The sequence below is a fragment of the Bacteroides mediterraneensis genome (assembly GCF_025993685.1).
GTDB lineage: Bacteria > Bacteroidota > Bacteroidia > Bacteroidales > Bacteroidaceae > Phocaeicola > Phocaeicola mediterraneensis_A.
In genome coordinates this window covers 1,038,088-1,095,758 of the sequence record NZ_DAJPEN010000001.1, presented here as the reverse complement: position 1 = coordinate 1,095,758, position 57,671 = coordinate 1,038,088, and the positions used below count along the sequence as shown (strand labels likewise).

Below are 57,671 nucleotides of genomic sequence, written 5' to 3'. Positions count from 1 at the left end.
CCCCAGGTAACGGGAGCCGGTCACAGCCACACTGGCATAGACTTCCGGCTTCAAATCTTCGTGAATCACCCAGGCAAAGGAAGACAAGTCGACAGAACAAGTGCCTTCCACCCCATAACTGATACCGTTCCCCACATTGTCACGATAACGGTGGTAGGTGCCTTTCATCTCCGGATTTTCCCGATAGTACTCTCCGATACGGTTACCGTAGTAGAGGAAGAAAGCACTGACATCATAACTGAGCAAACTCTTTCCGCGGGAACGGATGCCCACATCGCTGGAATAGCCCGACTCATCCTTCAAGTCGGGATTGACGGCCAGTCCAGGCGATACGGTACGCATGTCATTGAACGTAATGGCCCGGTAATTCCGGGTGGCGTTGGCATAGAACTCGGCACGGGGCAACTTGCACGAGGCCGCAATTCCGGCCAGGAGGATGGTACGGTTCTTATGCACCCGGTCTTTCAGCACGTCGTTCTGCAGCTGGGGAGTTCCGTCGGTGTACGCCACGCGGTAGTGTGACAGTTCTCCCAAGATTCCGGTACGGATAATCTCTAAACGCAGCCCCGGCACCACGGTCCACTTCTCTCCCAGACGGAGGGAAGCCTCACTGAAGCAGGCCAGGTTCAGGTTGGGATAACGGTAGAAAGAATGTAGCCCCACCTTGCCGTTCATGTCCGACAAATCCGTGGTCCGCTCCACCGGCGTGAAATCGGGGTCTTTTCCCCGGCTGCCCGGAGCCTGTTCCCCCGTATTCCGCCCCTGATAGTATTTCATGCCGACCACCCACGAAGATTTCACCTCCGACCGTGGAAGACGGAATCGCTTCAAGTAGCGGGCCTCCATGCTCCAGTTGACAAAGATACCGCGCTGCAGGTCCCGCTCTACATTCTGAGGGTCGGGCGAACCGACCCGCTTGGTGTGGTATCCCACCGTAAAGCGGCGGGCATACAAACCGACCGCATGGAAATTCACTTCATCCCCACTCTCCTCAAAGGTTTTCCGATACTTGAACGACAGGATGTTCCAGTCCACCATGAACCAGTTGCGTTCCCGGTTGCTTTGGTAGGGATTCTCTGCAAACATCTTGTCGGTCAGTCCGCCGGGCTGGTGTTCCAGATAATGGTATTTCAGCACATCCAGCTTGTAGAGTTCATACGTACTGGGCCGGTAGAAGAACTGTCCCAGTACACTGTATCCTTTGAAGTCGGCATTGGGACGGCAGCCGTTTCCCTTCTTGACCGTTCCCGACAGGTAGTAGGCAAATTTGCCCAGTGTACCCGACAGACGGGTATAAGAACTCAGGAAGCCGTAACTGCCATACGACACATGCTGCCGTACCTCCATTTTCTTGTCGGCCGGAGGCTCCGAAAGTTTGAAGTTCACCATCCCACCAAACTGTGAGCCGTACTGCAAGGCCGAAGCCCCACGAAACACCTGCACCTCCTTAATGTCGTTGGCATTGGGGGTGTAATAACTTTCCGGATAGCCCAACGGGTCGGCACTGATGTCGTAGCCGTTCTGCCGCATATTGAAATTGGAAGAACGGTTGGGGTTCAGTCCCCGGGTACCGATGTTCAGTTGCAGACCGCCCTCACTTCCTTCCTGAATCGTGATGCCAGGCACGTTCCGGAACAACTGACGGGTATTGTTGGCCGCTTTGTTGAACAGCATATTTTCCGTCAAAGTCACATTGCTTTTTTTGCCGGCAAAAATCATGGCCTCCTCCACATCCCGCATAAAACGCTGCCCCTGTTCCTTGCGGGAAGCACTGCCCTTCACCTGTACCTCACCCAGCATATATTCCTGCGGGCGGAAAGACAGGTCGCACCGCACGGAATCACTCTCCGTCAGCTGTACGTTAACGTAAGCTACCTTGTCGGGCTGTCCGCAGCGACGGAACATCAACGAAAGGAAGGTGTAGTCGGGACGCTTCACGGTAAGTGCATACCCGGTTCCTTTTTCATTGGTCTGCACCTGTACCGACTGATTACCCGCCAGTCCGAAAACTTCCAGACAAACAGGTCCTTTCACCTGCCTTTCTTCCCATTGGATGTCGCCGTAGAGATGCAGCAGCGACTGAGAAAATCCCGGCACAACCCACCCGATGCTTCCACCACATAAAATGATACACAATAAAATCTTTCTCATCTTTCCTCCGTTTTTAATCGCCCTCTTCGCCGTCGCTGTACGTCACCGTAAGTCCCAACGCCGACACGACTTCCGTTTTCAAGATTCCGACCACTTTCTGCAATTCCGCATACACCCGCTTCAGTTTTTCCGTTCCTTCCGGAGTTTCAGCCAACCGGGCCAGATCGGCAGTCTCATCATCCAGCTCGGCATGCAGTGCCGTGAACACCTGTTCCATTTTTTGCAGAATCTCCGTTCTCTTGGAGGGAGGAAGGTACTCTCCCAACATCGTAGCAAAAGAAAGCGCTCCGTTCTTGGCCGACGACGCTCCGTAAGGATAACCGTCGTAGAAACGCTGGAAAGCCTGAACAGACTGAACCAGCAGGCGGGTGGAAAGTCCCTCTCCATGGTAATAAGCCTCCACCGTCATCGGCTCCGGCTGATGGACTGAGACTCCATAAATACCCACCGGAATGCCGACCTTGGCCGTCCGGATATTGGCTTCAAAGTTACTCATCAGCAGGTTGAGCACCACGTTCAGGCTGCCGCCCACGGAGAAATCATCGTTGCGCACAAAATTATCGCCACCTTTCTCATAAGACACATACACCGCCTCAGCCTGCTTCACCAACAACCGGGTCAATACCGGGAAGAAAGACAGATACTCTCTCCCCGTCTCTCCCGTCAAGTCCACACGGTCTGAATACAGTAAATAATCCAGTGCCGCATAGCCCAAGGCATTGGGCGACAAGACCCCACGGTCCAACCGTTCCGACAAAGCCTCCGCCGAATACCGATTCCGCACCGCATCCTCCAATTGTGTTTTATTCACCGGGAAACGGGCCGATACCGTGTACAAGCCATAAAGCTCTCCCACGAAATAAGGCTGGTCGAAAATAATCAAGTCTTGCAAGGACAGGAAAGCAGCCTCATACTGCCGCTTCAGCTCCACCAATTTTTCAGGATATTTCTCCAGTTCTCCAGCTATTTCATCCAAACGCTGCACCTGGGCCAGATAGCCCGCATAGGCGGGTAATATCTGTTGCCGATACCAGAAATCCAGGTATTGCGGATCAATCTTGGAGTTTCCATTGTATCCTTTGATGGGGGTGTACACACACGAGGTAAAACCCACCATGCCACATAGCAAGAAAAGGAAAATCAATATATAATTCTTCATGTCAGGTCAATGCATTTTTTTAGTTAAAATACTGATGTACCTTTTCGATGGCCGCACTGATGGAACCCTCATGCACCCCGGTGAGACGTTCCTTCTCCCACACACCGGTCTCATTCTGAATCAGTCCGTCATAAAGAGCGACTGCCTGTTCCAACGTAACTCGGGATTTTCCAGCCTCATCCTTCACAAACGGAAGGGCCAGGATAAACCCAAGTGCCTCTCCCATGGAATGGAAGTAACCTTCGCTCGGCACCGAGACCGTCCGTTCCAAAAAAGTCTGGCTTTCCCGCAAATAATAAACCGTACGCAAGGAAAACAACTTGAGCATCTGCCCACGAATAAAAGCGGCCTGCTTCCGCACTTCCTCCAGATTGTTGTCCCCAATGGCCTTCCGCCCCTTGTAAAAAGCCTGATAGACCGACGTATTGATGCCGCTCAGTCCCTGCATGCCCACCGCCTCTTTTTCAATATAGTTGGCCAGGAACAAAGGAGCCAGCCGATTCGGGTCTACGTCCAACGTGCCCAAATAGCCATAGGCCGTGTCCCAGTAATGCGCCATTTCCGTATAGTTCTTACCGGCCATCGGCGAGGCATTGTCTGCTTTCAGGGCCTTTTCCAGAAAATAATTGACCTTGTCCAGTGTCAAAGCACCCATCAGGGCTTTCTGGATGACTTGCCCCAGTTCCACCCCTCTTTCGTCGAGCATCCTGGATTCTTCATTCGACACGGCCACTGTACCCGATACACCCGGCTGCGCTTTCCGGTTGACCGCCTCACTGCCCACCAGCGCATACAGCTGTTCCGTCAATCCGGAAATACGGTCGGCCACCAGATACCTAAGAGCTTCATTCGTTGGAGAAAGTGCACCGGCAATAACCTTCCGGTAGTTCTCCAGCTGTTTGGAGAAATTACTCTGCGTCTTGCTGTTGATGGCATTGTTGAAATGACGGAAAGCCAGAATCATCTCCTTCGACTCCCCAATGTCGACCGTAGAAATTCCGTTTTGAGTAAACTTATATTCCATCAGGAGCTCCTCCTTCTTCTCTTCGGTTGAATCGGTCATTCTTTCCAGTTCTTTTTTCGCACAACCGGAGAGCAGACAGACTACACTCCCCATACAAATCCATAAGGTGATTTTTTTCATTTGATAAATTATTTAAGTTAAGGTAAATACATGGCTTTTGAATAAATCAGGTAGTCCACCCCGTAATCAGTGATATGGAAGGATTCCGCGTTCCGGCTATACTCGTACTGCATTCCGTAGAACGTATCATCGGCATCTCCGTTGACATAGAATTCCGAAGAGACATCCACCCTTCCATACGGACTGAGGAACACGGCAAAATAGAAGAGGTCGCCACTTTTCTTTTCAATCGTGTATTTCCGGTCCGCCTGCTTGCCGGAAAAAGACAATACTCCGTTACGTTCCCGGGAAGTAATGCAGTTCTTCCCGTCGTACAACGTATCGACCACCAGCCGATTATCAGTGTCCAAGTACTGAATCACCATAGCCGTCAGATTGGTCGGGTCCTGCCGGTTGTGAATGTCTGCCCGTGCATAGAAATTCAACTCTATTGAATAAGTATTCTTATCCTCCATCTGAAATTCGTCCGACGGAGTAACACCCCAGTCGCCCGGATGCTTCGGGAAACAGTTGAAAGGTACTCCCAGCTCCAACGGCAGCTTGTCGGCTTCCTTCAAGGAGATAAACTTGCTGTAATCTTCGGGCGGCATCTCCGCCGTTTCTTTCTGACAACCAACCAGCAGCACGGCCATGCCTACCCATACATAATATTTCATACGTTTCTTCATTTATCAATTCAATTAAATTTTATTCGGGCGGTATAAGGCCCTGCCACTCCTTCCCATTCCCGACTTCCTTTCTCTACAAACTCCTGAAACACGACCTCCTCGTTGAACTTCAGTCCGGGCAGGAAAAAGACTCCCTCTTCAGTGGCCATATATCCCGACCCCAACGCCGTGTAATACGTGCTGCCATCGTAGCCTTCCACCGTCTTTTCCGGCTGCTCGTTCTTATAGAACAGCTCATACTGCAAACGGTCGTAACGGGCCACCCGTTCTCCATTCTCCCGCGTATGTCCATAATGATAAGTCATGCGGTCGTCCATCAGTGTATAACCAAAATCCATGGTGCTCTGATACACCACCTCCCCGGTGGCCGTCAGCAGAATCTGCAGGACACAAGGACGCCGCGATTTCTGGTTGCCAGTGGCAAAAGAGCGTTTCCGGAACTGTTCTTTCCGGTCAATCCGCCGTTGCATCCGCTCCTTCCATTCCTCCATCGGAAAATCAAGAGGAGTGAGTTCTATCCATTCGGAACCCTCCCCCAGATAGTTTGCCGTACGCAACACGATTTTGTCTTCCTCCACCCGCACCGGAGAGAAGCGGTTTTCCACATTGACATCAAATCCTTTTAGCTGGTCGAGCATGGTAGGCGTCGTCAAAATCAGGTTCAATCCCTCCGCCACCTTTATCTCATAGTTTGCCTCCATCACCTCCAGATTGAATTCCGGCGCATAATAGGTTTTCCGCTCCATTTCCGTTCGGTCAGCCTCCGACTGCCGGAAAGCGATATCCGTCAGCATCTTCAGGGTGCCGTCGGGTTGGAACTTTACAAACAGATTATAGCCTCCCACTCCCAGACGGCGGGATAAGATTTCAGGATACAACGAGTTATAGTTCGTCTTTATATTTTCGGTGATATTCGTATTCAAATAATTATCCACTTGCGGGAAATAACGCACCAGCCATCCGTTTTCCGCTTGGCACAAGCGTTCCCGGAAACCCTTTGCCGCCGACAAGTCCTCAATATTGCTCACCGATACAGGTTCCTGCTTGCTGCACCCCATACCTAATCCGCAGGCCATCATTATATAAAAAATCAATTTTTTCATCACATTGTTTTTTGTCACGATGCCGGAGCATCATGTGGTTGTTTATAATGTTTGAGAGAAGCTGAAATGACCCGGGTCAGCTGCGCTTCCCTGCGAATCTTAAAGTTCTCCCACAAAAACTCATCGACAAAAGCCATTTTACGCTGCAATGTCGCCTTGGCTCCTTCACCTCCCAATTCTTGTGCCGTATTTAAACACTCATTGATTTCACTGACAGACAAACATACAAGCATACTCAGTGTCTCGGCAAAATCACAAAGGGATGATTCCATTGCTCCATTGCTGAAGAAACCTTTCTTCCAACTGTAAGGCGTACCCTGAAACTGATACTCCCCTTTGGATACATCCGCACTTTTCGACCAGTCATAATAAAAAGACGATGGATTGAGTGCCGCAAACTTGTCGAGTAAGGAAGGTCGTCCTTGTACCAGCCGTTTGGCAAAAGCAAAAGTCGCCATCCGCACATACGGGAAAAGGGTTTCTGCCGTTGCTGCCGAAAAACGATTGACCTCAAACACCGGAAGAACAGCTTCCCCCAAAGAGGTATTAATTTCACCTATCTGCAAGGAATTCAAATTAACATCTCCCCACAGAAGGATTTGTCGGGGAACATATTCCTTCACGAAAGGTGTACCACCGGCCTGTTCAAAAGGTTCTATCCACAAAGCCTTCAAGGCCTCCAGCAACGGACGAATTTTCTCCCGATTGGGAGGCAGGTTGTCAGGCCAGTCAGTTTCTCTGTAAGGCGTCCGGGTGTACACCACCTCTATATTATAGGGACGAGTAAATTCTTCCGACAGCCATTGGTCCAATTCGGTTTGTGGTCCAGGTTCCGAAGCAAAAGGATACTGAACGGGCATCTCTACCTTCTGACATCCACCTCCCAGGCAACCGCCCCCTATCAAGAGCAATAAATAAATCTGTTTTCGCATATCATTATAAGTTTACGGATTAATAAGAGTTACCCCTTCTGGCAAAGAGAGCGTTTTACGGGAATCCTCCGGCTGCAACACATAACGTGCCTTCTTGGCCTCTCCCACCCGGTTGCGGTCTACACTGATATTGAAACGGCGTAAATCGAACCAGCGGAGTCCTTCGTGAATGAACTGCTGCCGGGCCACCTCACTGACATAGTACAGAATAGCGGCCTGTTCTTGCGTAAGCGGACGATAAAAAGGCTGTATCCGCTCCCGGTCGGCAGGTTTCACGTTCTCAATTTCAGTACCCGACAACTCACTCCCGATACCATCCGCAATATGCTTCTGGTTGATGAACGTAATCAAGTCATCTTTGGCCAAATCAGCACGGCCCGTCATAGCGTAGGCTTCAATACGGTGCAGAAAAACTTCTTCGGTGGTCAGCAAGACATTCTGTGTGTACTGTCCGCGACGTTCGTTCAGCAATCCGTCGGCCGACTGAAAATGGGTAAATTTCGGCCAGTAGGCACGGGTCCGGTCGAGTCTGTGCACCGCCTTGAAATAACCTTCTATCTGCCGGATACTTTTAGATGAAAAACGCTGGAAAACCTCTTCATACGATACGCTTCCCAGTCCATAGCGGTCGGTCTTGTAGTTTTCTTCCCAAAGGCTCTCCACCGTAGTAATCAGCAGGTTACTTGGATTATCCTCCGAGGCATAACCTTCCACCATCTCCTCCACAGATTTCTCCTTATATACCTGATAAGGCAAAATGGCTTTCTTCACGTCCGAACCCAATACGTAAGTAGCATAATCAATCACCTTTTGCCACTGACCCGTATAGGCAAAAAAACGGACGGCCAGCGCATAAGCCGCCTTTTTATGAAAGTGGTATTTTTTCTTCTGATAATACTCGTCCTTCACCCAAGCCAGCCCATAGGAAAGGTCTCTTTCAATCTTCCGGTAAGTGTCCTGCAAATTCTCTTGCGGATAAGACACCCACGCATTCTTCTCGGACTTCTCCACATAAGGGATGCCAGGCAACCCTTTGTTGGTTTCCTCATCGGCAAAAGGCGGCGCCCAGATATTGGCCACCATGAAATGCAGGTAAGCACGAACCAGAAACGCCTCGGCATAAAGGGCCTGCAACTGCGGGTCTTCCTTGTCCGGATAAGCAGCCAGCAATTCCAGCGCCTGATTGGCCTGAGCAATTCCCCGGTAACAATCCAGCCAATACAGCTTGGGAGAGTCCAACTCTTCCTCGTGGTAATCGTTCCAATAAAACATGGCCTCGTTCAACCGTGAAGCCGGCAATTTCGGACTCCGGTCGTCCACATTGTCCGTCCGCAACTCCAGGAAACGGAAATAGCTGGCTTCCGGATAAGCAGCCGTCAGCAGCTGGGCAATCTTCTCTTTGGAGTCGACTTCCGTATGGGTATTCGAATCGGGATACTGTTCCAGAAAATCATTGCAGGCAGACAGCACGAAGCAAGCCACTCCCAAAAGGGAGAAAACATATCTATTTATTTTTCTCATATTTTCTATTCATTAAAAACTTAACTGAACCGACATACTGTACGTTCTGGGAGTGGGAGAAGAAACCCCTCCGGAATTGATGAACTCCGGATCTCTTCCCTGCAGTTTCTTATCCGCATAAATCAAAAACGGATTGGTCACCTGGGCATACAGACTGAGACCTTTCATCTTCATTTTCTCACAAACCGCGCGAGGGAAAGCATAGCCTAGCGAAAGACTCTTCAAGCGCACGAAACTTCCGTCGGCCACATTCACCTGCGAATAGTTATAGGTGTTGTAAGCCCGCTCCACATTCTCTTTTCCCATCAAACTGTAAATGTCATATCCTGGAATGACGGGAATGTGCTTGGTCTGTTCATCTCCCTTCACCAGCCAGCGGTCACGATAACGGGTAGTGAACACATTCAGGTCGTTGTATTCCGGGTCAAACGTCGGACTGATCCGCACTTTGTTACCCATCCGGGAAGTCAGAAACACGGAGAGACTCCAACCTTTGTAACGGAAAGTGTTTTCCAAGCTAGTAGTGATAAACGGCTCGGAAGGACCCTCATACAGCAGATAAGACCGGTTATAAGTCGTATCATAGAAGTTGGCCCCCGCAATCTGCGAATAGCCGTTGGATGACAATGGCAGATTGCCAAAATAAAACTGGGGCAATCCTCTATCCGTCAGTCCCCGGAAGTCGAAAGAATACAACCCGCCCCGGGGAAATCCTTCAATGTTTCCCCGCCCGTTGCCTGCCACCATATCGAAAGTGGTAGGTTGGTTCAGCAGACGGGTTATCTCCTGGTGATAGAATGAGAAGCCCCAGACAGTATTCCAGCTGAAATCTTTCTGCCGGATATTCTGCGTATTCAGCAGAAAATCAAGGCCCACGGTCTTCATATCCCCAAAGTTCATCCATTTTTTGTACTCCCCTCCGATACCGGAAGTCTGTACCCAGTCAATCAAATCGAACGAACGCCGCGAATACACATCCAACGAACAGCTGATCCGGTCATTCCAGAAAGACAGGTCGGTTCCCACATTGAACTCATACATTTTTTCCCAAGTGAGGTCACGGTTTTCCAGGTGCTGGATGTAAATGGCATATTCCCTGTCGGAAATATCCTTGCGGAAGGTCAGACGACTGTCGTATACCGGTAAGGAATTGATGGCCTCACTGTTCATCTTGGCTACAAGCCCGTAACTCATACGCAGGGAAAACTGGTTCCAGAAATTACGAAAAGGTGCAAAAAACGATTCCGCATCCACATTCCATTTCACCCCCACGTTCCAAGTAGGCAACCATCTTACCCGACGACCGATTCCTGCCGCATTGGAACCTTCGTAATTACCTACCAGATTCAGAATATACCGGTTCCGATAGTCATAGGTCAAAGAGCCGGAAAAAACGAGGTCACGCTCATGGCGGTCGTGCAAGGAAAAATAGTCCTCCCCTTCATTCAGTATCTTTTCAAACACCAGCGGTGAAGTCATGACACTGTTGGCCCGGTTAAAACCAATACCGTATCCCTTGAAAGAGTCAGACGACAAATCGTTCATCTTCACCTCGGCAAAAGAGAACCATTTAATCCGGTGTCCGCCCCATTCGTGAACATAATCCAGTGAGGCACGTCCCAGATAACTGTTCATCGTCTGTGACGATTTTTGGTAAACCCCACCCATGGGCAGAATCACCTGCGGCTCCCCCTTCTCCGGACGGTAAAGGTAAATATTGTGCTGTCTTTCCAACAAGCTCCGGTCGGCCCGGTACGCCCACAGCACATTGGAGTTCTCTCCCAGAAAATGCGCCATCCCCGTCACCGCCATACGGGTATTCAGTAAAAGCGACAGACGCAGTTTCTTGACAGGTTCCCATTCCCCACTTAATGAGAAACGAAAATCGGACACGCGGATACGCATGTAATTTTCCTGATACTCCTGAAGAATATTAAATGGAGCCCAATCGTTCCGGTAATATTCATAATTTCCGGCCTCATCGTAAGGACGCAACGTACGGGACGTATTCAACGCATAATTGAACGGGTTGATGTCAAAATCACGCTTATAAGCTCCTGCCTCCAGATTCCGGATACGTGGAAACGTTCCCGGGGCACGCTGTTCACGGAAGTTGGCCTGCAGATTGGCAGATACTTTCAGACGGGGAGACAGAAAGAAACTCGAATTCAAGAAACCCGTAAAGCGCTTCACCTTCTCGGCTACCGTTTCACCCGGATCATTGTAAAAACTCACGGAGGCATAAGTAGCCGATTTCTCTCCCCCATAACTCAAGGACAAAGAATGATTTTGTGTCAGCGACTGGGTATAGATATGCTTGAACCAATCGGTATTATACGTGGATGCCTTATGTAAAAATGCCCTTCTGGCTTCCAACGTATTGGGCAAACCGAATCCGCCTTGCTGAAAGGTATCGATAAGCTGATACATTTGGGAATACACCCCTCCCCTTCGCCCATAAAGGGCACGGTTCATCGTAAAATAGCCTTTATTCTCCATCTCATGATAAACTTGCATCGTTTCGGCACTGTTCATCATGTCAAATTGTGTATAAGATGGCCTGAGCCGCAAAGAGGTAGTCAAATTATACGTCACATTGAGTCCTTTTCCGCGTTTTCCGGCCTTGGATTCCACAACGATAACCCCGTTCATTCCTCTAGCCCCATACAAAGAGGTGGCCGAAGCGTCTTTCAGCACTTCAATGCTTTCAATATCTGCCGGATTCAATCCGGCTAAGGTAGAACTGACCAATGTAATTGCATCACCGGAGGCCAACTGTTCCTCGTTCAAGGCCACCATATCCTCCACAACAGCTCCATCCACCACCCACAAGGGCTGCACATTTCCATGGATAGAACTGCCACCCCGAATGTTAACCTTCGGAGCCGCCCCGAAAGTGCTGGAAACAGAAGAGATATTCAACCCCGGCGCTTTTCCTTCCAACAGGCGACTGAAATCGGCTTGAGGTGCTGAAAGGAAGTCTTGGGTAGAGACTTTGGTGACAGCCCCTACAAACAGTCGGGAATTCACCTTTCCATATCCCGTCACAACTACCTCATCCAAGGCCTGCACATCCGGTTCCAAAGCAATACGCAACCTTTTCTCGGATTTAACGACAAACTCATACGATTTCATCCCGATGTAGCTCACAGCCCACTTCTCACCCATAGAAGTACGAATTTCAAACTGACCGTTCAAATCTGTAACAACCCCATTTTTCTTTCGTACATTTTGGATAGCGGCACCAATTAATGGCTCTCCACCGACATCCGTAACCACACCTCTCACCACAATTTGCGGAACGGCTTCCGAAACCTCATAAGAAGTGCTCGCATATAAACAGCTTATATGCAACAGAAAAGATAGGGCCAGCAAGAGCCCTACGTTGTGATTTTTATCCATAAAATAGTTCGGTTAAGGTTTTTTACACATGTAAAAAATTTTCACGGCAAAATTACGACATACCTATATCATGGGAAATCACCAAAAATGGCTATTTTACGCATCTACAAGCAGGGGCATATCACTATATTTAGTGATTGTTTTTCACCTCAGATGGATTAACAATGTCAAGGATTTTATGTACATTTGTCTGAGATTCTATTTTAAACCGCACAAACGTATGAAATATTTTGAAGTGACCTTTACCGCACAGCCGTGCAACGAGACCATCACAGATGTATTATCGGGACTGACCGCCGACATCGGTTTTGAAAGTTTCGTGGAATGTGAAAACGGCATGAAGGCCTATATCCAGCAAAGCCAGTTTGATGAAGCAGCTCTCAAGCAGGTAGTGGAGAATTTCCCGATACCTGATACAGCCATTACCTACTCCATCGCGGAACCGGAAGACAAGAACTGGAACGAAGAATGGGAAAAGAATTTCTTCCAGCCCATCGTCATCGACAACCGCTGTGTGATTCACAGTACTTTCCACAAAGACTACCCGAAGGCTGAATACGACATCGTGATTAATCCGCAGATGGCATTCGGTACAGGACACCATGAAACCACCAGCTCCATCTTGGGAGAACTGCTGGAAGCCGACCTGAAAGGAAAATCCGTACTTGATATGGGATGCGGCACATCCATTCTGGCTATTCTGGCCAGCATGAGAGGAGCTGAAAAAGTGACTGCCATCGATATTGACGACTGGTGCGTGAACAATTCGCGCGACAACATTGCTCTGAACGGTATCTCCAACATCACCGTAGCGCTGGGCGACGCTTCCCTGCTGGAAGGACATGAACCGTTTGATGTCATCATCGCCAACATCAACCGCAACATCCTGTTACAGGATATGCCGGCTTATGCAGCTTGCATGAAAAAAGGCTCTGAACTGTATATCAGCGGATTCTACACGGAAGACATTCCGGTATTGCGTGAAAAAGCGGAAAGTCTGGGTATGGAATACGTACACCACCGCGAAAAACACAACTGGGCAGCCGTAAAATTTAGAATGAAATAAAAACCAAAACAGCAAAGGCTGTCAACGCTTCAATGCCTTGACAGCCTTTTTCATCTCTTCACTTACGCGATAAGATTCGCCGATTTTCTGAAGGGTCTTGCGGAAGGTAAAATCATCCAAGTGACAGTTTTGGAGAAAATCCAAAGTCTTTTCAGGGAATTTTACCAGACAAACCGAAAGAGCCCATGCCACAGCCATACGTACGTAATATCCTTCGTGACGGATACCGTCGAGTAAGGAAAGCAATTCATCCACATGATCCGTATCCAGAAAATAACTCATACCCATCACTACACCGAAACGGACTTCATACTCACCCGAGGCTTTCATCCATTCCTTCAGGTATTCCCAAAGACGGGCTGAATGACGGCGAATAAACGCCTTCCCGCCTCCAAACTTAAACGTATCGCACACCGACCAGCTGTTGATGTTCCACACAAAGCAGGTGACACGGTGCAGATACACTTCCACATCTTCATCGGGCTGGATGCAGCCCAACACCATTCCCTGCAACATGCGTTCTTCCATGTAATACCCGTCGACTGTTTCAAGGTAATTTTCCCAGTCGCCCTTGGCAATCCTTGCAGCCAGTTTCCGCAACGCCGGCAAACGAATGCCCAACACATGTTCCACACCAGGGTGAAGCCCTTCTGTAAACTTGCGGTTCCCATCCACTGCGAGTATCAGCAGATGTTCTTTGACGGTCAAACCGTCCAGTCTGAATTCCTCCATGACCTTATTATATACGCGATTTTAAAAATTCGGGCAAAGATAGGAAAAAGTAAAAAAATCACACTCTTTTGTTTGGAAAATTCAAATGAATCGTTACCTTTGCGAACGGAACAATAAAAAAACAAGAAAAATAACATTATGAGACATTCAATGGTAAATACATTCTTCTGGTGGCGCCGCTTACAACTTCACAAGTCGTAAGGGAACTAAGCCGCATGTATATACCTCAAGAGATATAATATCACGAAAAGGCTGTCGTAAACTTACGACAGCCTTTTTTGTTTTTACCCCTAAAATACAAATACACTCATGAAAACTTATCAAGTCAATCAAGAAGGATTTTATGGAGATTTTGGTGGAGCCTACATCCCGGAGATTCTCCATCGCTGTGTGGAAGAATTACGAAACGCCTACCTTAAGGTACTGGCAGACGAAAGTTTCCAGAAAGAATATCAAGCCTTGCTCAAAGACTACGTAGGACGCCCCTCTCCTCTTTACCTCGCCAAACGGTTGTCGGAAAAATACGGATGCAAGATCTACCTGAAACGGGAAGACCTGAACCACACGGGAGCCCATAAAATCAACAATGCCATCGGCCAGGTACTTTTGGCCCGGAGAATGGGCAAGAAACGAATCATTGCCGAGACAGGAGCCGGACAGCACGGTGTGGCCACAGCCACGGTATGTGCCCTGATGGGAATGGAATGTGTGGTCTACATGGGAAAGACCGATGTGGAACGCCAGCGGGTGAATGTGGAACGTATGCAAATGCTGGGAGCCAGAGTGGAGGCCGTCACCTCCGGCAACATGACCCTGAAGGATGCCACCAACGAAGCCATACGCGACTGGTGCTGCCACCCGGAAGACACGTATTACGTGATTGGTTCTACGGTAGGCCCTCACCCTTATCCGGACATGGTAGCCCGTCTGCAATCGGTCATCAGCGAAGAAATCAAGAAACAGCTGATGGAACACGAAGGACGTGACTATCCGGATTACCTGATGGCCTGTGTAGGGGGCGGAAGCAATGCCGCCGGCACCATCTACCACTACTTGGACGACGACCGGGTGAAAATCATTCTGGCAGAAGCCGGAGGAAAGGGTATCCACAGCGGATTCTCGGCCGCTACCATCCAGTTGGGACGCTTGGGAATCATCCACGGTTCCAAGACCCTGGTGATGCAGAATGAAGACGGACAGATTCTGGAACCCTACTCCGTATCTGCCGGACTGGATTATCCGGGCATCGGCCCCATGCATGCCAATCTGGCCGCACAGAAACGGGCTACCGTACTGGCTATCAATGACGATGAAGCCTTGCGTGCCGCTTTCGAACTGACCCGGCTGGAAGGCATCATTCCGGCATTGGAATCGGCTCATGCCCTGGGAGCCTTGGAAAAAGTCAAATTCCAGCCGTCTGACATCGTAGTCCTGACCGTATCGGGAAGAGGAGACAAAGACATCGAAACTTATTTGAGATACAAAAACCACCCTGAACAATTTTAAACGAGAAAACAATGAAAACTTTTGCTTATACAACCAGCTATAAAACACTCCCCGGTGATTTGCTGACCCCGGTAAGCACGTACCTGAAAGTACGCGACTTGTTCCCGCAGAGCATCTTGCTGGAAAGTTCAGATTATCACGGAGTGGAAAACAACCGCTCCTTTATCGGACTGAACCCCATCGCCAGTTTCTCGGTCAACCACGGAATCGTCACCACTGCTTTTCCGGATAAAAGCCGCGAAGAACGTCCCTTGACCCCGGACTTCCAGGTGGAAGATGCTTTCAAAGACTTCCTGAAACATTTCGAGGTGAAAGGAGAATATGCCCGCTACGCCGGAGTGTACGGTTACACCACGTTCAATGCCGTTCGCTATTTTGAGCAAATTCCAGTAAAAGACAGCAGCGACCCGAAAAACGATGCACCGGAAATTCTCTACATCCTCTACAAATACCTGATTGTGTTCAATGATTTCCAGGGCGAAATGGTATTGGTGGAACTGCAGGCAGACGACGAACCGAGCCATATCGATGAAATTGAAAAGGCAGTCCACAACCGAAACTATACGACCTACGACTTCCGGGCGGTAGGTGAAACGACCAGTACCCTGACCGATGAAGAGCACAAAGCCAACATCCGCAAGGGCATTGCCCACTGCAAAAGAGGCGATGTGTTCCAGATTGTACTTTCCCGCCGCTTCATCCAGCGCTACGAAGGCGATGACTTCACCCTCTACCGGGCCTTGAGAAGCATCAATCCTTCTCCTTACTTGTTCTATTTTGATTTCGGAGGATTCCGCATCTTCGGTTCTTCTCCCGAAACACACTGCAAGATTGAAGACCGAAAAGCAACCATCGACCCCATTGCCGGCACTACCCGCAGAAGTGGAGACAAAAAGACAGATGAGGCCCTGACCCAAGCCTTACTGGCCGACCCGAAGGAAAATGCGGAACACGTGATGCTGGTAGACCTGGCCCGCAACGACTTGAGCCGGAACTGCCACCATACGCACGTGGAATTCTACAAGCAGCCGCAATACTACAGCCACGTCATCCATCTGGTAAGCCGGGTCAGCGGTACCTTGGATGAAGGAGCCGACCCCATCAAGACGTTCATTGATACGTTCCCGGCCGGTACCCTGAGCGGAGCTCCGAAGGTGAAGGCCATGCAGCTAATCAGTGAAATTGAGCCACACAACCGAGGCGCTTACGGAGGTTGCATCGGGTTCATCGGATTCAACGGCGACTTGAACCAGGCCATCACCATCCGCACCTTTGTAAGCCGTAACAACGAACTCTGGTTCCAGGCTGGAGGCGGCATCGTAGCCAAGAGTAACGAGAACAATGAACTGCAAGAAGTAAACAACAAGCTGGGAGCTTTGAAGAAAGCCATCCTCCTGGCTGAAAAAAGATAACATACCATGAAAATTGTCATCATCGATAACTATGACTCATTTGTATACAACCTGAGTCACCTACTGAAAGAGCTGGGAGCAGAAGTCACCGTAAAACGCAACGACCAGTTCCAACTGGAAGAACTGGAAGCATTCGACAAGATTCTTCTCTCTCCCGGACCCGGTATCCCGGAAGAAGCCGGACTCCTGCTGGATGTCATCCGTACGTATGCCGGAAAGAAACCGATTCTCGGAGTCTGCCTGGGTGAACAGGCCATTGGCGAAGTGTATGGAGGTAGTCTTACCAACCTGGATGAGGTGTTCCACGGCATCCAGAGTACCATTACCCTGACCACACCGGACTATCTGTTTGAAGGACTTCCCTCGCAAATTCAAGTCGGAAGATACCACTCCTGGGTAGTAGACCAGAAAGGGCTTCCGGACTGTCTGGAAGTCACTGCCGTCAGCAAAGAAGGCTATATCATGGCACTCCGCCACAAGACACTCGACGTGCGTGGCGTACAGTTCCATCCAGAATCTGTACTGACCCCCGACGGCAAACAAATGCTGGCCAACTGGATACAGCACCAATAAGCCTCTGAAAGAACCCCATTTTATAACTGATAAAACTTAGACATACAATATGAAACAAATACTGAAACGAATCTTCCACCACGAAGAACTGACCCGTGAAGAGGCCTGCTCGCTGATGCACAAAATGACCGGTGGTGAAATGAACGAGGCCCAGACAGCAGCCTTGCTGGCTGCTTTTCAGATGCGGGGCGTCACGGTAGACGAACTGATTGGCTTCCGGGATGCCTTGCTGGAGGCCTGTGTACCTATCGACCTTCATGAATTTCATCCGATTGACATCGTAGGAACCGGAGGAGACGGGAAAAATACCTTCAACATTTCTACTTGTGCCTGCTTTGTAGTGGCCGGAGCCGGCTACCGGGTAGCCAAACATGGCAATTACGGAGCCACCTCAGTGAGCGGAGCCAGCAACGTCATGGAACATTACGGAGTGAAATTCACCAATAACCCGGATAAACTGAAACGGTCGATTGAAGAGTGCGGCATGGCTTATTTGCATGCTCCCTTTTTCCATCCGGCCCTGAAAACCGTAGCTCCTGTCCGGAAGGCATTGGGCGTACGTACCTTGTTCAACTTACTGGGCCCGCTGGTCAATCCCTGTCATCCGGCCTGCCAGCTACTGGGGGTAGCCGACCTGCAGCAGATGCGGCTTTATACCAATACCCTTCAGAAACTCGGTATCCAGTTTGCCGTGGTCAACAACCTGGACGGATACGATGAAATCTCACTGACCGATGAATTCAAGGTCATGACCAACCGCTATGAAACCATCTACCGTCCCTCTGAGCTGGGCTTCTCAATGGCACGTCAGGAAGAACTCTACGGAGGAAAGACCCCGGAAGAAGCAGCCGCCATTTTCGACCGTGTGCTTCACAATGAAGGCAGCAAGGCCCAGACCGATTGCGTACTAATCAATGCTTCCTTTGCCATCCAGGCTTTGGAACCGCAAAAGAAAATCGAAGAATGTGTGGCGCTGGCCAAAGAATCGCTCGAAAGCGGAAAGGCATTGGCCACATTGCACAAATTCCTTACTCTTAACCAAGAATAAATTATGACTACTGATATTTTGCAGACTATCGTCGCCCATAAACGTACAGAAATCACCCATCAGGAAGAAGCGGTATCCCGCGACTTCCTGATACGGCAATTGGAAACAAATCCTTCCCATCCGACAAAAAGCCTGAAACAGGCATTGGCCAGCTCTCCGACAGGCATCATCGCCGAATTCAAGCGGCGCTCTCCGTCCAAAGGATGGATAGCTCCAGAGGCAGACCCAGCTATTATCGTTCCCGGATACGAACAGGCCGGAGCCTCTGGCATCTCTGTACTGACCGACCAGGAGTTCTTCGGGGGGCGACTGAAAGATTTGCAGGCCGTCCGTCCGCTGGTCCAGCTTCCGATGCTGCGCAAAGATTTCATCATCAGCCCTTACCAGCTTTATCAGGCCAAATTGGCAGGAGCAGATGTGGTTCTTCTGATTGCAGCCGCCTTGACCATCGACGAATGTAAAGATTTGGGCAAACTGGCCCATCAGCTGGAAATGGAAGTGCTGCTGGAAATTCACGCGGAAAAAGAGCTCGACTATCTGAATGAATATGTAGACCTGATTGGGGTGAACAACCGCAACCTGGGTACCTTCCATACCGATGTGGAGAATTCCTTCCGCCTGGCCCAAAAACTTCCCAAAGAACTTTTATGGGTATCCGAAAGCGGTATCTCCCAACCCGAGACGCTCAAGCAACTGCGGGAAACCGGATTCAGGGGCTTCCTGATGGGAGAAAGGTTTATGAAAACCCCTTCCCCCGCACAGGCATTGTCGGACTTTCTTCAAGCAGCAGCCCTATGATTGTCAAGGTTTGCGGCATGAGAGACGCTGAAAATATCCGTCAGGTAGAACAAGCCGGGGCCGACTGGATGGGATTCATCGACTACGAACGTTCGCCACGTTATGTAGAAGGAGTACCGGAATATCTTCCGGCCTCATTACAAAAGGTAGGCGTCTTTGTCAATGCTTCCTTTCCACACATCCAGAAAAGAATCGCTGACTGGCATTTGGATTTCGTACAGCTTCATGGCAAGGAATCACCCGGATTTTGCCAGCAGCTCCGAACTACAGGAGTGAAAATCATCAAAGCATTCTCCTTGCGTACGCCAGAAGATATGCAGCCAACGGAAGATTATATTCCATATTGTGATTATTTCCTGTTCGATACCCCTTGCCAAGGATATGGAGGTTCCGGAAAGAGTTTTGACTGGGAACTGTTGACCCACTATCAAGGTTCGGTTCCCTTCCTGTTGAGCGGGGGACTGAACCCCACCAGTCTGGAAGCGTTGTCTGCTTTCCATCATCCCCGTTGGGCCGGCATCGACCTGAACAGTGGCTTCGAACAGGCACCAGGTATGAAAGACGCCTCCTCCCTTTCCACTTTTATTCATTCATTCAAACAAAACAAGTACAACTTTTAAAAAATTAGCAACTATGAACCGTATTGACCAATTATTCCGCACACACAAAGACCATGTACTTTCCATTTATTTCTGCGCAGGTACTCCCACTTTGGAGGGAACTGCCGAGGTAATCCGCACGCTGGAGCACAAAGGCGTACAAATGATTGAAATCGGAATCCCATTCAGCGACCCGATGGCCGACGGACCTGTCATCCAGCATGCAGCCACTCAGGCCCTGCGCAACGGCATGACCCTCCGCACCTTGTTCAGCCAGCTGGAGCATATCCGCCCGGAAGTGCAGATGCCGTTGGTGCTGATGGGCTACCTGAATCCTATCATGCAGTACGGCTTTGAGAACTTCTGCAAGAAATGCCAGGAATGTGGCATCGACGGAGTCATCATCCCCGACCTGCCTTTCAAGGATTATATGAACGAATACCATCCCATAGCCGACAAATACGGACTCCATGTCATCATGCTGATTACTCCGGAAACCAGCGAAGAACGTATCCGCCAAATCGACAATCACACGAATGGATTCATCTACATGGTCTCTTCGGCTGCCGTCACAGGAGCACAGAAAGAATTCAACGCACAGAAACAAGCCTACTTCCAGCGTATCGAACAGATGCACCTGCGGAATCCACGCATGATTGGCTTCGGCATTTCCAACAAGAATACTTACGAGGCAGCCGCCGCCCATGCAGCCGGATGTATCATTGGAAGCAAATTCGTCAGTCTGCTGGAAGAAGAGAAAAATCCAGAAAAGGCTATCGACCGACTTTTAGAAATGCTGAAAAAGGAGGAATAATTAATCATTCTGTTATTTTTATAGGGGTAATTTATCTGTATAAACATATTTTTGCTATCTTTGTGCCAAACTAAACGAAATAGCAAATGATAAGACCAGATTATCCTTCCGTATTACTCATTTACACAGGAGGAACAATCGGTATGATTGAAAACCCGGAAACCGGTGCACTGGAAGCCTTTAACTTCGACCAACTGCAGGAAAACGTACCGGAACTGAAGCGATTCAACTACCGCATTTCCTCCTATCAGTTTAACCCTCCCATTGATTCTTCCGACATGGAACCTGCTTTATGGGCAAAACTGGTGAAGATTATACAATACAATTACGACAATTTTGACGGTTTCGTCATCCTGCATGGTACCGACACCATGGCCTATACCGCCTCAGCCTTGAGCTTCATGTTAGAGAACCTCAGCAAACCGGTGATTCTTACCGGAAGCCAGTTGCCTATCGGAGTGTTGCGTACGGATGGAAAGGAAAATCTGATTACCTCCATTGAAATTGCAGCCGCCAAACATCCCGACGGAACAGCCGTGGTACCGGAAGTCTGCATTTTCTTTGAGAATCATCTGTTACGGGGCAACCGTACCACCAAGATTAATGCCGAAAACTTCAATGCATTCCGCTCCTATAACTACCCTGCGCTGGCCACAGCCGGAATCCATATCAAATATGAATACGACCGTATCCGCAAGGTTAATCCAAGTTTACCCATGCATGCGCATTATGTATTCGACACGAATGTGATTATCCTGACACTTTTTCCGGGAATTCAGGAAAACATTGTACGCACAGTTCTGAATACCCCCGGACTGAAGGCAGTAGTGCTCAAGACATACGGGTCCGGAAATGCACCTCAGAAACCTTGGTTTATCCACTTGTTGGCAGAAGCTACAGAAAAAGGTATCGTCATCGTCAACATTTCACAATGCCAGACGGGTATGGTAGAGATGGCTCGATACGAAACCGGACTTCACTTGCTGGATGCCGGTGTCATCAGCGGATACGATGCGACGGTGGAGAGCGTGTTGACCAAACTGATGTTCCTGCTTGGCCACGGACTCAGCCCCAAGGAAATACGCCTTGAAATGAGCCGTTCCATTGCTGGAGAGATTACCAAACCGGTGTTGTAACCCAAATGTAACATCTATTTCATAAGGACGAAACAAAAAGAGGTCATCTTTGTAACGAAAACTAAATCATATAGAATTTTGTATTAATCTTAATAGAAAATGCGCATGAACGATTATCGGATTTTAGTCGTAGACGATGAAGAAGACCTGTGCGAGATTCTGAAATTCAATCTCGAAATGGAAGGTTATACGGTAGACACAGCCAACTCTGCCGAAGAAGCGTTGAAACTGGATCTTCCACACTACAATTTGATATTGCTGGACGTGATGATGGGAGAAATCTCCGGTTTCAAAATGGCCAGCATGATGAAAAAGAACAAGGACACCGAAAATATTCCTATCATTTTCATTACGGCCAAAGACACGGAAAATGATACACTGACCGGATTCAACCTGGGAGCGGATGACTATATATCCAAACCTTTCTCCCTCCGTGAAGTAATCATGAGGGTGAAAGCCGTGTTGCGCCGAACGGCTGGTGTACAGACCCAAGTGCCAGACCAGCTCACTTATAAAGGTCTGGTGGTCAATATACCCAAGAAAAAAGTCACCATTAACAATGAAGAAGTTTCACTGACCAAGAAAGAGTTCGAGATACTTCTGCTGTTGCTTCAAAATCAAGGACGAGTATTCTCGCGCGAAGACATTCTGGCCAAAGTATGGCATGACGAAGTCTATGTGCTCGACCGCACCATCGACGTCAACATCACACGTCTTCGCAAAAAAATCGGTGAATATGGACAATACATTGTAACCCGCCTCGGCTATGGTTACTGTTTTGAATGTGAATAAATGAGGGCTGTATAACCATGACAAAATTTTCTTACCGCATCCTCCCTTTCAGCCAGAGGTTGTTCTTTTCTGTCATATTCCTGTTTCTGGGATATGCAGTATGCTTCATGCTGTTCCAATACAAACGCGAAAAAGCCTATAAAATAGAACTGCTGAACACACAACTACAGAATTACAACAACCAGCTGTGCGATTTCATTTCCGAACACCACGGATTCAACCCGGATTCCATGCAGCGTTATGTGACCACTCACATGATGCCGAACCTACGTGTGACCCTTATCGAACCTTCCGGAAAGGTGATTTACGACAACACCAATGCCAACTGGCAGAAATTTGCCAACCATTCCTCCCGCAAAGAAGTACAAGACGCACTGATGTATGGAAGCGGATATTCCATCAGCCGACAGTCGGAAAGCATTCAGGGAGAAGAATATTTCTACTCGGCACGCTATTTCCCTCCGTACCGTCTCATCATCCGGGCCGCCCTACCCTACAACCTGAGCCTGGCTGAGCACCTGCAAGCTGACTCCGGCTACCTGTGGTTTGCCCTTGTCATCTGCCTGGTATTGATTTTTATCTTCTATCGTTTTACACGAAAGCTCGGAAAATCCATCACCAAACTACAGCAGTTTGCGATGAAGGCCGACCGCAATGAGCCGATTGACATGGATATCCTGCAAACTTTCCCTAAAAACGAATTGGGAGAAATCTCGCAGCACATCATCAAGATTTACAAACGACTGCACCGGGCCAAAGAAGCTCTCTACATTGAGCGTGAAAAACTGATTTCTCACCTCCAGACCTCACACGAGGGACTGGGTGTTTTCACCAAGGAGCGAAAGGAGATTCTGGTCAATAACCTGTTTACACAATACATCAACAACATTTCCGACCGGAACCTGCGTTCCACCAATGAGATTTTCGACATTCCGGAACTGAAACCTATCACGGAATTTCTGAACCGGAATGAAGGCAATCCTAACAAAGAAGAGAAACGCTATTCTCTACATATCAACAAGAATGCGCGCAGCTTCACGCTGGAATGTATCATCTTCCAAGATATGTCGTTTGAGATATCCATCATCGATATCACTCAGGAAGAAGAGCAGGCTCGCCTGAAACGTCAGCTGACCCAAAACATTGCCCATGAACTGAAAACGCCCGTCAGCAGTATTCAGGGATACCTGGAAACCATCATCAACAATCCGAATATTCCTCAGGAGAATGTACGGACGTTCCTGGAAAGAAGCTATGCGCAAAGCAACCGGCTGACCTTCCTGCTACGGGATATCTCCGTCCTGACCCGTATGGATGAAGCCCCGGAAATGGTAGAAAAAGAATCGGTCAACTTGAGCAAGATTGTAGAGAACATTCTGAATGAAGTGACACTGGGACTGGAAGAGAAACACATCACGGTGGTCAACAAGCTCCCGCCGGAAATCATCTTGACCGGAAGCAGTTCGTTGCTCTACTCCATTTTCCGAAACCTGACAGATAATGCAATCGCATACGCAGGAACGAATATACAAATCACCATCAAGTGTTTCCGGGAAGATGAAAAGTTCTACTATTTCAGCTTCTCAGACACAGGCGTGGGAGTTCCGGAAGAACATCTGAACCGCCTGTTCGAACGTTTCTACCGTGTAGACAAAGGACGGTCGCGGAAATTAGGAGGCACCGGATTAGGACTGGCCATCGTCAAGAATGCCGTTCTTTTCCACGGAGGTACCATCTTTGCCAAAAACATGCCGACCGGCGGACTGGAGTTTGTATTCACACTGAAAAAGGACATACAAGGATAAAGCACTCCAGGCAAGACATTCTGTACTTATTAAAAACTAAAACTGCTACAATTCTCCTCCAATGCCAGTACTTCTTTGGCAGTACTGAGAAAAAACCTTTTGTAAGTATTATAGGTTGTTAAATGACATAAAAAACCATGAATACTAATTCTTATATCAAATAAATAATTATTTTTGCTGAGTCACTATAGCATAAAGATTCCCATTGTAACCTACCAATTTGTCGCCATAAAGGATGTAGGACTTTGGGATAAAATGATATTGAAATAAGACTAAACTAGATACAGATAAAATACAAGCCAGTTAACCTTTTCTTAAAGACTGAGATATAATAGTTCTGTATTATAAATTATTTGTTAACCTTTTAAAACATTGCATTTATGATGCGTGTGATGATATTTAGCCTAACAGCTATGGGAACCATATTTTTTTGCTCTTCACTTTTTGTGGACTCTTATTTAGTTCCTAAATGGATGATATTAGCTATTGGATTCATTTTTTGGGGGATTGATACAGCTTTACATTATGTATATCCGTTTAAGCGTTATTCGATAAAATTCCCCTATTTAATTGAAGTTGTAATAGTAAGTATAGTTGGACTAGAGGCCTGTTATGGATTATTAAGTATCATTACTTCTGAAAAAAATAGTTTTTCCACATTAACAGGTACATTCGATAATACTGCCGGATTTGCTGTTTGTCTTTGTGCTGGTTTTCCGTATTGCCTCCAGTTGGCAACGAAGAAAAGAAGACACAAGTTTTTAGGAATCATAGTTGGGATAATAATAACAATTGCTATGATTTTTTCACATTCACGTACAGGAATTATGAGTTTATCAATAGTTTTTTCTATTTGGTTATGGAAGTATCTACGTTTCTCTAAAGAAGAAAGAAAGTATTTCTTTTACTTTTTTTCCTTCTTGATAGTTAGCCTTTATTGGATGAAAAAGGATTCAGCAGATGGGCGTCTGTTAGTTTGGATTTGTTCAATGAATATGATAAAAGATAATCTGTTACTTGGTTGGGGCATTGGTGGTTTTGAAGCGCACTATATGGATTATCAAGCTTCTTACTTCGAACGAAATCCCAATAGCCATTATGCATTTTTAGCAGATTCTGTACAATATCCTTTTAATGAATACTTAAATGTCTTGGTTTCTTTTGGGATAATTGGAATATTAATTCTCCTCTTATGGTTTATTTATTTGTACTATGCCTATATTCGACATCCAAATGATAAGAAAAAATATGCCATATTAGTTTGGTTAGAAATAAGTATTTTTGCTACCTTTTCCTATCCGTTAATGTATCCGTTTGTGTGGTTGGTATTAAGTTATGCCACTAGAAATTTATTAAAAGATTTCTATAATTTACCTCCTTCTTATTATAGAATAGTTTCCGTAGGTCTATTTATTGTATGTTTTTGGATTGCCAACCGAACATATAGGCAAATAAAAGCAGAACTTCTATGGTCGGAAACAGTTGAATCATCTCCTACCTGTCAGCAGAATTTAATAATAGAGAAATACAAACTTGTGTATTCAGAATTAAAAACAGATCGCTACTTTCTTTACAATTATGCAACAAAATTATATTTAAATAATGAGTTTAATACAGCTTTAATAATTGCATTGGAATGCAGAGCTTTGTGGGCAGACTATGATTTAGAATTGTTATTGGCTGAAATATATAAAGCAAAAATTGATTTTATTAACGCGGAAAAACATTACCGAGTTGCTGCTTACATGTGTCCAAATAGATTTGTTCCTTTATACAATATTGTATTATTGCTGGATAAACAAGGTAAGAGAAATGAAGCAAAGAAAATGGCTTGTTCAATTTTAAAAAAAAAGGTAAAAATAAAATCAGCTACGGTAAGTTTTATTAAGAATGAAATGACTGAATATATAAATAAGCATCACGGCTTATAAAAAGCATTGTTGATGATATATTACAATTACAGTTAGAATTTAGATTATTAACAATACAAAAAGAAAGGAGGTAAGACATACGTCACATTTAACAATATACTGAATTATATATCTAAAACTTAATTAATCTATTCTTTAATACAGATTTGAAACAAATCTTTAATTTTTATTTTATATGAGAAATACAAAAATTTCATTTTTATTCACACTGTTGATTTTCCCAATATTTAGTAGCTGTAATATGGACTGTATTGAATCAGAAAAAGAAAATACATTTTCCGGTAGAGTGTCAGAAATCGATGAATTTAAAAGAAACAATCCATTTCTAGACGAATATAGAAGTATATATGGAGAATTAATGTTTGAAGTAAATAGAATTAATTCAAAAAAGAATAAGGCAGATATCGATTCTTTAGTAATTAATTATCAAAGAGTTTTAACCTCAACTTCTAATGACTCTGCTCTTTTTAAAGAAAAACTTATTCAATCTTTTAATTCGATATATTCAAAAAGTGACATAAAGAACCTGAATACGTTATTGAATAAATTCAAAAAAGTGGAAAAAGAAGTGTTTAAAGATAAAAAATTTTTACTATTCAACAGTCATGAGAAAAATCTTTTTGTCGAAAGTTTTGCTTTAGAAATACCCAAATTAAAAAATGAGATAAATATAATAAATATTAAAACGCTGAAAACACGTTCTGAATCTGATAATTCAGCATGCATAGATAAATGTAAAGATTCATATCGGTGGGGCTTATTATTCCTTGCTTCTTCAACAATTTGTGCTGGTGGTGCTTCTATACTTGAGGCTTGTATGAGTGTTGGAACATTATCAATTCCGGCGTTAATACAGCTTATCACAGGTTACTCACTTGCTATGATTGAATTTGACAGGTTAACACTCGAATATAACACATGTGTAAGCGATTGTAAGAACAAGCAATGACATAAAATGCAGTATTAATTTGACTTATTTGATTTTATTTTAATTAATCAGATTTTAAACATTTGTAAAATAGACAATGATGGTAACACAAATATTATTTATATCATTAGTGTTATGGATATATATATGTACATATAGTAAAATAATAAAAAATATATCCCAAGCAAATGAAATTAAGACGAAAATCGTTTATTATTTCTTAGGATTTGTATGCACTATAAGCCTTGTTGTACTAGTATATATAAGATTAAGAATTTTTCTTATTACAAACTAATTGGCAAAAAATGGAAATTATATCATTTAGTAATACTTAACTTTACAACTGGAGAGGCCATAGATTAGAAAAGTATCTGTCGAATATTATTCAATTCAGTAACTCAACACAATTCATTTGGACACATAGTAAGCATACTATTTTCCGCCTTGACGCACATTATTCACAACCCTACCTTTGCGCCGTAACCTTTAACAATAATGATTATGGCAAAAGAGAAAGTAAACTACCAAGAGGTATATGACCTCTACCAGTTATGCAGCGAGACCAAGGATCTTCGGGAGTTCTGTGCGGATTATGGAGTAAATTACGACAAGTTCATGAACTGGCAGCGTCACCAGCTGTGGAGTGAGAAGTTAGGTAAGGCAGTTCAGACTGAACAACCCAAGGTTGCCAAAGTCCAGATAACCGGCAAGCCTTGCAACAGTCCAACCGTGAAGATGGAAGTGAAACAGCCTGAAGGCGAACCGCCAATAAAATGGGTTAAGTTACAACTGACATCCGGCGCAACACTGTTTCTAAGAAATACCACCGTTCTTGACCTGAGTCTGTTGCTTAATAAAATGATAGGATGATATGCTTGGACTGAGTGCTAACCTGAACTATTACCTGTTCAACGGTAATGTGGATTTACGGAAAGGTATCTTCCGTCTGTGTGAGAGTATAAGGGAAGAGATATCACTCGATCCGAGTGATACATCCAATGTATATATGTTCATGTCCCGTAACCGCAAGGTCGTGAAGATACTTCATTACGAACGCGGTTTTTATGTGCTTTATGAGAAACGTCCAGTCATGGGTAGATTCAAGAAACCTGTATTTGATGAGGTCTCCAAATGCTACCGGATACAATGGTCGGATATGGCCTATCTTACGGAAAGCATAGTGGTTGACAAGATGTACGTTAGTCCGAAATATTAATATTAATACACTGATTATCAATAAAATAATATAAAAATAAACGGTAAAAAGTTTGCGTAACTGCCTGATTTTTCGTACCTTTATATCATGATTGATGAAAGAGCATACGAGTTACTTTGCTGCCAGCTGGGTCTGGCAAATGAGGAAAAGGCAGGGCTTCGCAAACAGGTAAACGAACTGATTGCGAGGCTTAAGGCTATTGAAGAATCAAACAAAGAGAACTCCAAGGCTCTGGTTGATACAATCAATGAGTTGTCCGCAACAGTCGAAAACTATCGAAAAGAAATGGAACTTATGAGAAAGCAGCTTGAGGCAAAAGACGAGGTGAACATGATGCTGGCAAATGAGGTTTCCAATCTCAGGCTTCAGCTTGAGGACAGCAGGAAACATCGTTTCGGCCGTACCTCCGAACAAAGAAGGCTGCTGAACAACCGTAACATTGACAAGTCGGCAATGGAGAAGTCCGAGTATGACGGCTCTGATAAGAAAGATGATAATAATAAGGCAGATGGTAACGGTACTGGCAGCAATACCTCTTCCGGTAACGTACCTGCACAGAACTGCAGGCCTTCAAGGAAAAAGGAAACAGCTCCCCGTGCAGAAAAGACCAGGCTGAAGGTGGATAAGGTAGTTGTTCATGAAATAGAAGATTATTACCAACTCCCGGATGGTGCAAGGCTTATGAACCGTAACGGAATGGCTGATGTGTGGGAATACAGGGTCATAGAACATGTAAGGGCTCATAATGTGGAGCATGTGTACAAGGTGGCGAGGGTAAAGCTTGCCGACGGCACTTTCACAAGCACGATGGAGCATCCGCTGAAAAACCTTGGAGGAATCTTCTCTCCTGAACTGCTTGTCCGCCTGCTTTGTCTGAAATATGACTTCAGCATGCCTGAAAATAGACAGATAAGGCTGCTTGCAAGAGAAGGTATCCATATAAGCAACACCACGCTGAACAGCTATATCCATAACGGAATCGCCAAACTAAAGGAATTTATCGGAGATGCATTCAAGGAGTTTGTACAGAGGGCAAAATACCTTATGGTTGATGAGACTACCGAACTCGTTGGAGTTGAAACACCGGAAGGTAAGGCTTACAGGAGAAAGTACTTATGGGCTTTCTTTGCAAAGCATATAAAGATGGTCTATTATCACTATAACAACGGCAGCAGGTCTTCCGATACGGCAAAGTCGTTCCTGGAATATTTTATGGGAACCATATCCACTGACGGATATACGGTTTACAGGATGTTTGACGGAGAAGCCTCAAAGGTGCTTCACATAGGATGCTGGACGCACTGCAGGAGGTTGTGGGTTGATGCCTTGCCTTCAGACAGGACGGCGATGGACATAATAAATCCTATCGGTGATATGTTCAGAAATGAAGACCTGTTCCGTATGATGAAACTCAGCGGCGAGCAGATTAAGGAAAAAAGACTTAAGCTTACGGGACCGATTCTTGAGCGTATCCATCATAAGGTGGTCATGATGATGCAGGATACCAAAATCATGGCAAACGAACTGATGAGAAAGGCCGTGAACTATACGTTAAACCAGTGGAAGTCCTTGAGAAATATCCTCAAGGACGGTTCAGCGGAAATATCCAACAATCTCTGTGAGCAAAGAATGAAACCTGTAAAGCTGCTGCTCAAGAACTGTATGAATATAGGAAGTGAGGCAGCCGCAGAAAACTCGGCATTCATCTTCTCTCTGATAGAAAGCTGCAAACTTAATGACATAGATCCTCAGGATTACCTGAAGCACTTGTTTGAATGTATTCTTCATGGTAATAACTGCGACAGGAAGGCTCTTCTGCCATGTTTTTATAAACCGGAATGTTAAAACAAAAATATTTTCTTACGGACTTTTTTATTTTATCGGCTGAAAAACAGCCGATAAAATTGTCGTGGCGGAAAATAGAATGGTTACGGACACATAATTGATACTTGTGCAGGGCTGAATCTAATTATAGCCTTTCTCCAGTTTTAATCTATTATCATTAGTAAAGTGTACTTAAATTATATCTCAGTTCATAATGTAAAAATATTTAATTTACCAAAAAAGAAGGTTGTCATTTAATATTTTATGATAAAACGTACTTTATTATCGTTGACCTTTATGCTATTGATGGCATTAGCGGTTGTTTTATTAACCCTTCCATCATTACCTGAGGAAGCAAAAGGTAATGAATGGGAGTTAAAAAAAACATTATTGTATTACAAATATATTAATCCTGATAGACAAAAGTTTGATGCAGCACTTTTTTTAATAGAAAACATGAAATATCATAAGGGAATAGGATGTATAACCAAAATCTCTACCGGTTTGAAATACTGGCGAATGGAAACGGATAGCATATATGCTTCAATACGATTTTCCGATATGGACATGAATGACCAGAGAGATAGCCTCAATAATATTCGAAAAAAACGGATAGCAGAAATGTCAAATATCATAATACCCCAGATAGATATTGATAGTACTCCTTTTGACGATATAAAAACTATTTCTTTTCACTTCTTGAAAGAACATATTGATAATGCATTTGTATCATGGAAAGAGTCCGTTTTCGCTAAAAATCTTAGTTTTGATGATTTTAAAGAATATATATTACCATATCGTTCCATTGAGGATATTGGTTTTCTAGAAACAGGTAAATCTTTTAAAGAGTGGTTTGGGAAATACGTGCCTACTACAGGAGTGTTATCTTTAAGAGAAACAGTCGATAGCTATAACCAAGCTATAATTAATATGAGAGATTTAAATGGAAAAAGCAAATGGAAATCTCCAACAGGCCAATATGACTTGTATGTTAATGGAATACATGATTGTGTAAATATAGCCTCTTATGGCTGTAATATACTTCGCGCTTGCGGATTACCCGTAATGGTAGAATATAATATAAGTTATAAAACTTTACCAGGAAGCCATTATCATTGTAGTGTGTGGAATGATAAGAAAAATAAATGGGAGAGTTTTAACCCTGAAAGTTCTTTACCTGGTGATTTAGATTGGGCTATAAAAGAAGCAACAAATGTATATAGATTCATGTATAGTGCTCAGAAAGACACTCCTTATTTTCAAAGAAACAAAAATGAGTTTGTACCAGAAATACTTAATAATCCATGTATAAGGGATGTAACTGCTTATTTAAAAGAAACAACGAAAATCACATTACCGTTTAATATTGCTGTAGATAACAATTTGGCATATTTAGCTACTTTCCAAAAGGAAAACAATGGGGTAATACCAGTAACATGGGGTAGAATTAATCATGATTGTAATAGTGTAACATTTGAAAATGTTATTCCGAATATCCTATATTTCCCAATGCTTTATAGTCATAAAAAAGAAATCATTTTTTTTGGTGAACCTTTTTATGTAAAAAAAGAAGGAAAAGAGTTTTACGTTTCAAAAATAAATTGCTCAAGCCAATCTTGCGAGGATGAAGGTACACTTATTCTGACAAGAAAGTATCCACGTAAATCAAAAATGAAAAATATAGCTGAAAACTTAGTCGGTGGTGTATTTTTAGGCGCAAACAAAAGCGATTTTAGCGATGCAATAGTCCTATATACAATAAAGGAATCACCAGCTCCTTTTTTAAGAGAATATAGTTTTGACCGAACGGGAAAATTTAAATTTTATCGTTTTCAGGCTTCTGAATCATCTCCATATGCAAATATTTCTATATTGGAATGGATAACTTCTTCAACCTTTGAATATCCAAATGTTATGAAGGCTCAAAGATGTGATATATTATCACCAAAAGATACCATGCTACTGAAGAATGAAAAAAAGTATGTTAAACTTTTAGATGATTTGTGGGATAATATGAAAAGAAAGTCAGAGTATGACGGAAACATGCAAACTGCACCAGGAGCATATCCTAATATAACACTTCGGTTAAAACAACCCCAAATTGTAAAAAAGGTAAGATTTGCTCCTAAAAATGCTGACAATGGCATTCATAGTAATGAATGGTATCAGTTACATTTTTGGGATAAAGACGGCTGGAAGTCAGCAGGAAAAGTTAAGGCTAGTTATGAATATGTGATATTTCATAATGTTCCAAAAAATAAGTTATATTGGTTAGAAAATCTTTCCTCTGGAAAAGAAGAGATGCCGTTTATGATGATTAATAATAAACAAATTTTTCTATATGGTGACTTAATTCAGTGAAACCTCCAAAACGGTGGAAATTCCCAAACCAAGCATCCCCAAAATGGCATATTGACTAGTATGACTCTTTCTTCTACCTTCGTACTAAACTTAAAACTTGAAAGATTGTGATTCCTCTACAAGACCGAGAGTGAACCCAAAGGAGTTTCCATCAACATAAACATTCGGACAAATACATCTTTTACACCTTGAGGTTTGGTTGTAGCTTTGCGGCAGCGAATACAATCAAACCTCAATTATTATGAATAGACTGAAATTTGAAGAGCTAGAATTGCAAGTGCCACAAAGCGACCTGCCGTTGAAGTCGTACCTGCAACAGATAGGTGTAAGTTAGACCTATCACTACTGGAAAAATTACCTCTTCTGCGGCAACCATGAGGCTGCGATCAATATGTCAGTCATCTGTTCCCTGCTGGCCACCTGTAAGGCACATGATGTAAACCCAAGGGATTACCTGAATGATGTCATTGTCCGAATGCCCTATCACAAAAAGGCTACTCGTGAGGAACTGCTGGAACTGCTTCCACATAAATGGAAGCTGCAATATCTGGAAAGTGCAGTGACAAAATAAAAGGAGAAATCTAACGGCCAATGCTGACTGCAACATATAGGTTCAACAAAACAATAGGTAAGCATTCGTTAAACTACAGGTATTGAACTTTATATACAACAATAGCGACTGTCACTATAAACCTAATAGTTGCAGTCGCTATTATTTTGTTGAACCTATATGTTGCAGTCAGCACCGGTTGCCGGCTTCCTCCTCTTGTTTTGTCAATGCACTTTTCGGATGTTGCAGCTTCCATTTATGTGGAAGCAGTTCCAGCAGTTCCTCATGAGTAGCTTTTTTGTAATAGGGCATTCGGGCGATGACATCATTCAGATAATCCCTTGGGTTTACATCATGTGCCTTACAGGTGGCTAGCAGGGAACAGATCACCGACATATTAGCCGCCGCCTCATGGTTGCCGCAGAAGAGGTAATTTTTCCGTCCCAGAGTAATCGGCCGGATGACATTTTCAGCCAGATTGTTATCCCAGAGCAGGCGTCCGTCCTCCAGACATCCCATCATGTTGTCCCATCGGGTATAGGCATACGTGATGGCTTTCCCGATCTGGGAATTGGGGCTGTACTTGATTCCTTCCGTTTCCATCCACACTCTCATGGCATCCATGACAGGTCCGGCCAGTTCCCGGCGCTTCGTCTTCCGCTCGTCGTACGACAGGCCCGCCTTATCGCAGCAGTGTTCAATCCGGTAAATATGCTGTATCTGGGTCAGGCCATGTTCGGCCATCTCCCGGTTTTCATCCAGAGCCTGTTCAAAATGACGGCGGATATGCACCAGGCAGTTGAGCAGCCGCACGTCGGGGTTGGTCCTGAAGGCTGTCTCATAGCCTGCAAAACCGTCGCATTGAAGATAACCCTTGAAGTGATATTGATTTGTCAGGGATTCGATGACTGCTCCGGCACGCGATCCCTCATCGTAATGGAAGATGACCAGTTTCTTCATGACCGACCTTACCATCCACAAGTATTCCTTGTCGGCCCTGTGCTTTTCCTTGTTGATGACCGGAACAGTGGTTTCGTCCGCCTGTACATAGTCGCAGGAAAAGACTTCCTTCTTGAGCTCCTCATACAGAGGCCTGAGCAGCTCCACCGTCTTTTTGAACCATCCGTCCAGCGTACTTTCCGTAAGGCCTTTCATCCCAAGATGCCGGTACTGCTGTATCTGCCGGTAGAACGGGACGTGATATTCATACTTCTGAAGCAGTATCTCGGCAAGCAGGCTGGTGTCGGCGATGCACTTGTCGACGGGCATCAGCGGCATGGGGGCAATCTCCACGCCTTTCTGCCCTGCGGGAGGAAGCCGGGTGCTGTCCTTGAGCGCATATTTGGGACGGATGATTTCCTTGACATAGAGCATCCCCGGTTTGTGCTTGACCACTTTGGTTACCTCTTCGCCAATCCTACGATATAAGGACAGGTCCACACCGGCCGGCTCTATAACCTCGGTTTCGAGTACGGGCAGATCCTCTGTCATTTTGCGGTTCTGACGCTTCTGCTTCCGGATTTCCACCGGTTCCTTTTCTATCTGCTCTACGGCCTCGTCACGCTTTTCTTCCGCCTGATGCCGGAGTCCGGCAAACTCTTCGGCAAAAAGGTCGGGCATATCGGGATTATATACGGGAAGCTTTTCTGTCTTACGCCCAAAGAGCTGGCGGTTCAGCCATGCAATCTGAGCCGTCAGCTCTTTGATTCGTTCCTGCAGGTTCTTAATCTGTTCCGCCTGATTCTTATTAGTGGCAGACAATGAAGCAATGGAGGCATTCAGCCCTTCTATCGTCTTGAGCAGTATATCCTTTTCTTCCATTGTCCGCATCTGTTTTGTTTATGTAAATATACTAAATATAAGCGGATTACACAATAATATCCGCACTTTATTCACTCCGGAAGCATATTATACATGATATTCCTTGCGCTCTGCCCTCAGGCGCCGGAGCCTCTGCTGCGGATTTTCCTGAATGCCCTCGACCATCATCACCAGGTCGCGCCATTCCATGGGATAGCTGTTTGATTGGGGATCGTACTCCGGCAGCTTGAAGCGGCCTGCCTCCAGGCGTTTTACATACATCACCATACCTCCGTCTTCCGCATGAAGCAACTTCATGAGCCTGCGGCTGGAACCGATGAAGATGAAGACATCACCATTCTTCACTTCGCTGTTCATCTTCTCATGCACCACTCCGCACAGCGAACTGATACCCTTGCGCATATCTGTCCTGCCAGGACACAGGAAGTAGCGCATCGTGTCGTTCAGGTTAAACATGGCCGCCTCGAAGACTTTGGGTGAACAGCTCCATCAGTATCTCTTCTGACCCGTTCCCAAAGTGGGCACGAAGACCGTTGGGAAACAGAACGGACACACCATGCGGCACTTGTCCTTCAGGGGACGATTCCATGACTGACTGTTTAAGACTGATGGGAACCAGCTCCTGTTTGATACTGTTCCTGTCAACCGAACATTTTCTACGCCAGTAATGATAGGTTGAATAACTTACACCTATCTGTTGTAGGTACGACTTCAACGGTAGGCCGCTTTGTTGTACCTGTAATTCCAATTCTTCAAATTCCAGTCTATTCATAATAATTGAGGTTTGATTGTATTCGCTGCCGCAAAGCTACAATCAAACCTCAAGGTGTAAAAGGTGCATTTGTCCGAATGCTTACAACAATAGTGACTGCAACTATTAAATTCATAGTGACAGTCGCTATTGTTGTATATAAAGGTTTGATACCTATAGTTTACCATCCGATAAAAATTTTGCGAAGCTATAAAATTAGAGCTGACTTCATTTGCGAGGTCAGCCCATTTTCGTTAGATTTCAGTCGCCAAACAATAAAATCCAATCATGGCAAAAGTACACATTTTAGCGGACAGCCGCCCTATTGTCAGGTGATAAAATTTCTGGACAAGTCAACAATCCTTCGGTTAAGTCGTGAATATGGTGAAGAGCACTATGTAAAACGTTTCGACATATGGACCCATCTCGTCGTTATGCTCTATACGGTCATCATGCGTTTTGATTCCTTACGGGAGATAATGGCCTCCCTGCAGGCAGAATCCCGCAAACTTTGTCATTTGGGTATAAGGTTAATGCCTTCGCGCAGTACTCTTTCCGATGCCAACAGACCGTGGGGCGTTATCCCAAGACCGGCAAAAAGAAAGGAGATATAAAGGTACCCACCGTCATACATGCCAACGAAGGAAATCTTCAGATATAAAGTTTACTTCTGCTGCAACCAACGATTCCTTCATGTTAGAGCCGTCAGCACTGAACAAAGGAGACATAATTGCCATAGACCGCGCATACATTAACTATGAGAAGCTGGAAACACTCACGCTGAGAGGGGTTCTGTATGTGACAAAAATAAAGAGAAACCTGAAACATTCTGTTATGGAGGATTGTATGTACCAGACTACAGAAGGATTTATGAAAGTACGGATACAACATGTTGCATTCTCAAAAGTACTGAAGGGTGGTGAAACCCAGACTCATCATGCCCGTATCATTACCTATGCCGATAGCCAAAAGCACAAACTGGTTTCATTGCTTACAAACGACATGGAATCAGATTCGAACGAGATCATAGAAATTTATCGCAATGCTGGGAGATAGAACTGTTGTTCAAGCAGATAAAGCAGAGCTTCCCCTTGAAATACTTCTATGGAGAAAGTGCGAATGCCATCAAGATACAGATTTGGGTGACTCTTATAGCTAATCTGCTGCTTATGATAATGAAAAAGAAACTCATACGTTCATGGAGTTTCTCCGGGCTTGCAACCATGATACGGATTACGCTTATGTATTATGTGGATTTCTACAGTCTGTTTAATCACCCGGAAAAAGATTGGGAAATGCTCTTAAGCGTAGATTGGAAAGAAGATTATCAGCTGTCTATCTTTTGACGGGGCTTAGAATGACAAAACAAGACTCGACCATTGAATACACAATAATTGAGCGGTATTTTTATATGTAATCGATTTTACCCCGGACAGCAATAATAAATTATTTTACAATAAAAGGAATGTTATATACTATGGCTACAAAACAGAGCGCATTTATCGTCAAAGCCACTTCAATAACATCAACCATGCCCGTAATGTAATTGACAGATACATTCATTTTTACAACAATTATCGTCCGCACATGAGTATAGGATATAAAAACACCGGCTCAGGTGCATCTGGAAGAGGGAGAACAGAAAAGGATGTGGAAACAGGTAAAATACACTAAAATTTTTTCATCGAATGAAGAAAATGCTGTATCATTGCAAAGCCAAAAACAGCTCCGGGTGAAAGCGTAAGCCGAAACTATTGACCTTAAAAAAACGAATGCCCCATCGAAGGGCATCCGGTTTGCCAAACGACTCCAGTTTCTTGCGTGTCCGGAACTCTTAGTAAAAACAGCACAACTTTTGCTTAATAGTCTATTATTTTAGGATGACTTTATGCAAAGTGTCTACTGTTCCAGTTTATAAAAAGAAAAAACGTCTAGTTATATCAGGAAAAGTCATGGTTCCAGTACTTCCGTGGAAGTACTGGAGTACTCCCCTGAAAGTACTGTAGTACTCCTTCGACAGTACTGGAGTACTTCCTTGGCAGTACTGAGATTCTCCCATTAATATTCCATAATATTATAATTCCACAGGTTTTTTATATAATTATCCTTATCGAAATTTTTATATAACTTCTCCACTTCTGTCTGTATTATCTTATCATTTGTAGTTTTCAAATGGTCTGATAATAAAGATTTCACTTCATCCATATTCATCTTTTTACCATCCATGAAGTAACGTATGACAAGGTTATATATGAAATCTTTCAAGTTACATGCAGTTGATTTCAATACTGTTGTGTTCTTATCCAATGCTCGGTCATAATATCTAAGGGCTTTTTGAGGAAAACCTGTCTTTTCATACAGCATGCCTGTCAAAAACAACGTGTGGTAAGTACAGGATTCCTTTTCGCATAATGAAGAAAGCAAGTTCAATGATTCTTCCTTTTTCCCTATACGGAACAATATCTTACCTTTCAATAAATATGAGTATGATATATTAGGATTAATAACTATTGCTTTGTCAATATATGTGAGAGCTTTTGTCAATGAATCCATATCATTCTCATAAAGAAGCACGTAATGTAATGCAGAATTGTACAATGAAGATACTTCAGGAGTTTTCTTCAGTAACGATAAATCGTTTGAACTTAAGTCTTGCCCATGTATTCCAATAGAAAACATTATAAAGCAAAATGAAATCAATATATTTTTCATATTTATTTTATTAATTTATCTTCTTATAATTTCAGCTACGACATTTTTATTTTTGTCATAATAAGTATCTTTTTCTATTTTTTTTAAATTTGAAACATAAGTGGTAGTAACTTTATATATTTAATCATTCTTAGATAAATAATCTTTAATCATATTATATTGTAACTGGTTATTTACATCTATTACATTCTGAGTTATATCATTATAATTAAATATTTGTTCTAATATTCCTGTAATTGGATTCCAATTTTCGGCTATTTCCTCATTAATATCATTTTTATTCACGTAACTACCACCTTTAATATATCCATGACCATCTACATATCCTCCTTGTCATATTCCACTCGATGACATTATTTTATATTCTTCCCAAGAATAATGAGTCGAACTAACTCCACTTTCAACTCCAAATCCTGAACTTTCGATATTACCTGAAGCACCAATTAAACTCTTCTGCTCATTTTCACTGATGACAGGCATCACTCTTGCCAGTTCATCCAAACTTTTCTTTGTTAACTTTTTCATGATAAAAATTTTAATTATTAATAATTTCTTTTCGAAAATATATAACTAAATATGTCATATATATGTTCTCTTGTCAATAAATTTTCTTTTTCTGCAGCTTCCATTCCATGTTTTAGGATATTGATGCTTTGATATTTTTTGTCTTGTTTATAAGATATCCAAAGACTTCATTTCTTATATTAAAAGTTAAAAGATGTCTGTTTTTGCTCTTCAGCATATAATTTACTTACTTGTCTATCATTTAACCGGTAATACAATAAAGGTTGCTCTTCTATAAAGAAAATACCGCCTCTTTTCGCTATTTCAAACCATAATTTATAATCTTCTGCATGTTTATGATTCTCATACAGTATATTATACATACTTAAAAAGTCACCTCTCTTCATTATAGTTGGATGATATAATGGGGACTATTTTAAGAGATATAAATAAATATTATCCAATCTTCCGTTTAATTATACAGGAAGAATAGCAGATCTATTTTTAGTTTATCAATTCATTGTATATCTCTATGGGTTTTCCTATCATTTTGTCTACTCCGAATTTTTTCTAATAGTGATAATACAACTGAAAAGAAATTTCATTATCTTATTCTAATTTTAGAATTGAATTTTCCTCAAACTTGTTCAAAATAATTTATTGGGGTTATGACTTGAGTGAAATGCTACTTGACATACTACTATTTCTTAAAAAATGGGAGTATGTCAATGTATTTGTGCAGAAACCAAATCATAATAGAATCCTTTTTTCTCCATAAGCATTTTATGATTACCTACTTCGACTAAATCATCACATAATTTATCGGCATGTTCATAGATAAACTGCAATTTATCTCCAAACAATTCATCAAAATCGGCTTCCACCAGTTTGTTCTTGGTGAGATAAAGCAGGACATAACCTATACCGGAAAGACCGTTTTCAAAACCCGGATCATTTGTCTTTGTGAGCAGTGATTCCTGTAATGTCTGTAATGCCTGATCTTCGATATACTCATCTTCCAGAAATCGGGCTACCTCAAGCCAAGGACATACCTGCTTTACCATTAAACAAACCGCTTGAACTGACAGAGCATGAGTTAAGCATTACATGCTCTGCCGCTTTCTTTATCAAGGCTTCATTTATTTCCATCTTATTGAATTCTTATTGTCACTTATATCTGAAAGGGATTGTAAACAAGCATGGAACGTTCTTTCCCTTGTCTATCGCAGCTTTCCAGCGGGGCATTAGTGATACCACCCTGAGAGCCTCTTTGTCCGCTGTCTCATCATAACTTTTATCTATTGTGGATGATTTGATATTGCCGTCTGTGTCTATTACCACCTTTACGGTTATAAAGACTTTTTTACCAGAGTATGATTCAGGCAACTTGAAATTCTCTTTTATAAAATCCAACATTCCGTTTACTCCACCAGGATATTCCGGAAACTGTTCCGCCACAAAATATACTCCGTCCTCCTGTTGAATCTGCATCTTCACTTCTTCAGGTTTATGTGATTTATAGTATAAAGGAAAACGATTGTCTTCAAATATGGCCTTACCGTTGGAAAGTATAAATGCCTGCTCCATATAGTTCATTATAACCGGATATTTTTCCTTGAACATTATTTCATAATTTTCTAATATCCTGTATATTTCCACATTTTCATCAGTACATAGCAGACTGTTGAAAAGGGAATACCAGAAAGGGAAATATGCCGTATAGTATTTCTTGCTGAGACGTTCCATCATCAACTCAGGGTTTTCTTCAAGTTTCCTTGCTATCAAATCCTGAAGACAACCTCCAATATCATCTACTATCCTAGTACCGCCAATGCCAAGAGTTATCAGCCTGTCGTAAAACAAGCTGTCGGGTATCTTATCTAATTTATACAAACCATCTACCATGTGTTTCCTGAAACTTGATTTAAGATTATCAAACGAAGGGATATTACCATAAGTAAGCCAGAGTTCATGCCAGGTTATAGGGAAAGCATTGAAGAAATCACGTTGAGTCTCTGCAGTATACCCTGATTTTACCATTAAAGCGAATGTACGGTTTACCTTTGCTGTATCTACAGGAAAACTGAATACTGCTATAAAACAGAATGAGAATAATGATAATAATAGAGGTCTTTTCATAATATGTCATTTACGGTTATTTTTCAAGTATATATCTTCCAAATCCTGTTTAGATTTAAAATCATATAAAGCCATGTTCCTTAAACGAAAGTAACTTACATAAGTGTCCTTCATAGCAGAATAATATTGACTCATGGTCTCATTCTGCTTCTGGCGGGCAGAGGTGAGTTCATATACAGAAAGTTCTCCCAATACAAAACTCTTTACCGCCACAATATACTGTTCACGAGCTAAATTGTATGACGACTCCGATAATTCCCATAAACATACAGAATGATTGTAAGAGTTATATATCTTTGCTAAGAAGATATCAACCCATCTTGATCTTCATTGAAAAGATGATTCTCTTTCTCACATGATGTAAGCGCACAACACAATAGTCCCATTAAAAGCATCTTTTTTATATCTATTATTAATTTATTATTATGGCAATAATACCATCAGACTACAGATATTTGTTTGATGCGAAATTAAGGTAAACTATCCATTAAACCATTAGTAAGCCATAGAAATAAGTTTGTAACATACATTTATATATTCCTGATTATCAGATACTATACAGTACAAATATTTGTAATATGAGACAAAGCAATTATAAGTCTAGTTTTTCAACTAAAAATAAGATAATATCTCCACCTTCAGGAATACCAATTTTTTTTCTAATATTAGTTTTGTACTTATGTACTGAAAAGACACTATTCATCCAAATGGCAGCAATCTCTTCTGTCTTGAATCCAGAAACAAGCATGCAACACAACTGGACTTCTTTGTCATTCAGCATAGGATATTTCTGAATAAGTTTTGAGTAGAACCCATCAAAAGATAGATCTATATGATTATAAAACTGTTCCCACTGTGTACCTAGCAAATAATTCTCATCTATTATATGATACTTTTCTAAATCCTTAAGAAATCTTGCACTCTGCACTTGCTGCGTTGAGCGCAAAATTGCTATCTTCTTTGCTATCTCAAAATCACGCAAAATAAATTCTTTGACTTCATTTTTTACATTTCTAAGGTTATCCAAAGAATTAATCTGTTGTTGCAAAGCGAGAATCCTATAAACTTGCTTTCTCCGGAGCTGTATATATATCACCAAAGATACGCATAATACTAAGAGAAGTCCTATCAGAATGTATTTATAAATGGCTATCTGTCTATAAATACTTTGTTTCTCACAAATATTTGTATAGGCCTGTATCGCTTTATCCAATGATTCTCCATTCAGGCAATCAAATGCCATTTCATATTTCTCCTTTAGCTTGTTAAAGCATTTTATTTGTTCGCCTGCATCACGATTTAACTGAGCAAACTCTGCACACAACGTATAGAATTCTATTTCTGCAAAGACATTTCCTCCATTTATACTATTCTCTATCGCCAGATACTTATATTTTTCTGCATTTAACAAGTCCTTTTTACGATAATAACAGTATGTCAAAATTGCGAAACATGTGAATTTATGTTCAATGGATGTTTCCTCAACTACAGATTCTTTCAGCTTTTCTATACAAGCATCCCAATGCTGCATTTTGTATAAGGCAATTCCCTGCAGACGTTTTATTTCACTTAAAAATATATTCTTCTTACCAAGATGTTTTTCTATTTCATTCAATTTTTCGTATGAGACTTTATATCGATCTAAATATAGAAAGCTTTTGGCAACTTGTATTTGAGTTGATATACTCATATTTTGAAAATTTACATCCTTTATGCATTGATTGGCAAGAGTCTGGTATTTAATAAAATTCAAGGTATTAAATTGCCTGATATACATTTCACCGAGATAGCTGTAAAGATAAAAAAGCCATTCTTGGTCATATTCTTGTCTAGCAATATTTATTGCGGTTTCTATGGTATGGACTTCTTTTGTTATATCATTTTCTTTTTTATAGGTTTCCGCAAGAAGATATAAAGTTTCAAGGTATGGCTGAATCATTTTTTCTTTCTTAAAAATCTGAATGCACCTTTCCAACACACTCTTTGATGGATAATAATTATTATCCGTATAACTGAGTGTGATTGCAGCTAATATAAAATGAACCGCATCTCTTTTATTCTTTACGCAATTCATGTTTATCGTATCTAACTTTAACAAATAGGATTGTGGATCATTTTCTATCTGAAAAATTATATCATCAAAATTTCTACTTTCCGAATATTCAGAATTACAAGAACCAAGCAATAACAAGGAAATACATGCTATTACACCCATATAGTGATTCAGTTTCATATTCATATTATTTTGCATTGTTATATCATGCAACTAAGTGGATTAGATGTTAAAGTCTCATTTTACAACAGACATTTGTCAAAAGACATAGCTGTATTCAACCTGTATATATTAAACTTGCAATTCGCATCATTGTTTGTTACACAGGAAGATGCCCACAAATATATTGATAAATGGCATTGAAGAATGATAAAAAAGGGAAAATATACAGATTATATTCTTTTTTAGCTAGGTTGTCATAACAAAACAGTACGATGGTTATAGAAACAGTATACTCATACCACCATTATAACAATTAAAAATTTCCCATATCTCAATATATTTAATCAGTTATCAATCGTAAATCGATACGTCATCACGGTATTCGACTATCTCCTTACCGTTGTCGAGCTGTACAATAATTTTAAGTCCGAAGTAGCCCACAATCGTTCCCTCTGTATAGCCTTTGTACGCTTCGTGCAAAGTGGATCTTACACCAATGATTTCTGTCTGTTCGTCGTATTCAAACATAATGTTATTGTTCTGATTATTATTTCCCTTATATAGTATCAACAACTTTGGGGTTGATTAAAAATCGGGGGATTCGAAAGGTGTTATGATTATTCATGCAAGTTTTCGTGTACAAATATAACCTACAGAAAGGAGTATGGAGATTTGTACAGAATCAAAAGACATGAACTTACTTTAATAGTTGCCATAACACATACCTTTGCACCTCAATTTTATTCATAAGTCAAATACACGGAAACAAATGGCATATAAAAAGGAGAAGAAAGAAAATAAAACAATGAGGTCTCAAAGTAGAAACATCAGTAGACTTATAGGTTACAATCGAATAAAAGAGGCTGTCTCAAATTATATTTCAATTTGAGACAGCCTCCTCCACAAGTAAATTCTATTTCGAGAAATTTATTTTGCTACACGTTCCAGCCATTTTACCATGAACAGCATGACTCCCATTGAAATGAGGCATACAATCATGAAAATAGCCCAGCAATATCCAATAGGAATGGCATTATACATAAGAGGACCAATCCACAACAGAAGATTACCTACAGCTGTTGCACCAAGCCACAATCCCTGGCAAAGTCCTAAAAGATGCTTTGGAGCCACCTTCGAAACGAATGACAATCCAAGTGGAGAGATAAACAACTCAGCTACCGTAAGCAGGAAGTAAAGAACAATCAACACCCATGCACCAGCTTTTACCTGCTGGTCAATAGGAAGTTCTCGATATTCTGCAGCAGAAGGATAACCCATAATGAGTGAATATGCAGACAAGAAGAGATAAGCCAAACCTGCAATGAGCATACCGATGGCAATCTTACGCGGAGTAGAAATTTCCTTGCCTCTTCTTGAAAGAGAACCGAAAATCATCATGATGACCGGAGTCAATGTAATCACAAAGAAAGGATTCACTGCCTGCCATATTTCCGGAGCAATTGTAGATGTATCAACGAAGTCTCTCGCAAAGAGTGAAAGTGAAGTACCGTTCTGATGGAATGAGAACCAGAAGAAAATAACCACACCCAGCACTGCAAACAAAGCGTAAAGACGCTGCTTAATTTCCTTCGCCATGGCAGCCTTTTCTTCTGCGGAATAAGTAACAGCAGCTGCGGCTTCTTTCTTTCCCGGATTTGGGAACTGACGCTTGGTCACAAAGAAGATAATCAAAGAAATAAGCATTGCGGCTACAGATGCCAAAAATGAATAATGGATACCTTCATTAAATATCTGCAAATATTGTGCGCAAGAAGCAGCCATATCGGTAGTTGCACCTACGCACTGTGACATCAGCTGATTCAAGTTGCCCATAGCCTCAGCCGACATACCGTCTGCACCTTTCGCTATATATTCATGGCACAGAGCAGGAAGGCCTGCATTGTAGACCATATTGTGTGCACTCAGCCACCAGCTTCTCAACAGAGGAGCGATAAACGGAGCGATAAGTCCACCAATATTGATAAATACATAAAATATCTGGAATCCGGAATCTCTCTTGCTCTTGGCTTCAATCAGTTCCTTTTCTCCCTTCTGTGCAGCCTCTGCTTCAAGGTCATCGTACATCTGACCTACAATGGCCTGAAGGTTTCCCTTGAACAGACCATTACCAAATGCGATGAAGAACAAGGCAATACAAGTAAGTGTAAGCAACCATGATGTATTGCCTGCATTGGCAGTAATAGGAATAGATAATGCAATATATCCCACAGCCATGACCACGAGACCGGCCATGATTGTACCTTTATAATTCTGCTTTCTGTCGGCTATCAGACCCCCAACAAGACTTAACAGATAGATACCTGCATAAAAGAATGAATAGATAAGTGTACTTTTTTCCTCACTTATACCAAATTTAGAACAAAGAAACAATACCAGCACGGCATTCATGATGTAGTAGCCGAAACGCTCCCCCATGTTAGAAAGTGCAGCAGGTATCAGACCTTTAGGATGCTTGTTAAACATAAATAATGAAGATTTTAATGATTAATAGTGTTAATACTCGTATATATTCTGTCTCTAGTTCGCAAATATACAATTATTCAGATAAATATGCAAAATAGAGATTCATTTACTCCGCTCCATTCGGAAGCCTTCCACGATAGGCCCGGTTCATAACCCGTTCAAAACTATGAATGATTTCCTGTCCCATGTTGACACGGGTACTGTCGACCTTCCGAATGGCCACAGGTGTCACTGCATCTTTATACTTCGCCTTCCCGATACGTATTTTCATCTTGTCCAGATTTCCGGTAATATTGACACCGGCCTTGAAAGGCAAAGGAGATTTCAACACGGAAATATGATAATTGAAATTCATGTCCAACCCCTGCGTACCTCCTACAGCCGCTTTATAACGGTCTATCTGAAGCAGGAAAGGATACACCGTCACATTTCCATCCTTCACGGTCAGGTTCACCGAAATACTGTCGAACACATTCCGTTTCTTATTCTTGAACATCAACGTCTTGGATATTTCTGCAAAGGTTTCTCCATCCATCAGCACCAGACTGTCTCCCTTGATATGAATGGCTGCTTTTAACGTCGGAATCTTCACGTTCAGATTAGAATCGAGTACCGCTTCGGCAGCCGCATCAAAATCGACCATTCCCTTGAACGAACGCAACATCGGCACAATGGTATCAAGGGAAGGAATGAAATCTACCAGCTTTCCGATATTTACCTGCCTCAACCGGAAATCAAAACCGGCATAGCCGCGCGTCTTCTTACGGGCACGATAAACCAATGTGGTCTCCACATCCGCCTCCAGACCGCGCATGGTCAGCTTCTTCAGATAGACCGCCTGATTACGGATATCCACTTCTCCCTTCACATGCTCAAAGACCATATTGCCGTAGGTCACCTTGTTCAAGTTGGTTTTCAGCTCGAAATCTATCTTCGGCGGAATGACAAACAACTGCAAAGGTTCGGAACTTGACACCGTATCGGTTTCTGCCTGAAGCGTATCCTGTGGGAAATTCAACGCATTGATGAGCTGGTTACAATCCAGGTTGCGGGACGAAATCTCAAGATTGGCTTTCAAGAGCTTACCCTTCTTCATGGCTGCATACAACCCATATACCGCCCCACTGGCCGTCAGATTGGAACGTCCGATACGCAAACTGGCATTCCTCAAGGTAATATTCCGGTCGCCTACGGTGACCGCAGTCTTACGCATCCTGATGGGCAAAGCCAGTTCCGGCGTCCGCAACGTCAGCCGGTTAAAACCGATAATTCCTTTCGGCAGCCAGAGCGAGTCACGGATTTTCTCGGCAGTCAAGTTAAAACCGCCTTTATCCATTCCCATCTTCATCTGCCCCATCCGGCAGAAAAGCGTATCCGTCTCCAGGGCGAGCTTCACATTCGGCATGGCGGGATTCCGTTTACCCGGCTGCAAATGCAGTGAAGCCTTCGCTTTTTTCGTAAACACCTTCAATGAATCGCCCATTCCTCCTTTCAGACGGCTCATCTGCAACTTACATTCCACGTCAATCAGCCGAGTGGTATCCTGAGGATTCGTTGATTTTACGGTCGCATTCAATTCGTCCAGTTCGGCAGATAAGGAAGAAGCCCGCAGCACGGCCTTCTGAATCGTCACCTTTGCGGCCAGATTATCTTCTCCAATGAAGCGCAAATCGGCATTGCTGGAGAACTCAAAATTCTTTGTCGTATCGCGCACATACATGTCCTGCATATCCAGTTTACCTTTCAGACGCACCCGTCCCCAGTCTTGTTTCTGAATAGACGAAAGACGGCACCGCAACCGGAAATCAGCTCCTACACGTCCACCGATAGACACTCCTTCCTGCAAAGGGAATGTCTTGGCCAATGCAGTCAGGTCAATTTCCGAACGCGTGTGAAATGTGATGTCAGGGTCACCCAGCAAATCCTCCACCTTTCCATCGGCCAAGATGTCCGTATGGGCCCCCTTGAACTGAAAAATCTTCAGCTGGGCATACGATGGTTTCTGACGCATCAAATCAACATAGCCGTTGAATTCCGCCGTAAGCTCATCCACCCCATAAGGCAAACCGGCATATTGGGCGGAAGCTTTGTTGATATTCACTTTCAACGTGGCCTCCGGCATGTGTTCTTTGCCATAAAGTCCCTTCAAGGTTCCTTCCAGTATCACTTCTCCATTGGCTGTCAGTTCCTGCCGCTTCAACACACTTTCCGGGACCATATTCAGAACCGTCTCCAAAGAAGGAGCATGCAGTTTGTAACCTAAATCTACCCGGGCAGGTCCGCCGACACTATCCCGTCCGAGTGTTCCCGACAAGTCAAGCGCCACTCCGTTCAACGTCAATCCGGTATCTTTAAAGGTCAGTTTCCGGGACGTACGGTCCAGTTGCATATCCGCATTCAGCCCCACGGCCAGATGATTGACCAGCAGTTGGCCATCCTGCCAAAAAAGCAGATTCTCGTTGTCATAATTTAAAGTCAGGGCCGAATAGTCCTTCTTCAAGGAAGCTTTCAAAGTCAGGTTCAGATTCTGCACCCGGGTATAAACCCTGGTGTTGCGGTCGTCAAACGTCACATTAGACCGTTTCAGTGAGACACGATTGATATCTATTTCCTGGATGGTCGTATCCCTTTGCGACACCGTATCCTCCTCCAGCTGGTCGGACATACTCTTCACGATATCCCAGTTGCTTTTTCCTTCCTTGTTCGTGAAAGCATATACCGTGGCATCCTCCAAACCCAAGTAACGCAGACTGATTTTGTGTTTCCATAAATAATCTACAGGATTCACCACTACCACACATTTCTTGAAAGAAAGCAGGGAATCAGTTTTCTGCCATAACGTATCGTTGATGGCTTTGGATACCAAAACCCCGTCAGTGACCTTCAGCCCGAACCGCGGGAAAGTAGAGAAAAATGTCAGCTCCACCTTTTCCATCTGCAAATGGGCATTCAGCGTACGGTTAGCCACATTCAGCACTACCGGAGTCAACTTCTCCGGCGTAAAAATAAAATTCACCACAATTGCCACGGCTACCAAAAGAACAACCAATAACGTACTCAGTGATATAGCCGTCAACCGAATGGTTTTACGCAACTTCTTGTTCATCTTTTTTCCTTAAAAAACAAAATCTTCCTGTATTTGTTTTCCGTCATTGCCTACACAGTATGTACAGACAAACTCCGGATGTATCAAATAATGAATCATAAAATGTCGTTTTTCCTCCAAACGGAAAGATTCCCCTCTGAAAGAACCGGAAGAAGCCAACGGGAAAGGCACCACTTTCAAGTGTTCCAGAAAATCCACTTCGCAACAATCCATCACCTTGAACATGGTCTCCTTGGCAGACCAATGCAGCAGCAACTGGTATAATTCCTCCTGAGGCTCCATGCGTTCCCTACCCGGCATCTCATCTTCCCGGACAAAACGAGGCGCCACTTTCCGTACCCTTTCCCCATACATCTCGATATCAATTCCAGGAGAAGCAATCGCATGCAAACCTACCGCCACGTAATTTTTCGTATGGGAGATGGATATGCGACAAGACTCATTCCACAGAAAAGGTTTTCCTGAAGGTTCATGCCCAATCCGAACCTCCCTTCCCCACATGGCTTTCAGCAACACCCGGACTGCCAGGTATTCCAGCTTCCGTGAAGGAGCCTTCAACGCCTCCAGTTCCTGAGAAACCGTCGCATCCGACAGGCAAGCCCGAAGCTCCTCCGGTGTTTCCGTCACATGCCAGATTCCCCACTGCCCGTTATCTTCGTTCCATATTTTCAGAAGCGGCATAGTTATTTTTTCTCCTTGTCGGCTTTTTCCTCCTCTGGCGCAGAAGGCAATATGGTTACTTTAACTTTCAGGATACGCCGTGAATTCATTTCCAGGATTTCAAAACGGTAATTCATGTAATTGATAATTTCATGCAATGCCGGAAATTCACCTTTCAGTTCCAGCAGCAGTCCCGCCAGTGAATCGGCATCCCCTGAAACCTTATCGAACACATCCTCACTGTCCTTGATAATCTTATAGAAGTCGGAAAGCAAAGTCTTTCCTTCAAACACATAGACATTCTCCGTCAGTTTCACATAGGAATGTTCCTCCTCATCATACTCATCGTTGATTTCTCCCACAATCTCCTCGATAATGTCCTCCATGGTGACAATACCCGAAGTACCGCCAAACTCATCCACTACCACTGCAATATGAATCTTGTTGGCCTGAAAATCACGCAACAAATCACCTATCATCTTATTTTCTGGAACGAACAAGGCCGGACGAATCAGGTTCTGCCACTTGAAATCATCCCCTCTGTCCAGATAAGGAAGCAAATCCTTGATATACAAAATACCTTTGATGCAGTCGCGCGTTTCCTCATACACCGGAATACGTGAATACCCATTTTCATTGATACACTTCAATACTTCCGGAAAAGAAGATTCAATGTCCAAATCCACAATATCCAAGCGGGAAGTCATCACCTCCTTGGCCGTTTCTTCTCCAAAACGGATGATACCTTCCAACATATTACTTTCTTCCGAGGTGTCCTGAATATCGGTCAGTTCCAAAGCCTGGGAAAGCTCATTCACCGACAAGTTCCGTGATTTCTTCTGAGAAAAACGATTGATAAAGAAAGAAGAGCGGACCAGCAGGGAAGAAACCGGCCAAAACACCGTCCGCAGCACCGCAATGACCGGCGCCGCCTTCCGGGCAAAAGGCAGGGTATGCTGGGCCGAATAAATTTTAGGCATAATCTCCCCAAACAACAGCAGCAGAAACGTCAGCACTACTGTGACAATCAAAAACTCCAGAATCTTTGCCTGACCAAAATCTATCACGCTGGCAAACACATAGTTCAACAACATGATAATCGTCACATTGACAAAATTATTCGAAATCAGAATTGTCGCCAGCAAACGTTCCGAATCATCCAGCAGACTCTTGATTTTGGCGTCAGAAGGATGATTTTCCTCTTCTATTTCGTTCAAATCGGAAGGGGAAAGCGAAAAAAAAGCGATTTCAGAAGCTGAAACAAAGCCCGATACATACAGCAGCACAAGGGCCAGAGATAAAGCAAAAGCTGCCCCTAATGAAAGGGGCATTACGGTAATTCCGTCACATAGCTCCGACAAGCGGAGCAAATACGAGTCAGGATCCATCCTATAATCTTCCTATTTTTAATTTTAATGAGACCGACTGAAATCAGAACGGCAAATCATCCGAAGGGTTACTTTCCGGCTGAGCGGAAGCCGTAGCCGCAGCAGTCGCCTGGGGCTGCACCGGAGCAGCAGACTGCACACTACGCGGAGTAAGCATCTCCATATTGTCGCCGAAAATTTCCGTCACATAACGTTTCACACCGTTCTGGTCATCGTAAGAACGAGAACGGATTTTCCCTTCAATATATAACTTATCTCCTTTGTGTACATATTTTTCGGCAGTTTCTGCCAGCCCGCGCCACAGCACGATGTTATGCCATTCCGTACGCTCCGGCACCTGGGTGCCATTGGCCAGCGTATAAGCACGGTCTGTGGTAGCCAACGGGAAGGTAGCTACGGCCACACCACTGTCCAAATATCTCACTTCGGGATCTTTTCCCACATTTCCAATCAATTGTACTTTATTCAATGACATGATTCTGTTTTTTATGATTTGGTTTCAAAAGTAACGAAAAAAAACGAGATATCAAGCGCGATACCGGGAAATTATGAAAATCGTCAATTTGAATCCGCTGGAAACCAGGGAGTGTCACATTCTCGCCCTCCAACACCACTTCATAGCACTTGGCATGAATCACCCGGTGCGACAACACATGCTTTACCTCGGGCGATACCATCCGGAAGGATATCATGCCACAACCGTCCAGCAGGTGATGAAATTCCGGAAGGGAAAGCATTTCCTCTTCTCCGACCTCATTCGCCGTCTCTATCAGCGGAAACTCATACAGATTTTGCCAGATGTCACCGGCAGCCCGTTTCTTAATATAAGTATATGCGCCTGCACGCACGTAAATATAAGAAAAATAACGGTCGAGTACCTTCGTTTTCCGCTCTTTTCGTGGCAATTTATCCACCAGGTTTTTCTGCAAGGCCACACAGCTGTCCGACAACGGACAGAACAGACACGAAGGCGAAGAAGGTACACACTGCAAGGCCCCGAAATCCATAATGGCCTGGTTGTAAAGGGCGGGACGCGACTTATCCATCATCTCATCTGCCAGGGAAGCAAACAACTTCTTGCCAGCACCGGTATCAATCGGGGCTTCCACCCCCATCCACCGCGACAACACCCGATACACATTGCCGTCGACTACCGAATATGGCAAATCGTATGCAAAGGAACAAATAGCCGCAGCCGTATAATCGCCCACTCCCTTCAAAGCTCTCACCTCCTCATACGTCGTGGGGAAACAACCTTTTTCCGCAATCACCTTGGCTGCCGCATGCAGGTTGCGGGCACGGGAATAGTACCCCAATCCCTGCCAACACTTCATCACCTCGTCTTCGGAAGCATTGGCCAGTGTATTCACATCTGGAAAATGTGCCATGAAACGGCAATAATAATCATATCCCTGCACGACCCGTGTCTGCTGAAGAATGATTTCTGATATCCATATTTTATAAGGGTCTTTCGTTTCCCTCCAAGGCAAATCCCGCTTGTTTTCCTTGTACCAATCTATTATTTTATCTGCAAAAAAATTCATTTGGCGCATATTTGACCGCAAAAATAATACATTTACCGGACATACACAGACAAACCTCTCCATAGCGCCTTCAAAAAGGCATGAAAAGCCTCAAAAAGCATGACTTTTCAAAAAAATATTCTCGATATATTTCCAAAAGAAACAGAAAAGCTATATATTTGCAGTCCAAAAAATTAAGATAACGTATAACAATAATTATTAGCGAAATGACTAAAGCAGATATTGTAAACGAAATTGCCAAGAACACAGGAATTGACAAGGCAACAGTATTGGCAACCCTTGAGGCGTTCATGGGATCAGTAAAAGAATCTTTGTCGAAAGATGAAAATGTCTACCTCCGTGGTTTCGGTAGTTTCATTGTGAAAAAAAGAGCGCAGAAGACTGCTCGTAACATTTCTAAGAATACTACTATCATTATCCCGGAACACAATATTCCGGCATTCAAACCTGCAAAAACATTTACTCTATCAGTAAAAAAATAATTAACATTTAGTATTAACCCATAAAATTTTGAAGCTATGCCAAGCGGAAAGAAAAGAAAAAGACATAAAATGTCTACTCACAAACGTAAAAAAAGACTGAGAAAGAACAGACATAAAAGCAAAAAATAATTGTTAGTCTGTCCGACTTCAATAAAGAACAAACTTGCAAAGCTAAACAAAGTCTTTCAGGTTTGTTCTTTGTGTAATTAGCAACCTATTAAGAACAAAAAACCAAGCAAAAAAGTGACAAGCGAATTAGTAGTAGACGTACAGCCCAAAGAGATTTCTATCGCCCTTATGGAAGATAAGAACCTGGTAGAATTCCAAAAAGAAGAACGCAACCTTTCGTTCTCCGTCGGCAACATGTACGTAGGAAAAGTCCGGAAACTCATGCCCGGTCTCAACGCCTGTTTCGTTGATGTAGGCTTTGAGAAAGACGCTTTTCTTCACTATTTAGACTTGGGACCACAATTTCATTCTTACCAGAAATACCTCAAGCAAGTCATCAGTGACCGGAAAAAACTCTATCCCATGTCGAAAGCCTCCATGCTTCCCGACATTGACAAGGACGGAACAATCTCCAGCGTGCTCCAGCAGGGACAAGAGGTCATTGTGCAGATTGTCAAAGAGCCCATTTCCACAAAAGGGCCGCGCCTGACCTGCGAATTGTCGTTCGCCGGACGCTATCTGGTACTGATTCCTTTCAATGACAAGGTATCCGTCTCTCAAAAAATTAAATCCAGCGAGGAAAGAGCTCGCCTCAAACAGCTGCTCCAAAGCATCAAGCCCAAGAATTTCGGAGTAATCGTACGTACCGTGGCCGAAGGCAAGCGAGTGGCAGAACTGGATGCGGAACTGAAAGTCTTGCTGAAACATTGGGAAGAAACCATCACGAAGGTACAGAAGGCCACCAAACTGCCCTCATTGGTTTATGAGGAGACAAGCCGCACCGTAGCCATGCTGCGCGACTTGTTCAACCCGTCGTACGAGAACATTTACGTAAACGACGAAACCGTTTATAACGAAGTAAAAGATTATGTGGCGCTCATCGCCCCCGAACGGGCAGGCATCGTAAAGCGCTACACCGGCCAGCTTCCTATTTTCGATAATTTCGGCATCACCAAGCAAATCAAGTCCTCTTTCGGAAAGACCGTTTCCTACAAAAGCGGGGCTTACCTGATTATCGAACATACCGAAGCACTCCACGTGGTGGACGTAAACAGTGGAAACCGCTCCAAATCGACCAACGGACAAGAGGCAAACGCACTCGACGTGAATCTGGGCGCAGCCGATGAGTTGGCACGCCAGCTCCGGTTGAGAGATATGGGCGGAATCATTGTGGTGGACTTCATCGATATGAACCTGGCAGAAAACCGGCAGAAACTTTACGAACGCATGTGCCAGAACATGCAGAAAGACCGGGCCAAACACAACATCCTTCCTCTGAGCAAATTCGGACTGATGCAAATCACGCGCCAGCGGGTACGTCCGGCCATGGATGTCACCACCGATGAAGATTGCCCCGTATGTTTCGGAAAAGGGAAGATCAAACCTTCCATCCTGTTTACCGATACCTTGGAAAGTAAGATTGACTACTTGGTCAACAAGCTGAAAGTGAAGAAATTCACCTTGCATATCCATCCTTACGTAGCTGCCTATGTAAACCAGGGATTCATGTCCCTGAAACGTAAGTGGCAGATGAAATATGGATTCGGCATCAAAATCGTCCCGAACCAGAACCTGGCTTTTTTACAGTATAAATTCTTTGACGTACACAACCAGGAAATGGACATGAAGGAAGAATTCGAAATTAAATAATCAGAAGAGGCCGTCTCAAAATAAACCTTGAGATGGCCTCTGTCGTTTCATATCAGATTGAAGTCGTTTGGATTTTTCCTCAAAAAGAAATTTACAAGTTTCCTTCTACAGATTTCATGGTTTCAAACCGTTTCGTTCAGTCAGAAGCCTCCTAAGAGGCTACTTTTGCAAGATTATGCGCTATGGCCAGCAGGCCAAACTCAATTCCCACCTTTTTCAGCCCACGGAGATGGAACCTCTTGAAGTGCTTGTTGTTCTTGAGGTTTCCAAATACGGCTTCCACATCCTGTGGCCGCTGGCTCCGGTATTTAAGACCTTCCGCAGAGAGGAGTTTCTTACGTTCCCTTTCCTTGATTTTTCTCAGCCGATGATTCACTTGCACAATCCTTTCCGACCGGCTTCTGTGACACCGGCATCTTAACGGGCAGCCCTTGCAGTTCCGTGCCCTGTACCTTGAGATGGTCTGTACAAAACCGTTGTCTGTCGTCCGCTTTACATCGGAGAGTCTTTCCATCCTCTGTCCCATCGGACAGTACATGCCGTCGGTTTCTTCATTATAATAGAAGTTGGCAGACAGGAACGGGTCATTCCTGAAGCTCCTTTTCTGTTCCTTGTGGAAATAGTTGTACTTTATGAAGGTTTCGATGCCGTGCCTGAAGGCGTACAGGTAGTTCTCCTCACTTCCGTACCCGGCGTCACAGACGGACACGTCAGGATATCTGCCGTACAGGGAATGGAAGTCTTCCATGTGCAGGGGATAGGTGGAGGTGTCACCGGCACACTGGTGGAGGGTATAGTTCAGGATGAACTGTCCGTTGGTACTGACCTGCGGGTTGTATCCGGGCTTGAGCTGCCCGTTCCTCATGTGGTCCTCCTTCATCCGCATGAACGTGGCGTCGGGGTCTGTCTTGGAGTAGCTGTTGCGCCCGTCGAGAATCTTTCCCTGGGATTCGTATTTCTTCAGCTGTTCGGGCCATGCCTTCCTCACGCGCCGGACCTTGGCCTTCACTTTCCGGTCCGCATCCGTTCCCTCCAGAGCTTCATGTATCTGTTCCAGCGCCCTTTCCACCTTCTCGGGGGTGATGTCCTGGTAAGTGACGGGAGCGGAGTCGCGCAGCTCCTGCTTGGTGACGGACTCGGCGTACCGCCATATCTCCTCAAGCTGTTCCGCAATTCTGGAGATGCGGGTGTGGATGGACTTGCCCCAGACGAACGTATAACGGTTGGCGTTCGCCTCCATCTTCGTCCCGTCGGTGCAGGCCACGTCCAGACTTACAAAGCCCTCCGCCACGAGGAACTTCACGATGGTGGCGAAGACGGTCTTGAGTACATCCTTCAGCCGGCTGCTGCGAAAACGGTTGATGGTGTTGTGGTCAGGCGTCCTGGTACCGGTCAGCCACATGAAGCGGATGTCATTGCGGCAGAACTCCTCAATGCGGCGGCTGGAATAGATATTGCGCAGATAGGCATATACCAGAATCTGCAGCATCATGCGGGGATGGTAGGCCGGACAGCCTTTGACGGAGTACTTGCGGTAAAGTTCTTCCAGGCTGATCTGTTCAATGATACGGTGAACAACCCGGACCGGATCGTTCTGGGGAATAAAATCGCCTAAACACGGAGGTAAAAGCAGATTATCGTTGGAGGTATAGTTTTTAAACATTATCTTTGGGATATATTGCTTGATTCCCTAAGATACGAAAAATTAGGGAGACGGGCAAGTCCTGACTGAGCGAAGTTTGGGCTTGCCCGATTTTTTTTGCAGACACAAAAAAGGCCATCTCAAATTATATTTCATTTTGAGACGGCCTCTTTTTTGTATCCTTACCTTTCTTTATCCAGAAACTCCAACACGAAATTACCTCGTCACGTCCGTGCGAGGACCTCGTCACAAACGTGATGAGAGGTCGACACGAACGTGACGAGGTCTCGACTCGTTCGTGATGAGATAATTTTATGCCTGTGCTGTACATTCTTTTCTAAGTCGCCAAGAAGAAAACACAGGGAGACCTATCATTCTTCAACCATTTTACGAAGAATATCCTTATCCCTTTTTCTCCTTTTTTACTATCTTTGCAAACAAATATCATTTTAATACGAAAACATGAAAATAAGTAACATTTTATTCTTTATTGGGGTTACCTTTTCCCAGCTTGCTTTCGCACAGCAAACCTTACCGCGCGATCCGGATTGCTGCACGAGTATCATGGTGGGAAAACTGGCCTCAACCGACGGTTCGGTCATGACGAGCCACACTTGCGACAGCTGGTACCGTACGTGGGTGAACATTGTACCAGCGGCAGATTTTGCCAACGACACGGTAATGAACATTTACGACGGACGCATGCACACGGAATCGATCAACGACCAGACCAACCTGACCGTAAAAGGCCAGATTCCGCAGGCCAAACATACCTACGCATTTCTGGATACGGCCTATCCGTGTCTGAACGAGAAACAGCTGGCCATGGGGGAAACCACCATCAGCGGACGGGATACCCTGAGAAACCCTAAAGGGATGTTCATGATTGAAGAGCTGGCCCGCGTGGCATTGCAACGCTGCACCACGGCCCGCGAGGCCATTCAGCTCATGGGCAAGCTGGTAAAGGAATACGGCTATGGTGATTCGGGAGAATGTCTGACCATTGCCGACCCGAAGGAAGTGTGGCACTTTGAAATCTTCGGCGAAGGTCCCGACCAGGTTGGCGGTGTATGGGCTGCCGTCCGTATTCCTGACGACGAGGTCGGAGTTTCGGCCAACATTTCCCGCATCAGTACACTTAACCTGAAAGATACAGACAATTACATGGCCTCGGAAAACGTGTTCAGTGTGGCCAAGAAACTCAAACTGTGGGACGGAAAGGAACCGTTCAAGT

Annotated in this window: 49 protein-coding genes and 1 pseudogene (2 of these 50 only partly in view); 25 read left to right on the top strand and 25 right to left on the bottom strand. The window is 44.0% G+C overall.

Annotated features, from left to right (window positions below):
- The 8 genes in view from OIM59_RS04300 to OIM59_RS04265 are tightly spaced (at most 20 nt apart) and all read right to left on the bottom strand, a layout consistent with a single transcriptional unit that may run on beyond the window.
- A protein-coding gene (locus tag OIM59_RS04300) for a TonB-dependent receptor (RefSeq protein ID WP_303895299.1) crosses the window boundary here: on the bottom strand, window positions 1-2,151 show its 5' portion. It extends 363 nt beyond the left edge of the window; the window shows 2,151 of its 2,514 coding nt (coding positions 1-2,151); it begins with the start codon at window positions 2,149-2,151; its stop codon lies beyond the left edge, outside the window.
- 13 nt (window positions 2,152-2,164) lie between these two features.
- Window positions 2,165-3,310, bottom strand: coding sequence for an imelysin family protein (locus OIM59_RS04295; protein ID WP_303895296.1), 1,146 nt, complete (start codon window positions 3,308-3,310; stop codon window positions 2,165-2,167).
- A gap of 19 nt (window positions 3,311-3,329) precedes the next feature.
- Window positions 3,330-4,454 (bottom strand): DUF4856 domain-containing protein, encoded by a 1,125-nt coding sequence (locus OIM59_RS04290; protein ID WP_299171059.1) that lies wholly within the window; start codon window positions 4,452-4,454, stop codon window positions 3,330-3,332.
- Between the two features lie 17 nt (window positions 4,455-4,471).
- Window positions 4,472-5,110, bottom strand: coding sequence for a hypothetical protein (locus OIM59_RS04285; RefSeq protein ID WP_139255725.1), 639 nt, complete (start codon window positions 5,108-5,110; stop codon window positions 4,472-4,474).
- A gap of 20 nt (window positions 5,111-5,130) precedes the next feature.
- Entirely contained in the window at window positions 5,131-6,225 is a 1,095-nt protein-coding gene (locus tag OIM59_RS04280) for a DUF4302 domain-containing protein (RefSeq protein WP_299171065.1), read from the bottom strand.
- A 14-nt stretch (window positions 6,226-6,239) separates the two neighbouring features.
- A complete protein-coding gene (locus tag OIM59_RS04275) occupies window positions 6,240-7,157 on the bottom strand; it encodes a putative zinc-binding metallopeptidase (protein ID WP_299171068.1) in 918 nt (305 codons plus the stop codon).
- 12 nt (window positions 7,158-7,169) lie between these two features.
- Complete coding sequence (locus OIM59_RS04270; protein ID WP_303895288.1) at window positions 7,170-8,678, bottom strand: RagB/SusD family nutrient uptake outer membrane protein; 1,509 nt, start codon at window positions 8,676-8,678, stop codon at window positions 7,170-7,172.
- 12 nt (window positions 8,679-8,690) lie between these two features.
- Window positions 8,691-12,080: a SusC/RagA family TonB-linked outer membrane protein gene (locus tag OIM59_RS04265; protein WP_303895285.1), complete on the bottom strand. Its 3,390-nt coding sequence runs from the start codon at window positions 12,078-12,080 to the stop codon at window positions 8,691-8,693.
- A gap of 220 nt (window positions 12,081-12,300) precedes the next feature.
- Between OIM59_RS04265 and prmA the strand changes: the two genes are divergently transcribed.
- The gene (gene prmA, locus OIM59_RS04260; RefSeq protein ID WP_299171077.1) at window positions 12,301-13,146 is read left to right on the top strand and encodes a 50S ribosomal protein L11 methyltransferase; all 846 of its coding nucleotides are present in this window, start codon (window positions 12,301-12,303) and stop codon (window positions 13,144-13,146) included.
- Between the two features lie 21 nt (window positions 13,147-13,167).
- On the opposite strand, the gene OIM59_RS04255 is transcribed toward prmA, so the two are convergent.
- Window positions 13,168-13,878 carry a DNA alkylation repair protein gene (locus OIM59_RS04255; RefSeq protein WP_299171080.1) on the bottom strand — a complete coding sequence of 237 codons (711 nt, stop codon included), beginning with the start codon at window positions 13,876-13,878 and terminating at the stop codon, window positions 13,168-13,170.
- A gap of 309 nt (window positions 13,879-14,187) precedes the next feature.
- Here OIM59_RS04255 and trpB point away from each other — a divergent pair, with 309 nt between their 5' ends.
- From trpB to OIM59_RS04170, 17 genes and pseudogenes are all read left to right on the top strand, one after another.
- Complete coding sequence (trpB, locus tag OIM59_RS04250; RefSeq protein ID WP_022353684.1) at window positions 14,188-15,384, top strand: tryptophan synthase subunit beta; 1,197 nt, start codon at window positions 14,188-14,190, stop codon at window positions 15,382-15,384.
- 11 nt (window positions 15,385-15,395) lie between these two features.
- Window positions 15,396-16,796, top strand: a complete 1,401-nt coding sequence (locus tag OIM59_RS04245) for an anthranilate synthase component I family protein (RefSeq protein WP_303895280.1) — start codon at window positions 15,396-15,398, stop codon at window positions 16,794-16,796.
- A 6-nt stretch (window positions 16,797-16,802) separates the two neighbouring features.
- A complete protein-coding gene (locus OIM59_RS04240; RefSeq protein ID WP_299171085.1) occupies window positions 16,803-17,369 on the top strand; it encodes an aminodeoxychorismate/anthranilate synthase component II in 567 nt (188 codons plus the stop codon).
- A 49-nt stretch (window positions 17,370-17,418) separates the two neighbouring features.
- A complete protein-coding gene (trpD, locus tag OIM59_RS04235; RefSeq protein WP_072542071.1) occupies window positions 17,419-18,417 on the top strand; it encodes an anthranilate phosphoribosyltransferase in 999 nt (332 codons plus the stop codon).
- A 3-nt stretch (window positions 18,418-18,420) separates the two neighbouring features.
- Window positions 18,421-19,215, top strand: coding sequence for an indole-3-glycerol phosphate synthase TrpC (gene trpC, locus OIM59_RS04230; RefSeq protein WP_303895274.1), 795 nt, complete (start codon window positions 18,421-18,423; stop codon window positions 19,213-19,215).
- On the top strand, window positions 19,212-19,835 hold the full coding sequence (locus OIM59_RS04225; protein WP_303895271.1) for a phosphoribosylanthranilate isomerase: 624 nt from the start codon (window positions 19,212-19,214) through the stop codon (window positions 19,833-19,835). Before trpC ends, OIM59_RS04225 begins: the two co-directional genes overlap by 4 nt.
- A 13-nt stretch (window positions 19,836-19,848) precedes the next feature.
- Window positions 19,849-20,628: a tryptophan synthase subunit alpha gene (trpA, locus tag OIM59_RS04220; protein ID WP_303895268.1), complete on the top strand. Its 780-nt coding sequence runs from the start codon at window positions 19,849-19,851 to the stop codon at window positions 20,626-20,628.
- 86 nt (window positions 20,629-20,714) lie between these two features.
- Window positions 20,715-21,764 carry an asparaginase gene (locus OIM59_RS04215; protein WP_299171097.1) on the top strand — a complete coding sequence of 350 codons (1,050 nt, stop codon included), beginning with the start codon at window positions 20,715-20,717 and terminating at the stop codon, window positions 21,762-21,764.
- Window positions 21,765-21,869: 105 nt separating this feature from the next.
- Window positions 21,870-22,556, top strand: a complete 687-nt coding sequence (locus OIM59_RS04210) for a response regulator transcription factor (protein ID WP_072543919.1) — start codon at window positions 21,870-21,872, stop codon at window positions 22,554-22,556.
- A gap of 17 nt (window positions 22,557-22,573) precedes the next feature.
- Window positions 22,574-24,361: a cell wall metabolism sensor histidine kinase WalK gene (locus OIM59_RS04205; RefSeq protein ID WP_303895262.1), complete on the top strand. Its 1,788-nt coding sequence runs from the start codon at window positions 22,574-22,576 to the stop codon at window positions 24,359-24,361.
- 380 nt (window positions 24,362-24,741) lie between these two features.
- Window positions 24,742-26,292 (top strand): O-antigen ligase family protein, encoded by a 1,551-nt coding sequence (locus OIM59_RS04200; protein WP_299171105.1) that lies wholly within the window; start codon window positions 24,742-24,744, stop codon window positions 26,290-26,292.
- Between the two features lie 175 nt (window positions 26,293-26,467).
- Entirely contained in the window at window positions 26,468-27,241 is a 774-nt protein-coding gene (locus OIM59_RS04195; protein WP_299171108.1) for a hypothetical protein, read from the top strand.
- Window positions 27,242-27,721: 480 nt separating this feature from the next.
- Window positions 27,722-28,090: a hypothetical protein gene (locus OIM59_RS04190; RefSeq protein ID WP_303895024.1), complete on the top strand. Its 369-nt coding sequence runs from the start codon at window positions 27,722-27,724 to the stop codon at window positions 28,088-28,090.
- A gap of 1 nt (window position 28,091) precedes the next feature.
- Entirely contained in the window at window positions 28,092-28,436 is a 345-nt protein-coding gene (gene tnpB / locus OIM59_RS04185) for an IS66 family insertion sequence element accessory protein TnpB (protein WP_303895021.1), read from the top strand.
- An 87-nt stretch (window positions 28,437-28,523) separates the two neighbouring features.
- Window positions 28,524-30,281, top strand: coding sequence for an IS66 family transposase (locus OIM59_RS04180; RefSeq protein WP_303895019.1), 1,758 nt, complete (start codon window positions 28,524-28,526; stop codon window positions 30,279-30,281).
- Between the two features lie 243 nt (window positions 30,282-30,524).
- Complete coding sequence (locus OIM59_RS04175) at window positions 30,525-32,621, top strand: hypothetical protein (protein ID WP_299172756.1); 2,097 nt, start codon at window positions 30,525-30,527, stop codon at window positions 32,619-32,621.
- Window positions 32,622-32,970: 349 nt separating this feature from the next.
- Window positions 32,971-33,192, top strand: a pseudogene (locus OIM59_RS04170) (transposase domain-containing protein); the annotation flags it as partial.
- A gap of 168 nt (window positions 33,193-33,360) precedes the next feature.
- On the opposite strand, the gene OIM59_RS04165 reads toward OIM59_RS04170, so the two are convergent.
- The 3 genes from OIM59_RS04165 to OIM59_RS04155 form a co-directional block, all read right to left on the bottom strand.
- Window positions 33,361-34,992, bottom strand: a complete 1,632-nt coding sequence (locus tag OIM59_RS04165; protein WP_303895256.1) for an IS66 family transposase — start codon at window positions 34,990-34,992, stop codon at window positions 33,361-33,363.
- 87 nt (window positions 34,993-35,079) lie between these two features.
- Window positions 35,080-35,448: an IS66 family insertion sequence element accessory protein TnpB gene (gene tnpB, locus OIM59_RS04160; RefSeq protein ID WP_022233133.1), complete on the bottom strand. Its 369-nt coding sequence runs from the start codon at window positions 35,446-35,448 to the stop codon at window positions 35,080-35,082.
- Entirely contained in the window at window positions 35,441-35,764 is a 324-nt protein-coding gene (locus tag OIM59_RS04155) for a hypothetical protein (protein ID WP_148331128.1), read from the bottom strand. The genes tnpB (OIM59_RS04160) and OIM59_RS04155 overlap by 8 nt, the downstream gene beginning before the upstream one ends.
- A 77-nt stretch (window positions 35,765-35,841) precedes the next feature.
- Between OIM59_RS04155 and OIM59_RS04150 the strand changes: the two genes are divergently transcribed.
- From OIM59_RS04150 to OIM59_RS18675, 4 genes are all read left to right on the top strand, one after another.
- Window positions 35,842-36,357, top strand: a complete 516-nt coding sequence (locus OIM59_RS04150) for a DUF4372 domain-containing protein (protein WP_303895251.1) — start codon at window positions 35,842-35,844, stop codon at window positions 36,355-36,357.
- Window positions 36,302-36,799 (top strand): transposase, encoded by a 498-nt coding sequence (locus tag OIM59_RS04145; RefSeq protein WP_303895248.1) that lies wholly within the window; start codon window positions 36,302-36,304, stop codon window positions 36,797-36,799. Before OIM59_RS04150 ends, OIM59_RS04145 begins: the two co-directional genes overlap by 56 nt.
- Window positions 36,800-36,834: 35 nt before the next feature.
- Window positions 36,835-37,089, top strand: coding sequence for a hypothetical protein (locus OIM59_RS04140; RefSeq protein WP_303895245.1), 255 nt, complete (start codon window positions 36,835-36,837; stop codon window positions 37,087-37,089).
- Between the two features lie 70 nt (window positions 37,090-37,159).
- Window positions 37,160-37,417, top strand: coding sequence for an integrase core domain-containing protein (locus OIM59_RS18675; protein ID WP_321084160.1), 258 nt, complete (start codon window positions 37,160-37,162; stop codon window positions 37,415-37,417).
- Between the two features lie 384 nt (window positions 37,418-37,801).
- On the opposite strand, the gene OIM59_RS04130 is transcribed toward OIM59_RS18675, so the two are convergent.
- The 12 genes from OIM59_RS04130 to mutY form a co-directional block, all read right to left on the bottom strand.
- Window positions 37,802-38,455: a M48 family metallopeptidase gene (locus OIM59_RS04130; protein ID WP_303895242.1), complete on the bottom strand. Its 654-nt coding sequence runs from the start codon at window positions 38,453-38,455 to the stop codon at window positions 37,802-37,804.
- A gap of 333 nt (window positions 38,456-38,788) precedes the next feature.
- A complete protein-coding gene (locus tag OIM59_RS04125; RefSeq protein WP_299172742.1) occupies window positions 38,789-38,980 on the bottom strand; it encodes a hypothetical protein in 192 nt (63 codons plus the stop codon).
- Between the two features lie 704 nt (window positions 38,981-39,684).
- Window positions 39,685-40,023 carry a hypothetical protein gene (locus tag OIM59_RS04120; protein ID WP_303895239.1) on the bottom strand — a complete coding sequence of 113 codons (339 nt, stop codon included), beginning with the start codon at window positions 40,021-40,023 and terminating at the stop codon, window positions 39,685-39,687.
- Between the two features lie 103 nt (window positions 40,024-40,126).
- The gene (locus OIM59_RS04115; RefSeq protein WP_303895236.1) at window positions 40,127-41,098 is read right to left on the bottom strand and encodes an energy transducer TonB; all 972 of its coding nucleotides are present in this window, start codon (window positions 41,096-41,098) and stop codon (window positions 40,127-40,129) included.
- 592 nt (window positions 41,099-41,690) lie between these two features.
- Window positions 41,691-43,331: a LuxR family transcriptional regulator gene (locus OIM59_RS04110; protein ID WP_303895233.1), complete on the bottom strand. Its 1,641-nt coding sequence runs from the start codon at window positions 43,329-43,331 to the stop codon at window positions 41,691-41,693.
- Window positions 43,332-43,664: 333 nt separating this feature from the next.
- Window positions 43,665-43,841: a ribonuclease P gene (locus OIM59_RS04105; RefSeq protein WP_299172730.1), complete on the bottom strand. Its 177-nt coding sequence runs from the start codon at window positions 43,839-43,841 to the stop codon at window positions 43,665-43,667.
- A 399-nt stretch (window positions 43,842-44,240) separates the two neighbouring features.
- Complete coding sequence (locus OIM59_RS04100) at window positions 44,241-45,797, bottom strand: peptide MFS transporter (RefSeq protein WP_299172728.1); 1,557 nt, start codon at window positions 45,795-45,797, stop codon at window positions 44,241-44,243.
- 106 nt (window positions 45,798-45,903) lie between these two features.
- Window positions 45,904-48,903: an AsmA-like C-terminal region-containing protein gene (locus OIM59_RS04095; RefSeq protein WP_299172725.1), complete on the bottom strand. Its 3,000-nt coding sequence runs from the start codon at window positions 48,901-48,903 to the stop codon at window positions 45,904-45,906.
- A gap of 9 nt (window positions 48,904-48,912) precedes the next feature.
- Window positions 48,913-49,584: a 4'-phosphopantetheinyl transferase family protein gene (locus OIM59_RS04090; RefSeq protein ID WP_299172722.1), complete on the bottom strand. Its 672-nt coding sequence runs from the start codon at window positions 49,582-49,584 to the stop codon at window positions 48,913-48,915.
- A gap of 2 nt (window positions 49,585-49,586) precedes the next feature.
- Window positions 49,587-50,951, bottom strand: a complete 1,365-nt coding sequence (gldE, locus tag OIM59_RS04085; RefSeq protein WP_303895229.1) for a gliding motility-associated protein GldE — start codon at window positions 50,949-50,951, stop codon at window positions 49,587-49,589.
- Between the two features lie 43 nt (window positions 50,952-50,994).
- Entirely contained in the window at window positions 50,995-51,426 is a 432-nt protein-coding gene (locus OIM59_RS04080) for a single-stranded DNA-binding protein (protein ID WP_299172716.1), read from the bottom strand.
- Window positions 51,413-52,495, bottom strand: a complete 1,083-nt coding sequence (gene mutY, locus OIM59_RS04075; protein WP_299172713.1) for an A/G-specific adenine glycosylase — start codon at window positions 52,493-52,495, stop codon at window positions 51,413-51,415. The genes OIM59_RS04080 and mutY overlap by 14 nt, the downstream gene beginning before the upstream one ends.
- Before the next feature lie 206 nt (window positions 52,496-52,701).
- On the opposite strand from mutY, the gene OIM59_RS04070 reads away from it, so the two are divergent.
- Together OIM59_RS04070 and OIM59_RS04065 are read left to right on the top strand one after the other, a co-directional pair.
- Window positions 52,702-52,977, top strand: a complete 276-nt coding sequence (locus OIM59_RS04070; protein ID WP_007563675.1) for an HU family DNA-binding protein — start codon at window positions 52,702-52,704, stop codon at window positions 52,975-52,977.
- Between the two features lie 243 nt (window positions 52,978-53,220).
- Entirely contained in the window at window positions 53,221-54,795 is a 1,575-nt protein-coding gene (locus OIM59_RS04065; RefSeq protein ID WP_022352996.1) for an Rne/Rng family ribonuclease, read from the top strand.
- 151 nt (window positions 54,796-54,946) lie between these two features.
- Here the strand turns inward: OIM59_RS04065 and OIM59_RS04060 are convergent, their stop codons facing one another.
- Window positions 54,947-56,458 carry an IS1182 family transposase gene (locus OIM59_RS04060; protein ID WP_303895222.1) on the bottom strand — a complete coding sequence of 504 codons (1,512 nt, stop codon included), beginning with the start codon at window positions 56,456-56,458 and terminating at the stop codon, window positions 54,947-54,949.
- A 441-nt stretch (window positions 56,459-56,899) separates the two neighbouring features.
- Here OIM59_RS04060 and OIM59_RS04055 point away from each other — a divergent pair, with 441 nt between their 5' ends.
- Window positions 56,900-57,671 carry the beginning of a dipeptidase gene (locus OIM59_RS04055; RefSeq protein ID WP_303895219.1) on the top strand. It continues 827 nt past the right edge of the window, so 772 of the gene's 1,599 nt are visible here — the first part of the coding sequence; its start codon is at window positions 56,900-56,902; its stop codon lies off the right edge, out of view.

Excerpts from the sequence above, each read along its gene's own strand:
- OIM59_RS04295 (WP_303895296.1), bottom strand. The coding sequence starts at position 3,310 with ATGAAGAATTATATATTGATTTTCCTTTTCTTGCTATGTGGCATGGTG.
- OIM59_RS04290 (WP_299171059.1), bottom strand. The coding sequence starts at position 4,454 with ATGAAAAAAATCACCTTATGGATTTGTATGGGGAGTGTAGTCTGTCTG.
- OIM59_RS04285 (WP_139255725.1), bottom strand. The coding sequence starts at position 5,110 with ATGAAATATTATGTATGGGTAGGCATGGCCGTGCTGCTGGTTGGTTGT.
- OIM59_RS04280 (WP_299171065.1), bottom strand. The coding sequence starts at position 6,225 with ATGAAAAAATTGATTTTTTATATAATGATGGCCTGCGGATTAGGTATG.
- OIM59_RS04275 (WP_299171068.1), bottom strand. The coding sequence starts at position 7,157 with ATGCGAAAACAGATTTATTTATTGCTCTTGATAGGGGGCGGTTGCCTG.
- OIM59_RS04270 (WP_303895288.1), bottom strand. The coding sequence starts at position 8,678 with ATGAGAAAAATAAATAGATATGTTTTCTCCCTTTTGGGAGTGGCTTGC.
- OIM59_RS04265 (WP_303895285.1), bottom strand. The coding sequence starts at position 12,080 with ATGGATAAAAATCACAACGTAGGGCTCTTGCTGGCCCTATCTTTTCTG.
- prmA (WP_299171077.1), top strand. The coding sequence starts at position 12,301 with ATGAAATATTTTGAAGTGACCTTTACCGCACAGCCGTGCAACGAGACC.
- OIM59_RS04255 (WP_299171080.1), bottom strand. The coding sequence starts at position 13,878 with ATGGAGGAATTCAGACTGGACGGTTTGACCGTCAAAGAACATCTGCTG.
- trpB (WP_022353684.1), top strand. The coding sequence starts at position 14,188 with ATGAAAACTTATCAAGTCAATCAAGAAGGATTTTATGGAGATTTTGGT.
- OIM59_RS04245 (WP_303895280.1), top strand. The coding sequence starts at position 15,396 with ATGAAAACTTTTGCTTATACAACCAGCTATAAAACACTCCCCGGTGAT.
- OIM59_RS04240 (WP_299171085.1), top strand. The coding sequence starts at position 16,803 with ATGAAAATTGTCATCATCGATAACTATGACTCATTTGTATACAACCTG.
- trpD (WP_072542071.1), top strand. The coding sequence starts at position 17,419 with ATGAAACAAATACTGAAACGAATCTTCCACCACGAAGAACTGACCCGT.
- trpC (WP_303895274.1), top strand. The coding sequence starts at position 18,421 with ATGACTACTGATATTTTGCAGACTATCGTCGCCCATAAACGTACAGAA.
- OIM59_RS04225 (WP_303895271.1), top strand. The coding sequence starts at position 19,212 with ATGATTGTCAAGGTTTGCGGCATGAGAGACGCTGAAAATATCCGTCAG.
- trpA (WP_303895268.1), top strand. The coding sequence starts at position 19,849 with ATGAACCGTATTGACCAATTATTCCGCACACACAAAGACCATGTACTT.
- OIM59_RS04215 (WP_299171097.1), top strand. The coding sequence starts at position 20,715 with ATGATAAGACCAGATTATCCTTCCGTATTACTCATTTACACAGGAGGA.
- OIM59_RS04210 (WP_072543919.1), top strand. The coding sequence starts at position 21,870 with ATGAACGATTATCGGATTTTAGTCGTAGACGATGAAGAAGACCTGTGC.
- OIM59_RS04205 (WP_303895262.1), top strand. The coding sequence starts at position 22,574 with ATGACAAAATTTTCTTACCGCATCCTCCCTTTCAGCCAGAGGTTGTTC.
- OIM59_RS04200 (WP_299171105.1), top strand. The coding sequence starts at position 24,742 with ATGATGCGTGTGATGATATTTAGCCTAACAGCTATGGGAACCATATTT.
- OIM59_RS04195 (WP_299171108.1), top strand. The coding sequence starts at position 26,468 with ATGAGAAATACAAAAATTTCATTTTTATTCACACTGTTGATTTTCCCA.
- OIM59_RS04190 (WP_303895024.1), top strand. The coding sequence starts at position 27,722 with ATGGCAAAAGAGAAAGTAAACTACCAAGAGGTATATGACCTCTACCAG.
- tnpB (WP_303895021.1), top strand. The coding sequence starts at position 28,092 with ATGCTTGGACTGAGTGCTAACCTGAACTATTACCTGTTCAACGGTAAT.
- OIM59_RS04180 (WP_303895019.1), top strand. The coding sequence starts at position 28,524 with ATGATTGATGAAAGAGCATACGAGTTACTTTGCTGCCAGCTGGGTCTG.
- OIM59_RS04175 (WP_299172756.1), top strand. The coding sequence starts at position 30,525 with ATGATAAAACGTACTTTATTATCGTTGACCTTTATGCTATTGATGGCA.
- OIM59_RS04165 (WP_303895256.1), bottom strand. The coding sequence starts at position 34,992 with ATGGAAGAAAAGGATATACTGCTCAAGACGATAGAAGGGCTGAATGCC.
- tnpB (WP_022233133.1), bottom strand. The coding sequence starts at position 35,448 with ATGTTTAACCTGAACGACACGATGCGCTACTTCCTGTGTCCTGGCAGG.
- OIM59_RS04155 (WP_148331128.1), bottom strand. The coding sequence starts at position 35,764 with ATGAATAGACTGGAATTTGAAGAATTGGAATTACAGGTACAACAAAGC.
- OIM59_RS04150 (WP_303895251.1), top strand. The coding sequence starts at position 35,842 with ATGCTTACAACAATAGTGACTGCAACTATTAAATTCATAGTGACAGTC.
- OIM59_RS04145 (WP_303895248.1), top strand. The coding sequence starts at position 36,302 with ATGCCAACAGACCGTGGGGCGTTATCCCAAGACCGGCAAAAAGAAAGG.
- OIM59_RS04130 (WP_303895242.1), bottom strand. The coding sequence starts at position 38,455 with ATGAAAAATATATTGATTTCATTTTGCTTTATAATGTTTTCTATTGGA.
- OIM59_RS04125 (WP_299172742.1), bottom strand. The coding sequence starts at position 38,980 with ATGAAAAAGTTAACAAAGAAAAGTTTGGATGAACTGGCAAGAGTGATG.
- OIM59_RS04120 (WP_303895239.1), bottom strand. The coding sequence starts at position 40,023 with ATGGTAAAGCAGGTATGTCCTTGGCTTGAGGTAGCCCGATTTCTGGAA.
- OIM59_RS04115 (WP_303895236.1), bottom strand. The coding sequence starts at position 41,098 with ATGAAAAGACCTCTATTATTATCATTATTCTCATTCTGTTTTATAGCA.
- OIM59_RS04110 (WP_303895233.1), bottom strand. The coding sequence starts at position 43,331 with ATGAAACTGAATCACTATATGGGTGTAATAGCATGTATTTCCTTGTTA.
- OIM59_RS04105 (WP_299172730.1), bottom strand. The coding sequence starts at position 43,841 with ATGTTTGAATACGACGAACAGACAGAAATCATTGGTGTAAGATCCACT.
- OIM59_RS04100 (WP_299172728.1), bottom strand. The coding sequence starts at position 45,797 with ATGTTTAACAAGCATCCTAAAGGTCTGATACCTGCTGCACTTTCTAAC.
- OIM59_RS04095 (WP_299172725.1), bottom strand. The coding sequence starts at position 48,903 with ATGAACAAGAAGTTGCGTAAAACCATTCGGTTGACGGCTATATCACTG.
- OIM59_RS04090 (WP_299172722.1), bottom strand. The coding sequence starts at position 49,584 with ATGCCGCTTCTGAAAATATGGAACGAAGATAACGGGCAGTGGGGAATC.
- gldE (WP_303895229.1), bottom strand. The coding sequence starts at position 50,951 with ATGGATCCTGACTCGTATTTGCTCCGCTTGTCGGAGCTATGTGACGGA.
- OIM59_RS04080 (WP_299172716.1), bottom strand. The coding sequence starts at position 51,426 with ATGTCATTGAATAAAGTACAATTGATTGGAAATGTGGGAAAAGATCCC.
- mutY (WP_299172713.1), bottom strand. The coding sequence starts at position 52,495 with ATGAATTTTTTTGCAGATAAAATAATAGATTGGTACAAGGAAAACAAG.
- OIM59_RS04070 (WP_007563675.1), top strand. The coding sequence starts at position 52,702 with ATGACTAAAGCAGATATTGTAAACGAAATTGCCAAGAACACAGGAATT.
- OIM59_RS04060 (WP_303895222.1), bottom strand. The coding sequence starts at position 56,458 with ATGTTTAAAAACTATACCTCCAACGATAATCTGCTTTTACCTCCGTGT.